Source organism: Hydrogenophaga sp. SNF1, assembly GCF_034421675.1.
GTDB classification, from domain to species: Bacteria; Pseudomonadota; Gammaproteobacteria; order Burkholderiales; family Burkholderiaceae_C; genus Hydrogenophaga; species Hydrogenophaga borbori.
This window is the reverse complement of the sequence record NZ_CP139793.1, coordinates 221,599-277,856: the sequence shown is the minus strand read 5'-3', so window position 1 is coordinate 277,856 and position 56,258 is coordinate 221,599. Positions and strand designations below refer to the sequence as shown.

The 56,258-nt window shown below is 68.5% G+C and carries 53 protein-coding genes (2 of these 53 only partly in view); 36 read left to right on the top strand and 17 right to left on the bottom strand.

Annotated elements, in window-relative coordinates:
- From SOM08_RS01335 to SOM08_RS01210, 26 genes are all read left to right on the top strand, one after another.
- Window positions 1-43, top strand: the 3' end of a protein-coding gene (locus SOM08_RS01335; RefSeq protein WP_322469911.1) for a phytanoyl-CoA dioxygenase family protein. Its footprint begins 773 nt before the window's first position; only the last 43 of its 816 coding nucleotides appear in the window; its start codon lies beyond the left edge, outside the window; it ends in the stop codon at window positions 41-43.
- Complete coding sequence (locus SOM08_RS01330; protein ID WP_322469910.1) at window positions 40-1,089, top strand: FkbM family methyltransferase; 1,050 nt, start codon at window positions 40-42, stop codon at window positions 1,087-1,089. The genes SOM08_RS01335 and SOM08_RS01330 overlap by 4 nt, the downstream gene beginning before the upstream one ends.
- 22 nt (window positions 1,090-1,111) lie before the next feature.
- Window positions 1,112-2,023 (top strand): hypothetical protein, encoded by a 912-nt coding sequence (locus SOM08_RS01325; protein ID WP_322469909.1) that lies wholly within the window; start codon window positions 1,112-1,114, stop codon window positions 2,021-2,023.
- The gene (locus SOM08_RS01320) at window positions 2,016-2,732 is read left to right on the top strand and encodes a hypothetical protein (protein WP_322469908.1); all 717 of its coding nucleotides are present in this window, start codon (window positions 2,016-2,018) and stop codon (window positions 2,730-2,732) included. The genes SOM08_RS01325 and SOM08_RS01320 overlap by 8 nt, the downstream gene beginning before the upstream one ends.
- A 13-nt stretch (window positions 2,733-2,745) precedes the next feature.
- Window positions 2,746-3,804 (top strand): hypothetical protein, encoded by a 1,059-nt coding sequence (locus SOM08_RS01315; RefSeq protein ID WP_322469907.1) that lies wholly within the window; start codon window positions 2,746-2,748, stop codon window positions 3,802-3,804.
- Entirely contained in the window at window positions 3,795-4,409 is a 615-nt protein-coding gene (locus SOM08_RS01310) for an acyltransferase (RefSeq protein ID WP_322469906.1), read from the top strand. The genes SOM08_RS01315 and SOM08_RS01310 overlap by 10 nt, the downstream gene beginning before the upstream one ends.
- A gap of 56 nt (window positions 4,410-4,465) precedes the next feature.
- The gene (locus SOM08_RS01305) at window positions 4,466-5,764 is read left to right on the top strand and encodes a hypothetical protein (protein ID WP_322469905.1); all 1,299 of its coding nucleotides are present in this window, start codon (window positions 4,466-4,468) and stop codon (window positions 5,762-5,764) included.
- A gap of 10 nt (window positions 5,765-5,774) precedes the next feature.
- Window positions 5,775-7,235: a lipopolysaccharide biosynthesis protein gene (locus SOM08_RS01300; RefSeq protein ID WP_322469904.1), complete on the top strand. Its 1,461-nt coding sequence runs from the start codon at window positions 5,775-5,777 to the stop codon at window positions 7,233-7,235.
- Window positions 7,236-7,340: 105 nt separating this feature from the next.
- On the top strand, window positions 7,341-8,210 hold the full coding sequence (locus SOM08_RS01295; RefSeq protein WP_322469903.1) for an NAD-dependent epimerase/dehydratase family protein: 870 nt from the start codon (window positions 7,341-7,343) through the stop codon (window positions 8,208-8,210).
- Complete coding sequence (locus tag SOM08_RS01290; RefSeq protein ID WP_322469902.1) at window positions 8,200-8,862, top strand: hypothetical protein; 663 nt, start codon at window positions 8,200-8,202, stop codon at window positions 8,860-8,862. Before SOM08_RS01295 ends, SOM08_RS01290 begins: the two co-directional genes overlap by 11 nt.
- The gene (locus tag SOM08_RS01285; RefSeq protein ID WP_322469901.1) at window positions 8,859-10,037 is read left to right on the top strand and encodes a glycosyltransferase family 4 protein; all 1,179 of its coding nucleotides are present in this window, start codon (window positions 8,859-8,861) and stop codon (window positions 10,035-10,037) included. The genes SOM08_RS01290 and SOM08_RS01285 overlap by 4 nt, the downstream gene beginning before the upstream one ends.
- Before the next feature lie 26 nt (window positions 10,038-10,063).
- Window positions 10,064-11,062, top strand: a complete 999-nt coding sequence (locus SOM08_RS01280) for a lysylphosphatidylglycerol synthase transmembrane domain-containing protein (RefSeq protein ID WP_322469900.1) — start codon at window positions 10,064-10,066, stop codon at window positions 11,060-11,062.
- A complete protein-coding gene (locus SOM08_RS01275) occupies window positions 11,059-13,014 on the top strand; it encodes a hypothetical protein (RefSeq protein WP_322469899.1) in 1,956 nt (651 codons plus the stop codon). Before SOM08_RS01280 ends, SOM08_RS01275 begins: the two co-directional genes overlap by 4 nt.
- Window positions 13,015-13,028: 14 nt before the next feature.
- Window positions 13,029-13,955, top strand: coding sequence for a glycosyltransferase (locus tag SOM08_RS01270; RefSeq protein ID WP_322469898.1), 927 nt, complete (start codon window positions 13,029-13,031; stop codon window positions 13,953-13,955).
- Window positions 13,952-14,674: a class I SAM-dependent methyltransferase gene (locus SOM08_RS01265; RefSeq protein WP_322469897.1), complete on the top strand. Its 723-nt coding sequence runs from the start codon at window positions 13,952-13,954 to the stop codon at window positions 14,672-14,674. The genes SOM08_RS01270 and SOM08_RS01265 overlap by 4 nt, the downstream gene beginning before the upstream one ends.
- The gene (locus tag SOM08_RS01260; RefSeq protein ID WP_322469896.1) at window positions 14,671-15,720 is read left to right on the top strand and encodes a glycosyltransferase; all 1,050 of its coding nucleotides are present in this window, start codon (window positions 14,671-14,673) and stop codon (window positions 15,718-15,720) included. Before SOM08_RS01265 ends, SOM08_RS01260 begins: the two co-directional genes overlap by 4 nt.
- 88 nt (window positions 15,721-15,808) lie before the next feature.
- Window positions 15,809-17,263, top strand: a complete 1,455-nt coding sequence (locus SOM08_RS01255; protein WP_322469895.1) for a hypothetical protein — start codon at window positions 15,809-15,811, stop codon at window positions 17,261-17,263.
- Between the two features lie 12 nt (window positions 17,264-17,275).
- A complete protein-coding gene (locus SOM08_RS01250; protein WP_322469894.1) occupies window positions 17,276-19,747 on the top strand; it encodes a hypothetical protein in 2,472 nt (823 codons plus the stop codon).
- Window positions 19,744-21,000, top strand: a complete 1,257-nt coding sequence (locus SOM08_RS01245) for a glycosyltransferase family 4 protein (RefSeq protein WP_322470682.1) — start codon at window positions 19,744-19,746, stop codon at window positions 20,998-21,000. The genes SOM08_RS01250 and SOM08_RS01245 overlap by 4 nt, the downstream gene beginning before the upstream one ends.
- Complete coding sequence (locus SOM08_RS01240; protein WP_322469893.1) at window positions 20,997-21,863, top strand: SDR family oxidoreductase; 867 nt, start codon at window positions 20,997-20,999, stop codon at window positions 21,861-21,863. Before SOM08_RS01245 ends, SOM08_RS01240 begins: the two co-directional genes overlap by 4 nt.
- A gap of 6 nt (window positions 21,864-21,869) precedes the next feature.
- Window positions 21,870-22,880, top strand: a complete 1,011-nt coding sequence (locus tag SOM08_RS01235; RefSeq protein ID WP_322469892.1) for a polysaccharide biosynthesis protein — start codon at window positions 21,870-21,872, stop codon at window positions 22,878-22,880.
- Window positions 22,873-24,000 carry a non-hydrolyzing UDP-N-acetylglucosamine 2-epimerase gene (gene wecB, locus SOM08_RS01230; protein ID WP_322469891.1) on the top strand — a complete coding sequence of 376 codons (1,128 nt, stop codon included), beginning with the start codon at window positions 22,873-22,875 and terminating at the stop codon, window positions 23,998-24,000. The genes SOM08_RS01235 and wecB overlap by 8 nt, the downstream gene beginning before the upstream one ends.
- Complete coding sequence (locus SOM08_RS01225; protein ID WP_322469890.1) at window positions 23,997-24,956, top strand: SDR family oxidoreductase; 960 nt, start codon at window positions 23,997-23,999, stop codon at window positions 24,954-24,956. Before wecB ends, SOM08_RS01225 begins: the two co-directional genes overlap by 4 nt.
- On the top strand, window positions 24,953-25,516 hold the full coding sequence (locus SOM08_RS01220; protein ID WP_070400211.1) for a sugar transferase: 564 nt from the start codon (window positions 24,953-24,955) through the stop codon (window positions 25,514-25,516). Before SOM08_RS01225 ends, SOM08_RS01220 begins: the two co-directional genes overlap by 4 nt.
- A gap of 30 nt (window positions 25,517-25,546) precedes the next feature.
- Window positions 25,547-26,128, top strand: a complete 582-nt coding sequence (locus SOM08_RS01215) for an acetyltransferase (protein ID WP_322469889.1) — start codon at window positions 25,547-25,549, stop codon at window positions 26,126-26,128.
- On the top strand, window positions 26,125-28,095 hold the full coding sequence (locus SOM08_RS01210) for a nucleoside-diphosphate sugar epimerase/dehydratase (RefSeq protein ID WP_322469888.1): 1,971 nt from the start codon (window positions 26,125-26,127) through the stop codon (window positions 28,093-28,095). Before SOM08_RS01215 ends, SOM08_RS01210 begins: the two co-directional genes overlap by 4 nt.
- Window positions 28,096-28,320: 225 nt before the next feature.
- Here SOM08_RS01210 and SOM08_RS01205 read toward each other — a convergent pair whose 3' ends face one another.
- Together SOM08_RS01205 and SOM08_RS01200 are read right to left on the bottom strand one after the other, a co-directional pair.
- Window positions 28,321-29,565, bottom strand: a complete 1,245-nt coding sequence (locus SOM08_RS01205) for a HAMP domain-containing sensor histidine kinase (protein WP_322469887.1) — start codon at window positions 29,563-29,565, stop codon at window positions 28,321-28,323.
- 5 nt (window positions 29,566-29,570) lie between these two features.
- Entirely contained in the window at window positions 29,571-30,290 is a 720-nt protein-coding gene (locus tag SOM08_RS01200; RefSeq protein WP_116958925.1) for a response regulator transcription factor, read from the bottom strand.
- Window positions 30,291-30,426: 136 nt separating this feature from the next.
- On the opposite strand from SOM08_RS01200, the gene SOM08_RS01195 reads away from it, so the two are divergent.
- Window positions 30,427-31,956, top strand: a complete 1,530-nt coding sequence (locus tag SOM08_RS01195) for an AMP-binding protein (RefSeq protein ID WP_322469886.1) — start codon at window positions 30,427-30,429, stop codon at window positions 31,954-31,956.
- Here the strand turns inward: SOM08_RS01195 and SOM08_RS01190 are convergent.
- Window positions 31,916-33,304 carry an AmpG family muropeptide MFS transporter gene (locus SOM08_RS01190; protein WP_322469885.1) on the bottom strand — a complete coding sequence of 463 codons (1,389 nt, stop codon included), beginning with the start codon at window positions 33,302-33,304 and terminating at the stop codon, window positions 31,916-31,918. The two genes, SOM08_RS01195 and SOM08_RS01190, sit on opposite strands and share 41 nt — an antisense overlap.
- 58 nt (window positions 33,305-33,362) lie before the next feature.
- Here SOM08_RS01190 and SOM08_RS01185 point away from each other — a divergent pair, with 58 nt between their 5' ends.
- The gene (locus SOM08_RS01185) at window positions 33,363-34,220 is read left to right on the top strand and encodes a M48 family metallopeptidase (protein WP_322469884.1); all 858 of its coding nucleotides are present in this window, start codon (window positions 33,363-33,365) and stop codon (window positions 34,218-34,220) included.
- Between the two features lie 3 nt (window positions 34,221-34,223).
- Here the strand turns inward: SOM08_RS01185 and SOM08_RS01180 are convergent, their stop codons facing one another.
- The 3 genes from SOM08_RS01180 to SOM08_RS01170 all read right to left on the bottom strand — a co-directional run bounded on the left by SOM08_RS01180 (window position 34,224) and on the right by SOM08_RS01170 (window position 36,740).
- On the bottom strand, window positions 34,224-34,865 hold the full coding sequence (locus SOM08_RS01180; RefSeq protein ID WP_116958927.1) for an MBL fold metallo-hydrolase: 642 nt from the start codon (window positions 34,863-34,865) through the stop codon (window positions 34,224-34,226).
- 3 nt (window positions 34,866-34,868) lie between these two features.
- The gene (locus SOM08_RS01175; RefSeq protein ID WP_116958928.1) at window positions 34,869-35,882 is read right to left on the bottom strand and encodes a fumarylacetoacetate hydrolase family protein; all 1,014 of its coding nucleotides are present in this window, start codon (window positions 35,880-35,882) and stop codon (window positions 34,869-34,871) included.
- A 66-nt stretch (window positions 35,883-35,948) separates the two neighbouring features.
- Window positions 35,949-36,740, bottom strand: coding sequence for an exodeoxyribonuclease III (locus tag SOM08_RS01170; protein ID WP_116958929.1), 792 nt, complete (start codon window positions 36,738-36,740; stop codon window positions 35,949-35,951).
- A gap of 14 nt (window positions 36,741-36,754) precedes the next feature.
- Between SOM08_RS01170 and pyrE the strand changes: the two genes are divergently transcribed.
- Window positions 36,755-37,453, top strand: a complete 699-nt coding sequence (pyrE, locus tag SOM08_RS01165; protein ID WP_322469883.1) for an orotate phosphoribosyltransferase — start codon at window positions 36,755-36,757, stop codon at window positions 37,451-37,453.
- Window positions 37,454-37,467: 14 nt separating this feature from the next.
- Window positions 37,468-38,139: a DUF4124 domain-containing protein gene (locus SOM08_RS01160; protein ID WP_245980943.1), complete on the top strand. Its 672-nt coding sequence runs from the start codon at window positions 37,468-37,470 to the stop codon at window positions 38,137-38,139.
- A gap of 39 nt (window positions 38,140-38,178) precedes the next feature.
- Here the strand turns inward: SOM08_RS01160 and gatB are convergent, their stop codons facing one another.
- From gatB to gatC, 3 genes are read right to left on the bottom strand one after another with little or no spacing between them, the layout of a single operon-like run.
- Complete coding sequence (gene gatB / locus SOM08_RS01155; protein ID WP_322469882.1) at window positions 38,179-39,636, bottom strand: Asp-tRNA(Asn)/Glu-tRNA(Gln) amidotransferase subunit GatB; 1,458 nt, start codon at window positions 39,634-39,636, stop codon at window positions 38,179-38,181.
- A gap of 2 nt (window positions 39,637-39,638) precedes the next feature.
- Window positions 39,639-41,177: an Asp-tRNA(Asn)/Glu-tRNA(Gln) amidotransferase subunit GatA gene (gene gatA / locus SOM08_RS01150; RefSeq protein WP_116958932.1), complete on the bottom strand. Its 1,539-nt coding sequence runs from the start codon at window positions 41,175-41,177 to the stop codon at window positions 39,639-39,641.
- Window positions 41,174-41,473: an Asp-tRNA(Asn)/Glu-tRNA(Gln) amidotransferase subunit GatC gene (gene gatC, locus SOM08_RS01145; RefSeq protein ID WP_116958933.1), complete on the bottom strand. Its 300-nt coding sequence runs from the start codon at window positions 41,471-41,473 to the stop codon at window positions 41,174-41,176. The genes gatA and gatC overlap by 4 nt, the downstream gene beginning before the upstream one ends.
- 270 nt (window positions 41,474-41,743) lie before the next feature.
- Here gatC and SOM08_RS01140 point away from each other — a divergent pair, with 270 nt between their 5' ends.
- From SOM08_RS01140 to mrdA, 4 genes are all read left to right on the top strand, one after another.
- Window positions 41,744-42,787, top strand: a complete 1,044-nt coding sequence (locus SOM08_RS01140; protein WP_009519392.1) for a rod shape-determining protein — start codon at window positions 41,744-41,746, stop codon at window positions 42,785-42,787.
- A gap of 27 nt (window positions 42,788-42,814) precedes the next feature.
- The gene (gene mreC / locus SOM08_RS01135) at window positions 42,815-43,780 is read left to right on the top strand and encodes a rod shape-determining protein MreC (protein WP_116958934.1); all 966 of its coding nucleotides are present in this window, start codon (window positions 42,815-42,817) and stop codon (window positions 43,778-43,780) included.
- Window positions 43,777-44,307 carry a rod shape-determining protein MreD gene (gene mreD, locus SOM08_RS01130; protein WP_116958935.1) on the top strand — a complete coding sequence of 177 codons (531 nt, stop codon included), beginning with the start codon at window positions 43,777-43,779 and terminating at the stop codon, window positions 44,305-44,307. The genes mreC and mreD overlap by 4 nt, the downstream gene beginning before the upstream one ends.
- 207 nt (window positions 44,308-44,514) lie before the next feature.
- The gene (gene mrdA, locus SOM08_RS01125) at window positions 44,515-46,485 is read left to right on the top strand and encodes a penicillin-binding protein 2 (protein WP_116958936.1); all 1,971 of its coding nucleotides are present in this window, start codon (window positions 44,515-44,517) and stop codon (window positions 46,483-46,485) included.
- 54 nt (window positions 46,486-46,539) lie between these two features.
- Here mrdA and SOM08_RS01120 read toward each other — a convergent pair whose 3' ends face one another.
- The 6 genes from SOM08_RS01120 to SOM08_RS01095 all read right to left on the bottom strand — a co-directional run bounded on the left by SOM08_RS01120 (window position 46,540) and on the right by SOM08_RS01095 (window position 51,472).
- Window positions 46,540-47,898 carry a hypothetical protein gene (locus tag SOM08_RS01120; protein ID WP_322469881.1) on the bottom strand — a complete coding sequence of 453 codons (1,359 nt, stop codon included), beginning with the start codon at window positions 47,896-47,898 and terminating at the stop codon, window positions 46,540-46,542.
- The gene (locus SOM08_RS01115) at window positions 47,895-48,617 is read right to left on the bottom strand and encodes a hypothetical protein (protein WP_147326216.1); all 723 of its coding nucleotides are present in this window, start codon (window positions 48,615-48,617) and stop codon (window positions 47,895-47,897) included. Before SOM08_RS01115 ends, SOM08_RS01120 begins: the two co-directional genes overlap by 4 nt.
- A 136-nt stretch (window positions 48,618-48,753) precedes the next feature.
- Window positions 48,754-49,512, bottom strand: coding sequence for a sulfite exporter TauE/SafE family protein (locus SOM08_RS01110; RefSeq protein WP_070400193.1), 759 nt, complete (start codon window positions 49,510-49,512; stop codon window positions 48,754-48,756).
- Between the two features lie 27 nt (window positions 49,513-49,539).
- Window positions 49,540-50,631 (bottom strand): ACR3 family arsenite efflux transporter, encoded by a 1,092-nt coding sequence (arsB, locus tag SOM08_RS01105; protein ID WP_116958939.1) that lies wholly within the window; start codon window positions 50,629-50,631, stop codon window positions 49,540-49,542.
- A 4-nt stretch (window positions 50,632-50,635) separates the two neighbouring features.
- A complete protein-coding gene (locus SOM08_RS01100; protein ID WP_116958940.1) occupies window positions 50,636-51,139 on the bottom strand; it encodes an arsenate reductase ArsC in 504 nt (167 codons plus the stop codon).
- Between the two features lie 12 nt (window positions 51,140-51,151).
- Window positions 51,152-51,472: an ArsR/SmtB family transcription factor gene (locus SOM08_RS01095; RefSeq protein ID WP_116958941.1), complete on the bottom strand. Its 321-nt coding sequence runs from the start codon at window positions 51,470-51,472 to the stop codon at window positions 51,152-51,154.
- 292 nt (window positions 51,473-51,764) lie between these two features.
- Between SOM08_RS01095 and SOM08_RS01090 the strand changes: the two genes are divergently transcribed.
- Together SOM08_RS01090 and SOM08_RS01085 are read left to right on the top strand one after the other, a co-directional pair.
- Window positions 51,765-53,030 (top strand): ammonium transporter, encoded by a 1,266-nt coding sequence (locus SOM08_RS01090; protein ID WP_116958942.1) that lies wholly within the window; start codon window positions 51,765-51,767, stop codon window positions 53,028-53,030.
- Complete coding sequence (locus SOM08_RS01085; RefSeq protein ID WP_116958943.1) at window positions 53,027-53,353, top strand: hypothetical protein; 327 nt, start codon at window positions 53,027-53,029, stop codon at window positions 53,351-53,353. Before SOM08_RS01090 ends, SOM08_RS01085 begins: the two co-directional genes overlap by 4 nt.
- Before the next feature lie 27 nt (window positions 53,354-53,380).
- On the opposite strand, the gene SOM08_RS01080 is transcribed toward SOM08_RS01085, so the two are convergent.
- Both SOM08_RS01080 and SOM08_RS01075 read right to left on the bottom strand, forming a co-directional pair.
- Entirely contained in the window at window positions 53,381-55,039 is a 1,659-nt protein-coding gene (locus SOM08_RS01080) for a GMC family oxidoreductase (RefSeq protein ID WP_116958944.1), read from the bottom strand.
- A gap of 124 nt (window positions 55,040-55,163) precedes the next feature.
- A protein-coding gene (locus tag SOM08_RS01075; protein ID WP_116958945.1) for a CoA-acylating methylmalonate-semialdehyde dehydrogenase crosses the window boundary here: on the bottom strand, window positions 55,164-56,258 show its 3' portion. 423 nt of this gene lie beyond the right edge of the window; the window shows 1,095 of its 1,518 coding nt (coding positions 424-1,518); the start codon falls outside the window, past its right edge; its stop codon occupies window positions 55,164-55,166.

Here is a 56,258-nt window from a genome sequence, read left to right as displayed (position 1 = left end):
GGACTTTCCGACGCCCGAGCAACTCAAGGCCGCCTTCGCATGATCACCGACCTGCGCGCCATTCCTTCCGGACCGATCGCGCTGTATGGCTTCGGTGCTGTCGGCAGGTTCGTGTTCGACACCCTGCGGCGCGAGCGGCCCGACCTTCCCATCGTGTGCATCATCGATGACGGAAAGGCCGGCAGCATGCACGAGGGCATCACCATCTGCTCGGCCGAGCAAGCGCTTGAGCAGCAGCACAGCTTCAGCCGCGTCCTCGTGACCGGTCTGGCCTGGCGAGCCATGTCCCAACGGCTTGACGCCCTGGGCCTGCGAGCTCACGACCCCGTCGACCTCCTGCGCGGCCCCGCCTTGACGCAGGACATGGAGGTTTCCCTGCCGCGCGGGTCGATGCGCCTGGCCACGCCGAACAGGCTGTCGGCCATCGTCGCCGAGCGCTTCTTCGACATTGAGCCCGACACCATTGCCTGGATGGATGCCTTTCCCGCAGGCGCCTGCTTCTACGACGTGGGCGCATCAAACGGCCTGTTTGCCCTGTATGCGGCCATCGCGCGCGCCAGCACGGTGGTGGCCTTCGAGCCGGACGCGCTCAACTTCGGCCTTCTGAGCAAAAACCGCGTGCTGAACCAGGACCGGATTCAACACCCCTTCACCGCTTTGCAGTTGGCTCTGTCCGACAGGCCCGCACTGATCGAACTCGTTTCGCCAGACCTGCCCTACGAGGGGGCACATGGCAAGTTCAGTGGTGCCGATCAACGCGCTGGCCTAGTGGAACGCGGAGTGATGTACGCACAGCCCTGCCTGGCCGATGCCCTCGACTCGCTGATCGAGCGCTATGGCCTGCCGCACCCTGACTACCTCAAGGTGGACGTGGACGGCGCCGAGTTTTCTGTGCTTGAAGGAGCCCAGGGACTGCTGCAGTCGGGCGGGCTACGCCAGGTGCTGATTGAAACCGAGGACGCACTCGAGCCACGCTTGAGCGCCCACATGCGGCGCTTCGGCTATCGCCAACTGGCCGTTCACCGCATTCACGAAATGGTGGGTGGGCAGGTTCAGGGGGTGTCGAATTACCTGTACGGCCGATCCTGACGGGAAGAAGGGCGCAAGCGCCATGCAATGGACCAAGCAAGGGCTGATCTACCGGCCCGATTCCACGCTGCCCTGGCAAGCCAGCCATGCGGCGCTGCCCACGCGTTTACCGCTCGGCGGCAGCCGGTACCGCATCTTTTTCAGTTCGCGCGATGAGGACAACCGCGCCCATGTGGGCCGCTTCGACGTCGACCTGACAACCGGAGTGGTCTCGAACCCCTCGCGCGAACCGGTACTGGCGCCTGGCGATTGGGGTCACTTCGACGACCATGGCGTACAGGCATGCAGCATCGCGCGCGCCGACAACGGCGACCTCTATCTTTACTACCTGGGCTGGAACACCGGCAAGAAAGATCCGTTGTTTTATGCCGCCATCGGCCTGGCCATCAGCCGGGATGGTGGAGAGACCTTCAGCAAACACTCCCCCGCGCCCATCCTGCAACGCAGCCGTTTCGACCCCTGGATGGTGTCTGGCGGCACCGTCATCCGCCAAGGCCCCGAGTGGTTGATGTACTACCTCTCCGGCTTCAAGTTCGAGTTCACCGCTGGGGGGGCCATCTCCTGGTATGACATCAAGATTGCCCGCTCACGAGACGGCATTGAGTGGACGCGCTCGGGTGAAGTGGCCTTGCCACTGCAGGACGACGAGACGAACATTTCTCGCATGACCATCGACGAGCACAACGGACGTTACCGTGCGTGGTTTCCCGTCAAACGACGCGATGTCGGCTACCGATGCGGCTACGCCGAAAGCCTTGACGGGGTAATCTGGACGCGCCACGCGGACCACGGCCTGCCCGTGAGCGAAAGCGGATGGGACAGCGAAGCGATCGACAAGATGGAGGTGATTCGCCACGGCGAACGGCTTTACATGCTCTACAACGGCAACCGATTCGGCCGCGACGGCATCGGCCTGGCGTACTCCGATGGCTGAGTTCATCCACTTCCGGGACATTGATCCCGAGCGTGCGAGCAGTTGGGCTGGCAAGCGCGTGCTGTCCATCGACATCGATTGGGCGCACGACGCCGTGCTCGAAGACACCATCGACCTAATCGAGCGGGCGGCTGTCAAGGCGTGTTTTTTCGTCACGCATGACACGCCCTTGCTGGCGCGTCTGCGGGCCAATCCTCTGTTCGAGTTGGGGCTGCATCCCAACTTCGACCCCTTGCTCAGAGGAGAGACACCCCGCTCGGCCCGCGACATCGTGATGGCCCTGGCACGCATGGCGCCCGAGGCCCAGGTGCTGCGCAGCCACGCCATGACAACCTCCGGGCGCTGGCTGGAGCTCTACCGAGAAGCTGGCGTCACTCACTTGAGCAACTACCTCATGTTCGGCGATGCGAACATCCATCCCTTTCGCCAGCTCAACGGCCTGGTGGAAGCGCCGGTGCATTTCGCGGACGATGGACTTCTGTTCCAGCGCGCCATGTCAGCGGTGAGTTTCCATCCGGAAACCGAGCTTCTCGCAAACGGCGGTGGACTGCGTGTTTACAACTTCCACCCTATTCATCTGTTCCTGAACGCCGAGAGCCTCGATCGCTACGGCGCGTCCCGGCCGCACGCCGACGACCCGCAGGCCTTGCGGCGACTGCGGTTTGACGGCGATGGCGCGCGCACCTGGCTGTCCTCCCTGCTCCGTTGATCCCTGACTGCCCATGCCCATTCCACCCGCGCGCGCGAAAAAGTATGCGCAGCAGCTCGTACAGAAATACGGCATCGACTGCCGTGGCCTCACCATCCTGACCGAAGCGGCCTCAGGCACGTACCTGTTCAACCCCATGATGGCGTTGCTCGGCGGCGCCGAACGCGTGATCGCCTATTGCCGCAACAGTCGGTACGCCAGCGCGCAGGAAGTCGAAGCCTCCATGCGGGCGGTCTACACCGCGGCAGGGTTCAATGAACGCTGGGAGTTCCGCACCAGCCTGTCGGACCAGGACATCGCCGCCGCCGACATCGTCACCAACAGCGGGCACCTGCGCCCCTTCGACGCGGCGTTCCTGAACCGCATGAAGCCCACCGCCGTACTGCCCTTGATGTGGGAACCGTGGGAGCTGCGTCCCGGCGAGATCGACCTCGATGTCGCGCGGCAGCGCGGCATCCTGATCATGGGCACCAACGAACACGAGGCACCCTGCGATCTCCGGCCCTACAGCTTTCTCACCGCCATGCACCTCGCCATGAGCCACAAAGCCTCGGTAGCGGATGACCGCATCCTCGTCATCGGCGATCAGTACACGCTGGCACAACCCATGGAAGACGGCTTCCAGCGCCTCGGGATCGCGTGCCGGCGCATCACGCCCACTTGCTCACCAGCCGAGGCCGCGCAAGCCGCGCAATGGGCCACCTACATCATCGTTGCTGAACACGCGGACCACCGGCTTCTGGTAGGGCCCTCAGGCCTGATCGATACGCAGCAACTCGTTGCCGCCAATACCACGGGCGTTGGCGTGGTTTCCGGCCGCGTGGACCGCGACCACCTGGAGGCCCACGGAATCTCCGTCTACCCGGAACGCATGGCCCCCCCCGGTTTCATGTCGTACATGCCATCCGAGTTGGGGCCCTATTCGGTGATGGACCTGTTCGCCGCCGGCGTGAAGGTGGGCCAGGTGATGGCACGGGCCCGGTTGGGAGGCATGAGCCTCGCCGAAGCGGCCCGACATGCGCTGAAGCACAGCCCGGCAATGGACCTGGAAGGAGACATGGCATGGACCTGAGCGACGAGGAAAAGCGCCTGCTCGACACGCTGCGATCGCTGCACGGCAAGCTGCGCGATCACACACACGCCACCTATCAGCGCATCAACCCCTTCTACGAAGACCTCTTTGAGTGGAAGGAGCGCGGCAAATACTGGAGCGGCGACGATGGTGTGACCATTTACAACTCCACGACGCTGGCGGGCAAGGTCGACATCGGAGCCCACACTTGGATCGGGCCTTTTTGCTCCATCGACGGCACGGCGGGCATCCGCATCGGCCGGCACTGCTCCATCTCGGTCGGCACCCAGATCCTCACGCACGACTCGGTGCGCTGGTGCCTGTCTGGCGGCGTGGAGCCCTATGACTACGCGCCCGTGTCGATCGGTGATCACTGCTTCATCGGATCGCACGCCGTGATCCTGAAAGGCGTGACGATCGGCGATGCCTGCGTGATCGGGGCCGGAGCGGTCGTGACTTCCGACGTACCCAGCAACACCATCGTGGCGGGGGTGCCAGCGCGCCGCATCGGGCGCACGATCACCCACGAAGGTGAGCGCGTGCAGTTGGTGATGGACGACGGCAACCCGCCGGACGATGCACGGTCAGAGAGCACGCCGCGATGAGCCCCTCTCCATCCACGAACCAGCGCCCTCCGCGCATCTTCCTGGGGTTGACCGAGGTGTCCGGCTACTACGCCCAATTGCGCAAAGGGTTTGTAGAACTGGGCATCGAGTGCGTGCACATCCCCATCCAGGCCCACCGGTTCGCCTATGACGAAGCGCATGACATGGGTTGGCCGGCCCGCTTGGCGCGCTTCTTCGTCAAGCGGCGTGTCGCGGTGCCCGAAGCGGCGCACTGGCGCCGCCGGGCCTGGCTGGTGCCCGTGACGCTCACACGGGTGATCCTGTTCGTGTGGGCAGTGCGGCGTTTTGATGTCTTCATCATGGGCGGCGGCTCCAGCTTCTTCCGGTTCTGGGACCTGCCTGTGCTGCGCTGGCTGGGACGCCGGGTCATCTATGTGCTGCATGGCACCGACGCGCGCCCCGCTTACCTCGATGGGTCCTTCTACCAAGAGCGACACGCCGCCACGCGGCAGAACGACCTGGACCCGCCGCCGCTCGATGACGAGTTCATCGATGCCTATGTGTCAGCGACCGCGGTTCGCCACCGCGACGTGCGATGGATCGAGCGCCATGCGCACACCGTGGTTTGTGGCCCCGGTTTCGCTCAATTGCTGGACAAGCCATTCGTCAACTTTGCGGCTGTGGGCATTCCGTTCTCGCCCCCGGACACCCGCTTGCCCGAGCCACGCCCGCCCGACGGGCGGGTGCGCATCCTACATGCCACCTCTGACATGGTGGGCCGCGGCACGCGCATCACGCGCCGGATCATCGAAGAGCTGATCGAACGGGGGCTGCCCATCGATTTCATCGTCATGACGGGGCAACCGCACCTGCGCGTGCTGGAGGAACTTCAGGCCTGTGACTTCGTGGTGGACGGGCAGTGGGCGGACACCCCCATGGCCGGCTTTGCCACGGAATCGGCCCGCTTCGGCAAGCCGGTGGTCATGGGGGGCTACTACGCGGCCAATGTCCGGCGCGACATGCCCCCCGAGACCATTCCTCCGACCTGTTTCACCACGCCCGACCAGATGCAGACCACGATCGAGCGGCTGGTGTTGGATGCGGAGTACCGACGTCAGGTGGGCGACGAGATGCGCCGCTTCGTGCTGGAGGCCTGGACACCGAGAAGCGTGGCGGCGAAGTACCTGCGGCTGTTGAAGGGCAGCGCCCCCGAGTCGTGGTGGAACGACCCCCATCGCAACCTCTATCACCTGGGTGGCGGCCTGTCCGGTGACCGCATCCGTGCCATCGTGCGAGCCATCGTCGCCCGACACGGTGAACAGGCCCTGTTGCTCGATCACAACCCGGCGCTGCGCGACATGCTGATGGCGTTCGTGCGCGAGACGCGGAACTGAACGAACCACGATGGGCCTGCAGCGACTCGGCCGAGACACCCTGCTCTACGGCCTCTCAACCCTGCTTGTCCGAGGGCTTCAGATCTTTCTGATCCCGGTGTATTCACGGGCGCTGGGCTCTGGCGACTACGGGGTCGTGGAAACCGTCGCCATCGCGGGCGCGCTGGTGAACCTGACGGTCGCGATGGAAATTTCGCAGGGCATGGCCCGCTATATCGCCGACGCCCCGGACGAGCCGGCCCGGCGCGCCTTCGCCAGTACCGCCGTTGGCTTCGCCGCACTCGCTTATGCAGCCTTTGCGCTGGCCGTCGCCGCCTTCTCCGATGGCTTGTCCCAATGGCTGCTCGCTGGGCAGGCCCCACCCCAGACGCTCGCGCTGGCCGCCTCGGCGATCGCCGTCAACGGGGTATTCGTCATCGTGCAAGATCTGCTGCGCTGGCAACTGCGGCCAGGCTCGTACGTGATGGCGAGCCTGGCGTACGCACTGGGCAGCGCGGGCGTGGGCATCTGGCTCGTCGCCGTGCAGGGCGCTGGCGTCGCCGGCGTGTTCTGGGGGCAGTTGGCCGGCGCGCTGCTGGGGGCGGCGGTGTCCCTTTCGCGCGCCGGCGGTCTGCTGGGGCGGGTGTTCGACGGGCAGCGCCTGCGCACCATGCTGCGCTATTCCCTGCCGCTGGTGCTGTCGGGCGCGGCGGTGTTCGGCAATCTGTTCATCGACCGCATCGTGGTGCGCGAGCTGCTGGGCCTGGAGGCCCTGGGCGTCTATGGGGTCACGGCACGCTTCGCCTCGGTCGTGTCGATCCTGGCCGTGGGGCTGCAGGCCGCACTGTCGCCATTGGTGTTTCGCCATTGGCGCGAACCTGGCACGGCGATCACGCTCGGACGCATCTGCCGCTGGTATCTGGTGGCCATGGTGGCACTCGTGGGCGGCATCGCCCTGCTGTCGGCACCGATCATGGGCACGCTGACCGGCCCAGCCTTTCATGGAGGCAGCGCGGTGCTGCCGCTGTTGACGCTGGGCGCCATGTTCTCGACGCTCTACGTCTTCGCACCCGGCCTGTTCCTGGGAGAGCGCACCGGCCGCGTGGCCTTGTTGAACGTGGCGGGCGCGCTGGTCAACCTGGTCGCCGCGCTGCTGCTCACGCACTGGTTCGGGCTGCTCGGCGCAGCCCTCGCTGCTACGATCGCGCCCGCTTTCGTTTTTGCAGGTTACCTGGCCTTGGGACGCCCCTGGTTCACGGTGCCCTACCGGGCGCCCAGAATCGCCTTCACGCTGGCACTGGTCATGGCGCTGGTGCTCACAGGCATGGTCTGGCCGGCCACCCCCACGCTGTGGGATCCGGTCGCGCTGGCCAGCAAGGCCGCCCTATGGTGCCTGTGCCTGGGCCTGGCCGTGGCGCTGGGCACGGACGCTGCCGATCGCCACCAAGTTTCACAAATCATGCGGGCCCTGGCCCGCCAACGCACGCTTTAGCAAGAGAAAGACCAGCATGGCCATCGAGGGAAAACACATCGTCATCACCGGCGGCGCCGGCTTCATCGGCTCACCCTGGCCGGCCGCCTGGCCGACCGCAACCGCGTGACGCTGTTCGACAACCTGGCGCGCAACACGATCCAGCACACCGGTGGCGCACAGCACCCCAACGTGTCGCTGGTGCAGGGCGACATCCTCGACCCTGCCGCGGTGAAGCGGGTGGTCACGGGTGCCGACATCGTGGTGCACGCGGCGGCCATCGCCGGCATCGACACCGTGATCAAGTCGCCCGTGAAGACCATGGAAGTGAACATGATCGGTACCGCCAATGTGCTGCGCGCGGCGCAGGAGGTGGGCGTGAAGGACCGTGTGATCGAGTTCTCGACCTCGGAGGTCTTCGGCAGCATGGCCTACCGCGTGACGGAAGAGAACCACGCCGTCGCCGGCTCGGCCGGCGAGGCGCGCTGGGTGTATGCGGTCAGCAAGCTCGCCGGCGAGCACCTGGCGCACGCCTACTTCCGCGAGCACGGCATGCCCGTGGTCACGCTGCGACCCTTCAACATCTATGGCCCGGGCCAGACCGGGGAGGGCGCGATCCAGATCTTCATTCGCAAGGCGCTGCGCAACGAGCCCATTTCCATCTACGGCGACGGCTCTCAGATCCGCGCCTGGTGTTTCGTCGACGACATGGTCGATGCCCTGATGCTCGCGCTGGAGCGGCCCGAGGCCATCGGTGAATCCTTCAACGTCGGCAATGCGCGCGCCGTGACCACCATCTTCGGCCTCGCGGAGGCCGTCTGCCGCGTGCTCGGCTCACGGTCCGAGATCGTGTTCAAGCCCCCACTGTCGGCCGACATCGAACTGCGCATCCCCGAGACCCGCAAGGCAGCGGAGCTGCTGGGCTTCAAGGCCAAGGTCGACCTGGAGGAAGGCATTCGCCGGACGGCCGATTGGTACCGCAGCAATGCCATCTGATGACCTGATCGACCTCGTGCTGGTCGGCGGCGGCGGCACCAGCGCCGACGTGCTCGCCATCGTCGACGACATCAACCGCGAAGCCCCCCGCTACCACGTACGCGGCCTGCTCGACGATGCCCTGAAGCTCGGCTCGTCACGCTTCGGCGTGCCGGTGCTCGGCGGCTTAGGCGATGCACCGCGGTTGCTTGGCAACAGTCGTCTGGTCGATTGCCTGGGCAGCCCGCGCAGCAACGCCCGTCGCGAGGCTCTGCTGCACGCCAAGGGACTGGCCGACCTGCCCTTTGCCAGCCTGGTGCACCCGCGCGCCGTCGTGGCGGGCAGCGCCGAGCTCGGTGAAGGCTGCATCGTCTACCCAAACGTGGTGCTTTTGGCTCACGTAAGACTTGGCCGTCACGTCACGGTGTTGGCCAACTGCGTGCTCAACCACGGCGTGTGCGTCGAAGACTTCGGCATCCTGGCCAGTGGCGCCAACCTCTCCGGCCGTGTGCATGTGGGGCGGGCCGCTTACCTGGGCTGCGGCTGCAATGTGCGCGAAGACATCCGCATCGGCGAAGCTGCAATCGTGGGATTGGGCAGCGCGGTGGTGCGCGACGTGCCAGCCGGGGCCGTGGTCGCCGGCGTGCCTGCGCGGGAAAGACCCGAGGCATGAGGATCCTCGTGGTGGGCGGCATGTATCCGCCAATGCGCACCGGCACCGCCTTTTACACGCAGAACCTGGCCGCCGAACTGCAGCGGCAGGGGCATGCGGTGGAGGTCGTGACGCTGGGCGCCACGTTGTTGCACGCCGTCGAGGACGGGCTGTCCGTGCATCGCTTGCCAGCCTGGCGCCTGCCGCTGGCCGGCTTCTTCAAGCACTACCAGCTGTGCGCCCCGAACCCGCTCAATTGGTGGCGGCTGGCGCGCATCGCCCGCCGCTTCCAAGCCGATGCGGTGCTGTTGGTGAACCACTACCTGGACATCGCATTTCCCGCCGTATTCGCCGCCTGGCGTGTGCGTGCACCATTGGTTTGCTCGGTCGGCACGCAGCTGCAGTCGCTCAACCCGCGCCGCGACCGCCTGCTCAACCGCCTCGACCGGCTCATCTGCGGGTGGGGCGTGTTTCCGTTCTGCGACGCGGTGGTGGCCTGGGACACGCAGATCCGCCAGTACCTGTCGGACGTGCAGGGCGAGCGCGTGCTGCGCAAGACGCACATCGTCAACTACGGCGTGGCAGGCGACAGCGCGGCGCTGGCGCAGCATTTCAATGACCACGCGTACCGGGGCCTCATTCTCGGCGTGGGCGCGGTCAGCGAGCAGCGCAGCTTCGTGCCTCTGGTCAAGGCCTTCGCAGAACTGGCGCCCGAGTTTCCCACGCTGAAGCTGCGCATCGTGGGCCACGTCTATTACGACGAGGCACCGCGTCTGGCGGCGAGCCTGGGATTGGGTGAGCGCGTCGAGTTCCTGGGCGAGCGACCACACGACGAGGTGCTCACGCACATGCAGGCCGCCGACCTGCTGTTCTCCTCGCTTACCGGGCGCTACGTGGGCATGGGCACGGCCACCATCGAAGCCATGCTGCTGGCCGTACCGACGGTGGTCAATACGCCGCTCGATCTGCTGGGCAGCGCCACCCTGGTCGACGGCGAGCACCTGGTGCAATGCACCGACCCGGCCCCACCCGCGATCGCGCAGCGTCTGCGCGCCTTGCTGGGCGACGAGTCCCTGCGCCGCCGCGTGGGCACCGGCGGACGCCGCTTCGTGCAGGAGCAGATGAACTGGCCCAAGGTCGCCCGCGATATGGCGTCCTTGCTCAAAGAAATGGTCCAGCGGCAGGGCAGGTCATGAGGGGCTGGAGACAACACGCCCTGACCATGGCCGGCCTGACGGTGAGCCTGGTCGCGATCATATGGTTGATGCGCAACTTCGACCTGGGGGCGGTGGTCCGCACGCTCGCGAGCGCGAACGCCTGGGTGCTCGCGCCCCTGCCGCTGCTGCTGATCGCGTCGTTCGTGCTGCGCGCCCAGCGTTGGCGCCTGGTGGTCGAGCATGAGCCGCCGGTGCGCTGGTGGCCAGGGTTTCGCGCCTTGATGATCGGTTACCTGCTCAACAACGTGCTGCCGGCGCGCGCTGGCGATCTGGCCCGCGCGCTGGAGCTCGGCCGCACCGAGCGGATGTCGCGAACCAAGGTATTTGCCACCCTGGTTGTTGAACGCACCGTCGACCTGGCGTTCATGCTGGTCCTGCTGTCACTGGTCCTGCTGTCCTACCCCGCGATCCCGGCCTGGCTCAAGCAGGCCGGCGTGGTGGTGGCCGCGATCACCGCCACCGCCATCGCTGTGCTCACGGCCGCCCACACCATGGGTGACCGCTTCTTGCCCTGGTTGCACGCGCGACTGCTGCGACGCCTGCCGGATCGCGCCGCGGTGCGCGCCCGCGAGATCCTGCAATCCGCGCTGGCGGGTATCGCGGGCGGCTTTCGCCCAGGGCGCGTCGCCGGCTTCCTGCTGCTCACGCTGGTCATCTGGACGCTGGAGGTCGCCCTGGTGTGGCTCACCGGGCGCGCCTTGGGTCTCGACCTGGCACCCGGCAACGCCTTGTTCGTGCTGCTGCTGATCGCCATCGGCACCATGGTGCCGGCCTCACCCGGCTTCGTGGGCACCTACGAATTCTTTGGCGTGGCGGCCTTGGGGATGCTGCAGGTGCATGGCCCGCAGGCTTTGGCTTTCGTCGTGCTGCTGCACCTGGTGACCTTGCTGGGGTCTTCGCTGATCGGCGCGCTGTGCTTCCTGGCGCGACCGGTCGTGGCGTCGCCGCGCGACATCGAAGCGCCGGGCCGTGCGTCCGAGCGCCTCCCCGAGGACAAACCATGAGCGCCCACCCCGCCGTCACACTGACCACGCTGCTGCTGGCGGTGCCGGTCACCACCGCGCACGCCCTGGCCTGCGTAGGGGCGGGTCGGGCCGTGCAATGGGCCTTGGGCCGGCTGGGTCCCGCAGGGCCAGCGACCCAAACTTCGGACGCGTGGGTGGACCTGGCCACGCAGTTCCTGGCAGGTTTGATGGCCTTCAATGCGGTGTTCACCGTGCTGGGCCTGATGGGCCAGTTGCGACCCGTGCCGGTCGGTGTCGCGCTGGCTCTGGGCTGGCTGGCTTTGCTCCTGAGCCGCCCGCGCCTCGCGCAAGCGCAGGCGATGTCCCGCGACGCCTGGGACAGCTTCTGGCACCTGAACTGGCCCATGCGCAGCGTGGCCGCGGTGGTGGTGCTGTTCTTCCTGTGCCTGGCACCGGCAGCACTCACCATGCCGCCCACGGGCGACGCCGAGGCCTTCTACCTCGCCTACGCGCAGATCATGGCCAGCAGCGGCGTGCTCGAGCCCATGCGCGGTACCTACGAAGCGTTCTCCAGCATCGGCCTGCCGGCGGAACTGCACTATGCCGTGCTATTGCAATGGCAGGGCACGGCCGCCGCCAAGTTCTTCGTCTGGCCGGTGGCGCTGGCCTGCGGGGTGTTCCTCTCGGGTATCGTGGGCCGCTGCGGCGGTGGCCGGGTGGCGCACTGGATGGCTTGGACCATCCTGATTTCCTCGTCAAGCTTCACGCTGTATGCGTTCGACGGCAAGGTGGACCTGTTCGGCGCTGCCTTCGCGCTGGCCGCCCTGTACTGGCTGCTGCGCGACACGCCGGCGGATGGGCGCACACGCTCCCTGGCCTGGGCCGGCTTGATGGCCGGCAGCGCCACCGTCGCCAAGTTCTCGTACGTGCTGACCCTGGGCGTGGCCATGCTGGTGCTGCTGATGTGGCAACACAGGGGGCAGGGCCGGACCTATGACACCCGCGGCCTCTTGCGCACCGGCCTCGTGCTGGGCGCCTGGGCGGCGCTGGCCTGGCTGCCCCAATGCCTCAAGAACGGGGTGTTGTACGGCGCACCCCTGGCGCCCTTCCTGGGCATGGGCGAAGCAGGCTCTTGGTTGAATCAGGTGTGGCATAGCCCAGAGGTCACTCGGGAAATCCTGCTGACCTATCCCTACGCGCTGGTGTTCGGCGACTACCCCATGCAGGGCGGTGGCGTCTCCCTGCTGTTGTTGGGTCTGCCCGCACTGACCTGGTTCGTACGGCGTCGCCGCGCCAGCGATGAGCCATTGCTCGACAGCCCCGTGATCGCCGTGACCCTGGCGGCCCTGCTGTCCACCCTGGCCTGGGCGCTCCTACGGCCCTCGGTGCTCGCGCCGCGCTACATACTCGCCACGCTCCTGTTGTTCGCACCCCTGGCGTCGCTGACTGCGGAGGCGGCGCTGGCCGATCGGCGTTGGTGGCTGCGCCTGGGCGCCTTGGGCCTGCTGGCGTTGGCACTCTATTTCACCGTCAACAAGGTCCGCTCAGGCCCGCACAATCTTTACCTGCTGCTGACCCACCGAGCCGAGCGCTGCCTCAAAGCCAGCGAGTCCTGCAAACCCTTATCCGCCCTGGCCACCGAGGGCCCGCCCGGCGAGCGTGTGTTCTTGGCCGCCTACTACGGCTACTGGCTGCGTCCAGACCAGCTTCAATGCCAGGCCAGCCGGGCCGAAAAGGAGGGCGTGCGCAAGGCCGACGACGTGCTGGCGGCCCTGCAGGCGGGCGGCTTTCGATACATCGTGGTAGAGCGCGACTCCCACGGCGAGTTGCTGGGCCGCCTGCTGCAAGCGCAGGCCCCCATACACCACGTCGTCGAATACGGCAATGTCGTGGTGTATCGCGTGCCGCCGGCCGTGACGGCGCAGCCGCCACAATGCGTCGAAACCCGTCCTGGCGAATGGAAGGTCTTGCCACACGGAGCCCCGAAGTGAGTCAGTCCGCCCCATTGGTATCCATCGTCATCCCTGCCTACAACCACGGCAACTACCTGGCCGAGGCGATCCGCAGCGTGCTGGCGCAGGATCACGCGCCGCTGGAGTTGATCGTGCTGGATGACGGATCGACCGACCATACGCCGGAGGTGCTGGCGCGCATGGACGGCGACTTCGTGCGCGAACGGCACGCCAACATGGGGCAGGCGCGCACGCTGGAAAAGGGCTGGGCCATGGCCAAAGGCTCCATCCTCGGCTACCTCAGCGCCGACGACACGCTGGCCCCGGGCGCGGTGAGCGCCGCGGTGGCCGCCTTGCAGGCCGACCCGCAGGCCGTGGCGACCTACTGCGACTACCACCTGCTCGACCCGCAGTCGCGCCCCGTGCGGCAGGTGAAGGCACCTCCCTACGACTACCGTGCCATGTTCGTCGACGTGGTATGCCCGCCCGGACCGGGCGCCTTCTTCCGCCGGGATGCCTATGAGGCGACCGGCCCGTGGAATCCCGCCCTGCGGCAGATGCCCGACTACGATTTCTGGCTGCGCCTGGGGCTGCGGGGGCACTTCGTTCACGTCGAACGGCCGCTTGCTGGCTTCCGGGTGCATGACCATTCCCAGTCGTTCGCGCCCACCACACCACAACGCGCCGCCGAGCCCGTCACCATCATAGAGAGCCTGCTGCGCACGCCGGGCGTGGCGCCAGACATCGCGGCCCAGGGAGCGCAAGCGCTGGCCCATGCGCACCTTATCAGCGCGCAACTGCATCTGCGAGCTGGCCGCTGGGGCGCGGCGGCCAGCTCCGTGCGTGCGGCATGGTCCCAGTCCTGGTCGCGCGTGCTGTCCGTGCGGGCGCTGCGCCTGCTAAGCAATGCCTTGTTCAATCGCGCAGGTCACCGGTTGTTGTGGGTCCTGCGCTCCGGCCTCTTCGCCCGAAACCCATGAGCCACGACCCCGTCACCCGCCGTTACACCGAAGGCGATTACGCGCAGCAGAACCCCGACTGGGACAGCGCCGATTCGCCCTGGAAGGCCCAGCAGGTCCTCGCCTTGCTGGCGCGCCACGGCCTGGCGCCGGCCAGCGTGGTCGAGGTGGGCTGCGGCGCGGGCGGCGTGCTGTCTGCGCTGCGTGCCCAACTGCCGAAGGCCGATCTGCAGGGCTTCGACATCGCCCCCGGTTTGCCCGCGCTGTGGGAGCGGCGCCGAGCCGATGGCATCCGCTTCACCCTGGGTGACTACCTGTCCAGCGACGGCCCCACGCCCGAACTGACGTTGATGCTCGACGTGCTCGAGCACCTGGGAGATCCCTTCGCCTTTCTCGCGGGCCTGCGCGAGCGAACTGCGTGGACCGTGTTCCACATCCCGCTTGACCTCTCGGCCATCAGCGTGCTGCGCGAGCGCCCCCTGTTGCACGTGCGCCGCAAAGTCGGTCACCTGCATTACTTCACGCGCGGGCTGGCCCTGGCCATGCTCGAGGAATGCGGCTACGAAGTCGTGGAGGCCCGCTACACGGGCGCTTCGCTCAATGCCCCCCGCCGATCGTTCAAAACCCGGCTCGCGGGCCTGTTGCGTCGGGCGGTCTACGCCGTCAATCACGATCTGGGCGCGCGCCTGATGGGGGGGGAAACCCTGCTGGTCCTTGCCAGGCCCAAGGAGACCGCGTGACGCTGATCGTTCACGCGCCCAACGTTCATCATGGCGGCGGACGCACCTTGCTGCTGTCCGTGTTGAACGCCGCCGCCGCGCAGGACAGCATTGCGTTGCTTGATGCGCGGCTAGACACCTCGAGCCTGCCGCCGGATCTGGTCCTCGAGCGCTTTCGGCCCACTTTGCTGGGGCGATGGAACGCCGAAAGGCGCGTCCGGCGGCTCAGTCAGCCCGGGGACACGGTGCTGTGTTTTGGCAACCTGCCCCCCTTGTTTCGCAATAAGGGGCGGGTGGTCGTGTTTCTGCAGAACCGCTACCTCTTTGGACAACGGGACTTGCGCGCATTTGCTTGGCGGGATCGCTGGCGCATCAGGCTGGAGAGATATTGGTTTTCTCAGCGCCTGGACACAGCGGCGATGCAGGTCTACGTGCAGACCGCGTCCATGGCGGATGAACTCCTGCGAGAAACCGGCGTTGTGGCTCGCGTGTTCCCGTTCATCCCGACCGACACCCCATCGACGTCCGACCCCGGCCGGGTCGAGCCGCCTGAATTTGACTTCATCTATGTGGCCTCTGGCGAGCCTCACAAGAACCACCGTCAATTAATTGATGCGTGGACCTTGCTTGGAACACAGGGCGCGTTCCCCTCTCTGTGCCTGACGCTGGACCCGCAAAAACACACGGCGCTGCTCCACCATCTGCAACAAGCGCAAGAGCGCCATGGCCTGAGGATCACCAACCTCGGCACAGTGGCCCCCGCCGACATGGCGCGTTGTTACCAGCGCTCGCGCGCATTGATCTACCCATCGACGCTGGAATCGTTCGGGCTTCCGCTCATCGAAGCGGCGCAACGGGGTCTGCCCATCCTCGCGTCCGAGAAAGACTACGTGCGCGACGTAGTCACACCCGCCGAGTCGTTCGACCCCAACTCTCCTTTGTCCATCGCGCGCGCCGTGAGCCGCTTTTTGCGGCAGAACCAGGCGCCGCGGCCGGTGTTGTCCGGCGCGGCCTTCTTGAGCGACGTCATTGGCGCAACGACGCCGCCGCAGTCCGCCAGCAAGTGACCCCCCACGTAAAATCCGTCCTCATCACGGCCGAAGACAGCGCCAGGAAGCGCATTTGCGCTGCACCGTGTCGGGAGCCTGAATACCCATGATCCGAATTTTTGCCTCGTTGTTCGCCCTGGCCTGCCTGGGGCTGGCTCTTGTGGCAGGTACACACTACGAGGGCCACTGGATCGTCTATGCGGTGTTCACGCTGACAGCAAACGCGCTGCTATTCATCGGGTTTCGTCGCCAGGCCATCTATTTCGACACCTTCATCGGCATCTTCCTGTGGCTGGGCTTTTGGCTGAAGCTGTCGCTGCGCGTGGCTTTCACCGCGGGTCAGTTTCATGAATCGGTCGGCGCCTTTGATGGTTCGGGCGCCGCATTTGATCATGCCCTGACGGTGGCCTCGTGGGGTTTTGGTGGTCTGCTGTTGGCCAGCTTCGTCAGGCAGCGGTTCTTTCATTACCCCGTGACACCACTTTCATGCACTGGCCAGGGGCTGTTCGAACTCTACCGGGCCTACCGAAAGACTTGCATTGCGCTGTTCGTCGTACTGGTGCTCGGCGTTGGTGTCAGCAACATCGTGCTGGGCATCTACCAGAGGGGTATGGTGACGCAAACGGTACTGCCGTTTGGTTTAAACGGTATCTACAAGTGGTTGCTGCAATTCGGCTTGTCCTCGATGGCGGCGCTGATCATCCGGTTTGAGATTGAACTTCAGCGAAACGTGTCCATGGTGGCGATCTTCCCGCCTTTGATGGAGTGCTTTACGTCCAATGTCTCTCTGCTCAGCCGCGGCATGGTCCTCAATTCCGCCGCCCTAGGGCTCGGTGGCCTGCGCACCGTGCTGGGCATGAACCTGCGTCTGCCGCTGCGCACCGTAGCCGTGGCTTCGATCACATTCGCGGCCTTGTTTGCGGCGTCAGTGCTCAGCGTCAACTACCTGCGCGCCAGCAGCGTGCTGGGGGGAATTTACGAGCTTCCCTCGGCGAAGTCCTCAACGCCCACGCTCGCCTATGACACCAAGGACTTTGCCGAAAGTGCAAAGAAGATGACAGGGCCTCTGTTCATTGATCGGTGGGTTGGCATTGAGGGCGTGATGGCCGTGTCCTCTTCCCAGCGACTGGGCTGGTCCCTATGGAAGGAAGCATGGCAAGAAACGTTTCAAGAGGGCCAGCTCAGTCTCTTCGACCGCTACTTCATCGATTCACCCTATAACGAGCCGGCGATCGACAAGACCAAGCACCATTTCGTATCCCTTCCCGGCGTCATCGCGTTCTTTTACTACCCCGGCTCGATGGCCTTCTTGTTCGCTGGGCTTTTTCTGCTCGGACTGGTGGCTGCGCTGTTCGAGTTCCTGTCGTATCGGCTGGCTGGGCAGAATTGGGTGCTGTGCTCCTTGCTGGCCCAGGTCGTGGCTTTTCGGTACGCGAGTTTTGGCTATGTTCCAAGTCAATCCCACCTGCTCTTTGGCACGGTATTGCTGAACGTGCTGCTTATTGCCGTGGTGGACTGGATGGCGCGGCGTTGGATGCAACCGCCTCACGTCTCTCGCTAACCAATCAACACGATGGAGTCTGCTGGAAAATCCACCGCTGGCAACGCACCGCGACGTGCGCTGCTCATCTTTCCGATGGCCGCCTTGCTGAATTCGTTTTCGATGACGGCACTGCTCCTGGTGTTCGGCGTCGCCGGCCACTCGGAGATCGCTGCCAACATCGGCCTTGTCCAAGGCGCCACGCTTGCGCTCTTCTATGCGTTTTCCGCCAACGCGCGTAACCTGATTCTTGCCGATGGTTCCGGGTCGGCAGCGGCGCGCCTGCTAAGAACGCGTCTGTGGCTGCTTGTGCCTCTGTCCGCCACAGCCTATGTGCTCAGCGTTGGGGTCGGCGATGCAAGCGCTGCACTGGCCGTCGTGCTCATCCTTCGGCGGGCATCGGAGTGGTTCGGCGAGATCGGCCTGGCACGCCACGAGCAGAAGCATCGGTTCGCCATCCCCGGCCAAACCATCATGGCGGAGTCCGGCGCGTTCATGCTGTGCCTGCTGCCACTCGCTCTTGACTGGAGCCTCGCGCTCTGTGCATTGCCATGGGCCCTTGCTCCACTCCTCGCGACACGGCAGGCGCAGCTCTCCCTCAGCAAAGACGGGGAGCGCTTCTCGCTGAAGACTCTGCTGCCCCACTTTGGCTCCACGGCCATCATCGGCACCAGCGTCTATGTCTTTCGCATCTCGATCGTGTTGCTCGCCGGCAAGGCGGCGGCGGGCGACCTCTTCACCGCCTTCGCCATCGGTGGCTTGATTCCGACTATCTACGGGCAGGCCTTGGCACCCACCCTGGCCCATCGCTATGGCAGCAACAAGCTGCCCAAGTGGCTGCTGCTGGTTCCGACCACCATGCTGCTGGCGGGCCTGGGTTTGAGCACAGTCGCGTGGATGCAACCTGCGTGGTTGAACGCCATGGGCCGTGCGCCCCTGTTCTGGATCACCGTGGGCCTATCGATCGCGGGTGGGGCACTCATGAGCGTGGCGGCGGCCATTCGGACCCGCCTCATCCAGCAAGCTGGCGGCGATGACGTCTTCGGCCCCGACCTGCTGGCCAATGTGCTGATCGCCACTTGCGTCCCGTTCCTCTTCTACGTCCTGGGACCCGGTGCGCTCGCGGGCTTGTATGGATTGAGCGGATGCCTCAGCCTGGCGTTCCTTGCTGGCGTGGGCTTGCGGCAGCGAAGCGCCTCCTTGACGCAATCGCGCATCGTCCCATGGTGTATTGCGTTCCTGCTGCTCGTCCCCGTCTTCGTTCAGATCAAAGGCGGCTTGTTCCGGGACCCGGCGTTCGTGTTCGATGCCGGCGGAAGCATCCTCAAACTGCCGCTGCCCTTGTCGATCCTGGCCCTGTTTTCGGGTATCGCGCTGCTGGGCAAGTACACCGCCGCACGCACCAGCATGGCCGTGCTGTTCTTTACGGCACTGCTTTTCGTGACCACCTCCCTCACGGTCGCACAAGGCAATCCCGCGCAACAGGGGGCCAAGCTGATTCTGCTAGCCCAGTTTCTCCTGCCGATGTTCGGCCTGGTCCTCGGTCAGATGTTTGGCGCCTGTACACCGGCCACCGTGTTTGAACGCACCGCGCTGTGGGTGTTGCTGCTGATCCTGCCCGCCCAACTGCTTGCCACCTGGCTTCAGGGCTACACGCTGCTGCACCCGAAGGTGTTTTTCTTCAGCATCTACCAGCACCTCCAGTACGTCCCCATGGTCATCGTCGCGCTGTTGATGATGACAAGCCAGTCTTTGTGGGGCGCAAGCCTCAAGTACCGCGTCGGGTTGGCGATCTTGCTGCCCATAGCGATGGTCTATGTCGTGGCTTCACTTTCCTGGGGCGCGGTGCTAGGCACCGCGGTTTGCCTGTTGTGTTTTGCGCTAACGCACCTACGGCGGGTTCGCATCGGCCGCCGCGCTGGCGTAGCCATGGGCCTTGCCGCAGTAGTCGCAGTGGCTTACATCGCTTTGTCCGAAACGGGCGTGCTGTCGCGGTCGTTGAGCGACGAAAACGGGCCTCGGGATACCCTGCAATGGCACAACAAGTTGGCGCCGTACCTTGAAAGAGCGGAGACGACATCGCCCGCGGCTGGCGCGACCCGCATGACGCACTGGCGCTTCTATGCGGCGGGCATCGTTGAAACACCAAGGACGTTTCTCCTGGGACATGCAACGCCGCCCGACCGGGTGCTACACCCGAGCGCACACAACTACTGGCTCGACGCGCTGTACAACTTCGGATTCGTCGCCATGTTGCCCTTGATTGTGCTGCTGCTCGGGACACTCCGCTGGTTGTGGCGACAACGGAGCGCGGCGTGGGATTCCCCCGTGCTGCTGGGCACCGCGATGGCGGCTCTGTACCTTTTGCTTTTCGAGAACATGCTAAAGGTTGGCATGCGACAGCCGTATCCCGGCATCATCACGTTCTTTATTTGGGGCTTGCTGATCTCGCGCCTGAAACACCCTGTTGTGGACCCAAAGAAGCCAATGGCGACACAGGCATGAGGTTGCTTATCTTCAGCCAGTACGCTTGGCCCGAGGTGTTTGGCATCAATGCGCTGGCGCAGTCGCTGGCCCAACGGGGTGTGAAGGTGACCGTCTTGACGGGCCAGCCCAACTACCCCGAGGGCCGCGTCTTCGCGGGCTATCGGGCCACCCGACTGACACGCGAAAAGTGGGGTGATGTCGAGATACTGCGCGTGCCGCTGGCGCCACGCGGAAAAGGCGCCGCGCGCCTGGCGCTGAACTACCTGTCATTCATCCTGTCGGCCGGCCTGTTGGGCCCTTGGGCCTTGCGTGGCCGGTCGTTCGACGCGGTGCTGGTGTATGCGCCCTCGCCGCTGCTGCAGGCCCTGCCGGCCATTCCCATCGCCTGGCTGAAGCGGGCGCCACTGGTGGTATGGGTGCAAGACTTGTGGCCCGAAAGCCTGTCCGCCACGGGCTTCATTCGCAATCAGCGCGTGCTGTCGGCCATACGCCAGGTCGTGCGCTTCATTTACCGGCACACCGACAGCATCCTCATCCCCTCGGAAGCATTCCGCGAGCCGATCGCGGCCATCGCGCCAGAGCCCGCCCGCATCCACTACTACCCGAACGCCTGGACCGGGGAAGGCCTCGAGGCCCAGGCCAGCGAAGCGGCGCGCCAGCTGGCCAGCGAAATGGCCCAGGGCTTCTCCATCGCCTTTGCCGGCAACCTGGGTACCGCGCAGGCGCTTGATACCGTCGTGGACGCGGCACGCCGGCTGCAGGCCGGCGGCTCCCCGGTGCGCCTCTACCTGATCGGCAGCGGCAGCCAGTCGGAATGGCTGGCGCAGCAGGTGCATGAGCATGGCCTGCGCAACCTCGTGCTGCCCGGACGCTTCGCCCCATCCGACATCCCCACCTTGTTGGCGGCCGCCTCGGCGGTGCTGCTGACGCTGCGCGACGAACCCATCTTCGCCTATACCGTGCCGAGCAAGCTGCAGGCCTACCTGGCAGCGGGTCGTCCCATCATCGCGGCCATCAACGGCGAAGGCGCGCGTCTGGTGCGCGAGGCCGATGCTGGTCTTGACTGCCCGGCCGGTGACGCTGCGGCACTGGCCGAGACCGTGCAGACCATGCACGCGCTGGATGACAGGCGCCGTGCGGCAATGGGAGACAATGCCAGCCGTTACGCGGCCGCGCATTTCAGCCTGCCGACGCTCACGGACAAGCTGATCGAGCACCTGAAACAACTCACCATGCAACACACCGCCCCCCCGCAGGAGATCTCCCGGTGAATGTACTGATCCTGGGCGGCACGGGCATGCTCGGCCATGCCATGTTCCGTCTGCTGTCACAGAATCCCGGTCTGCAAACCTGGGCCACCGTGCGCTCGGGCGGGGCCCGGCGACACTTCCCGCACGCGCTGGCCGATCGCCTGGTCAGTGGAGTGGACGTGGAGAACGCCGACACGCTGAGCCAGATTTTCGCGCGCGTGCGTCCGGACGTGGTCATCAATTGCATTGGCCTCATCAAGCAGTTGGCGGCGGCCAATGATCCACTGGCCGCGCTGCCCATCAACGCTCTGCTGCCGCATCGGCTCGCCCGCCTGTGCGACGTCGCCAAGGCTCGGCTGATCCACGTCAGCACCGACTGCGTCTTCTCCGGCCAGCGCGGCCACTATGTGGAGACCGACACGGCCGACGCCACCGATCTGTACGGGCGCTCGAAGCACCTGGGCGAGGTGTATTACCCCCATACCATCACTTTGCGCACCTCCATCATTGGCGAGGAGCTGGAGGGCAGCGCCAACGGCCTGATCGGCTGGTTCCTGTCCCAGTCGGGCAGCGTCAGGGGCTTCACCCGTGCCATCTTCTCGGGCCTGCCCACCGTGGAGCTTGCTCGCGTCGTGCGCGACCACGTGCTGCCGCGCCCCGACCTGCACGGGCTCTACCACGTGGCCACGCGGGCCATCGCCAAGGCCGACCTTCTGGCGCTCGTGGCGTCCGCTTATGGCCGCCAGATCGAGATCGTGCCCGACGCCTCGCTGGTGATCGACCGCTCGCTCGACGCGTCGAAGTTCCAGATGGCCACCGGCTACGTTGCGCCCGACTGGCCGGCGTTGATCGCCGACATGCGCCAATTCCACTCTCATACCTGATTCGACATGTTCTCCAATGGCGTCCTGATGATCACCGGTGGCACCGGTTCCTTTGGCAACGCAGTGCTGCAACGCTTCCTCGACACCGATGTGCGCGAGATCCGCATCTTCAGCCGCGATGAGAAGAAGCAGGAAGACATGCGCATCGCGCTGTCGCACCCCAAGCTGAAGTTCTATATCGGCGACGTGCGCGACTACGACAGCGTGCACCAGGCCATGCATGGCGTGGACTTCGTCTTCCACGCAGCCGCGCTCAAGCAAGTGCCGTCATGCGAGTTCTATCCCATGGAAGCGGTGCGCACCAACGTGCTGGGTGCCGAGAACGTCATGAATGCCGCCATCGCAGCCGGGGTGCGCCGCGTTGTCGTGCTGAGTACCGATAAGGCCGTTTACCCCATCAACGCCATGGGCATCTCCAAGGCCATGATGGAAAAACTGATGGTGGCCAAGTCGCGCATGCGCGGCCCCGACGAAACCGTGCTCTGCGCCACGCGCTACGGCAACGTCATGGCCTCGCGTGGGTCGGTGATTCCCCTGTTTATCGACCAAATTAAGGCCGGCCAGGACCTCACCGTCACCGATCCCGCCATGACGCGCTTCTTGATGTCGCTGGAGGATTCTGTTGACCTGGTGCTGCACGCGTTCCAGCACGGCAGCCAAGGCGACATCTTTGTTCAGAAAGCCCCAGCGTCCACGGTGGGCGACCTGGCTCAGGCGCTGCTCGAACTGTTCAATAGCCCGGCGGCTGTTCGAATCATCGGCACCCGCCATGGTGAAAAACTCTATGAGTCGCTGCTGTCGCGCGAGGAAATGGGCAAGGCGGAAGACATGGGCCGCTATTACCGCGTGCCCTCGGACGACCGCGATCTCAACTACAACAAGTATTTCGTCGAGGGCGAAACCCGAGTGTCTGCACTGGAAGACTACACCTCGCACAACGCAGAGCGGCTCGATATTCCCGGCGTCAAGCAACTGCTGATGAAGCTGAACTACATCCAGGAGCGGCTGCGTGCTTAAGGTCATGACCATCGTGGGCACGCGCCCCGAGCTGATCAAGATGTCGCGCGTCATCGCCGCCTTTGACGCGCACACCCGGCATGTGCTGGTACACACCGGGCAGAACTTCGACTACGAACTCAACCAGGTCTTCTTCGACGATCTCGGCATTCGCAAGCCGGACCACTTCCTCGATGCCGCCGGCGAGAACGCCGCCCAGACCATCGCCCGAGTGATTGAGCGCTCAGACACCGTCATGGCGCAGGAACAGCCCGATGCCGTGCTGCTGTACGGTGACACCAATTCCTGCCTCTCGGTGATCTCGGCCAAGCGGCGGAAAATTCCCGTGTTCCACATGGAAGCAGGCAACCGCTGCTTTGATCAGCGCGTGCCCGAAGAGCTGAACCGCAAGGTCCTGGATCACCTGAGCGACATCAACCTGGTCCTGACCGAGCACGCGCGCCGCTACCTGATCGCCGAGGGCATTCGGCCAGAGACCATCATCAAGACGGGCTCCCACATGCGCGAGGTGCTGGACCACTACCGTGAGGGCATCGAACGGTCCACCGTGCTCGAGCGCTTGAACCTGAAAGCCGGCCAGTACTTCATCGTCAGCACCCACCGCGAAGAAAACGTCGACAGCGAGGCCAACCTCGATGACCTGCTTGACACACTGAACGGCATTGCCGACAGCTTCGGCCTGCCGGTGGTGGTGTCGGTGCACCCCCGAACGCGCAAGCGGCTGGATGCAATGGGCACGCGCCAACACCATCCGAAGATTCAGTTCCTCAAACCCTTCGGTTTCAACGACTACATCCACCTGCAGACGCGAGCGCGCTGCACCATCTCTGACAGCGGCACCATCACCGAAGAGAGCGCTCTGCTGGGCTTTCCGGCCATCACCATCCGCAACGCGCACGAGCGACCCGAGGGCATGGACGCTGGCGTGCTGATCATGTCCGGGCTCAAGCGCGAGCGCGTCCTGGACGCCATCCGGGTCGTGACCAGCGACCCCGCCGGGCCAGCGCGCCCGGTCGGCGACTACGAAGCGCCGGCCGTGTCCACCCAAGTGCTGCGTGTCGTTCTCAGCTACGTGGACTACGTGAACCGCACCGTTTGGTCCAAGCCCGCACGCCCATGAACACCGCCCCGGGTGACATTCTGCTGACTGGAGCGAGCGGATTTGTTGGCCAGGCGCTGGATGCACGGCTCCGGCGCGATGGCCATCGGGTGCTGGGTACAGCGCGTCGATCTGGCCAGCTCGCGTCGGGCACGCCCATCGCGGCCATGGCTTTGACGCCCGACCAGGACTGGTCCGGCTGCTTGGTCCACACGCGCGCCGTCGTTCATTTGGCTGCTCGCGTGCATGTGATGGACGAACGGGCCGCCGATCCCCTGGCCGCCTTTCGCCTGGCCAACACCGCCGGCACCCTGAATCTGGCCCGCCAAGCGGCGGCCGTCGGCGTGCGGCGCTTCGTCTTTGTCAGCAGCATCAAAGTCAATGGTGAACAGACGCCCCCGGGAGGCGCCTTCCGGTTCGACGATGTGCCGGCCCCGCTCGATCCCTACGGCGTATCCAAGCGCGAAGCGGAAGACGGCTTGCGCCAACTGGGCGCATCCAGCGGCATGGAGATCGTGATCGTCCGACCACCCCTGGTTTATGGCCCCGGCGTAAAGGCCAATTTCGCGGCCCTCATGCGCGCCGTGCGCAGCGGCTGGCCGCTGCCGCTGGGCGGCGTGACGTCGAACCGCCGAAGCTTGGTCGCGCTGGACAATCTGGTGGACCTGCTGGTGCATTGCATCCACCATCCCGCAGCGGCCGGCCAAACCTTCCTGGCGAGCGATGGCGAGGATCTGTCCACGGCCGAGCTGCTCAAGCGCATGGGGCAGGCCCTGGGTCGCCCCGCACGCCTGCTGCCGGTGCCGGTCTCGCTGCTGGAGATCGGCGCGGCGCTCGTGGGCCGACGTGCCGTGGCCCAACGGCTGCTGGGCAGCCTGCAGGTCGACATCGCGCACACCCGCAAGGCCCTGGGGTGGACACCTCCCGTGTCGGTAGACGAAGGCCTTCGCCGCGCCGCGACGGGGCTAGCAACATGAGCAAGCGATTGTTCGATCTTGCGCTGGGCGTACCGGCAGCGCTGCTGCTGCTGCTGCCCGTCGCGTTCATCGCGCTGGCCGTGCGCCTCACCTCCCCCGGCCCCGCGCTCTACTGGAGCGACCGCGTGGGCCGGCGCAACCGCCTCTTCCGCATGCCCAAGTTCCGCAGCATGCGCACCGACACCCCCGCGGTGGCCACCCATCTGCTCGACGACCCGGCGCGCTGGCTCACGCCCATCGGTCCTTTCCTGCGCAAGACCAGCCTGGACGAGCTGCCGCAACTCTGGAGCATCCTCAAGGGCGACATGAGCTTCGTCGGTCCGCGGCCGGCGCTGTTCAACCAGGACGACCTGATTGCCCTGCGCACTGAGGCCGGCGTGCACGAACTCGTTCCCGGGCTCACCGGGTGGGCGCAAATCAATGGCCGCGACGAGCTGCCCATTCCACAGAAGGTCGCCCTGGATATCGAGTATCTTCGGCGCCGGAGCTTGGCTTTCGATCTGCGCATCCTATGGCTCACGGCCGTGAAGGTGCTGCGGCGCGAGGGCGTGCAGCACTGACCTATTGGACATCCAGGGAGACAAGGTCGAATGAGCCAGCCGACGCCGCTCGTCATCGTTGGAGCCGGCGGCCACGGCCGCAGCGTGCTCGAGCTCGTGCGCCTGGACGGCCGCTACGAGGTCCAGGCCTTCCTCGATGACCAGCAGCCCGCCGGCACGGACGTGATGGGCGTGCCGGTCTGGGGACCGACGACCCTGCTCGATCAATTGCCCGTCCGCGGCGTTCCCTGGGTGCATGTGGCCATCGGCCACAACCGCACCCGCCAGACCCTTTGCGCGCGCGCACGCGCGGCCGGGATTGAACTGGCCACGCTGGTGCACCCCCGCGCCGTCGCCTCGCCCAGTGCCGTGCTGGGCGCCGGAACGGCACTCATGGCCTGCGCCGTGCTCGGCACCCAGGCCCGGCTGGGCGAAGGCGCCATCGTGAACGTCGGCGCCGTGGTCGACCACCACGCGCAGGTCGCGAATTTCGGCCACCTCGGCGCCAATGCCACCATGGCCGGCGGCAGCACCATCGGCGAGCGCGCCTGGCTGCAAGCCGGCGCCGCCCTCGGCTACGGCGTGCACCTGCCCGACGACGCCATCGTCGCCCCAGGCGAGGGGCGCTCATGAGCGAGCTTCAGAGCCGATCGCGCGAGCAGGCCGACGAGGGCCTGGCCGGCGCCTTGCTGCACATGCCGCGGCCGCTGAAGCGGGCGTTCGCCGTGGCCGTCGACGTGGCCCTGTGCGTGCTCGCCGTCTGGGTCGCCCTGTACCTGCGGCTGGAGGTCTGGCTGCGCCTGGAGATGCCATACCTCTGGGCCGTGATCGGCTCGGTGCCACTGGCCATCCCCCTCTTCGCCAGGTTCGGCCTGTACCGCGCCATCTTCCGCTACGCCGGCTGGAACGCCATGCTCAGCCTGGGCCAGGCCATGGCGCTCTATGGCCTGTTCTATGCCACGGTCTTCACCGCCATCGGCGTGCCGGGCGTGCCGCGCTCGGTGGGCGTGATCCAACCCCTGCTGCTGTTCATCTTCATCGGCCTCAGCCGCCTGTTCGTGCGCGTCTGGCTGGGCGGCCTGTACCGCAAGGTGCTGATGCGCAAGGGGCTGCCCGGCGTGCTGATCTACGGCGCCGGCACCGCCGGCCGCCAGCTGGCCGCCGCGCTGGCGCGCAGTCCCGAACACCGCCTGCTCGGCTTCATCGACGACGACCCGGCCCTGCAGGGCAACAGCCTGGACGGGCGCAATGTCTATCCGCCGGACAAGCTGCGCGAACTGGTGACCGCCATCGGCGCCACCGACGTGCTGCTGGCCCTGCCCTCGGCCTCGCAGAAGCGCCGGCGCGAGATCCTCGAATCGCTGCGCCCCCTGCCCCTGCACGTGCGCACCCTGCCCGGCATGTCCGACCTCGCCTCGGGCCGCGTCAACCTCAGCGACCTGCGCGAGCTCGACATCGAGGACCTGCTGGGTCGCGAACCCGTGACGCCCGACCCCGCCCTGCTGGACAAGCTGATCCGCGATCAGGTGGTTGCCGTCACGGGCGCAGGCGGCAGCATCGGCAGCGAGCTGTGCCGCCAGATCGCCTCGCTGCGGCCTCGCACCCTGCTGCTCATCGAGCAGAGCGAATACGCCCTGTACGCCATCCACCAGGAGCTCATGCAGCGGGTGGACACCGACGCCATGGAGGTCGTTCCGCTGCTGGCTTCCGTCCAGGACGAGGACCGCATGGGCCAGATCCTCAAGGCCTGGCAGCCGCACACGCTCTACCACGCCGCCGCCTACAAGCACGTGCCCCTGGTGGAGCACAACGCGGTGCAGGGCCTTCGCAACAACGTCTGGGGCACCTGGGTCACGGCCCAGGCCGCGCTGGAGGCCGGCGTGCGCCACATGGTGCTCATCAGCACCGACAAGGCGGTGCGCCCCACCAACATCATGGGCGCCAGCAAGCGCCTGGCCGAGCTGGTGCTGCAGGCCTTGGCCGAGCGGCACGCCGCCCGCACCGTGTTCAGCATGGTGCGCTTCGGCAATGTGCTGGGCTCCAGCGGCTCGGTGGTGCCGCTGTTTCGCGGGCAGATCGCCGCCGGCGGGCCCGTCACGGTCACGCACCCCGACATCACGCGCTTCTTCATGACCATCCCCGAGGCGGCGCAGCTCGTCATCCAGGCCGGCGCCATGGCCGAGGGCGGCGACGTCTTCGTGCTCGACATGGGCGAGCCGGTGCGCATCGTCGACCTCGCCCACCGCATGGTCGAACTCTCCGGCCTGCAAGTGAAGAACGAGCAGCAGCCCTGGGGCCAGATCGAAATCCAGATCACCGGCCTGCGGCCCGGCGAAAAGCTCTACGAGGAGCTGCTGATCGGCGACAACCCGCTGCCCACGCAACACCCGCGCATCCTGCGCGCCCAGGAAGCGCTGCTCCCCCCCGACACGCTGCTGGGTCTGCTGGAGGCCCTGGACACCGCCATGCGGTCCAACGACGTCAACGCCATTCGCGCGTTGCTGCAGCAGGCGGTGCAGGGCTACCAGCCGGCGGGCGAGGTGGTGGATTGGCTGCACACCGACCCGCAGGCCCCGCTCACACCAACCCAGTCGGCCTGAGCAAAAAAAAGCCACCTTTCGGTGGCTTTGCCAAGTCCTCGAGAGGACGTCGTTGGGAGACCTGATCGATGCGGTGTCTCGGGCCTGGTCGATATGCGCCACGCACATACCTGGGCTCTGAACGGGTGTCGTGACAGCAACTGCTGCATTCTCACGGGTCTCCCACGCCGATGACATCCCCAATTTGGGGGACGCGGGCGGCACCCCCCGGCACCGAACCGCCGTTCAGGCCGGCAGCGTGACCACGAACCGTGCCCCGCCGCCCGGCCGGTCCTCGCAGCGCACCGCGCCGCCGTGGCGTTCGACGATCGTTCGCACCAGCGCAAGGCCCAGGCCGACACCGCCTTCGCGCTCGCTGGCGCCCGGCAGGCGGTAAAAGGGCTCGAAGATGCGCTCGCGCAGCTCGGGCGGCACGCCCGGGCCATGGTCGTCCACCGTCAGCACCGCCACGCGCGATCGGCCGCTTTCGCGCACGCTCAGGCCCAGCCGCACCTCGGCATCGGCCTTGCCGGCACCGCGGCCGTAGCGGCGCGCGTTCTCCAGCAGGTTGCGCAGCACGCGGCGCAGCAGCTTGGCGTGGCCGTGCACCACCACCCCGCCCGCGGCGGGCGCGGCCTCGAGTTCGGCCCCGGCGCGCGCGCACTCCTCGGCGGCCAGGCCCAGCAGGTCCACCTCTTCCTCCGGGCCCAGCGCGGCCGGGTCGGAGGGATCGCTCAGGTCGAGCCGGCTCGCCAGCAGGATCTCATCGATGAGTTGGTCCAGCTCGTCGATGCTGCGCGCGATCTCGGCGCGCTGGGCCTGCTGGCTGGGATCGCTGCCGATCAGCGCCAGCCCCATGCGGATGCGCGCCAGCGGCGAGCGCAGCTCGTGCGAGGCATTGGCCAGCAGGCGCTTGTGCGACTGCAGCAGCGTTTGCACGCGCTCGGCCGCCACGTTGAAGCGCTTGGCCAGAAAGGCCACCTCGTCCTGCCCATTCACCGACAGGCGCGTGGACAGGTCGCCCGCCCCCCAGCGCTCCACGCCCTTCTGCAGGGTCTCCAGGCGCTTGGTGAGGCGGCGCACGATGGGATAGGCCCCCAGCGCCACAGCCAAGGCCACCAGGCCCAGCAGCCAGGCAAAACCGGCGGGCGTGAGCAGCCAGGCCGGCGCCCGGCTGCCCGGGTTGGAGGGCGCGCCGCGGTTGGAGAACGGCAGCATCACGTACAGCTTCTCTCCGTCCCGCATGATCACCTCGAAGCGCCAGCCCTCGCCGGGGATGCGCTCGGCCCGCGCGGGCGCATCGCCCAGCACGTCGCCCGCGGTGTTCTCCACGATGATGGTGCGCATCACGCGCGCTTCGCGCTCCTCGCGGTCACGCTCCAGGGCCTGCTGCCACAGCCAGCCCACCACCAGCGTGAGCACGGTCACGGCGGCCACCACCGCCAGCCAGATGCGCAGGTACAGGCGTTGACCGAACAGCGACAGGCTCACCGGGCTCAGTCTTGCTGCTTGGCGAACACGTAGCCCACGCCGCGCACCGTGAGGATGCGCTTGGGGTTCTTGCTGTCCGCTTCGATCGCGCCGCGGATGCGCCCGATGTGCACGTCGATCGAGCGGTCGAAGGCCTCCAGCTCGCGGCCGCGCACGGCTTCCATGATTTGGTCGCGCGTGAGCACGCGTCCCGCACGCTCGGCCATGGCCACGAGCAGATCGAACTGGTAGGACGTGAGCTCTGCCGGCTGGTCGGCCACGGTGACGGTGCGCGCGTCGCGGTCGATCTCCAGCGAACCGAAGCGCATGACCGGCGTGGCACGGCTGCCGCCGTTGCCCCCGCTCTCGGCGCGGCGGCGCAGCACGGCGCGCACGCGCGCCAGCAGCTCGCGCGGCTCGAAGGGCTTGGGCAGGTAGTCGTCGGCCCCCAGCTCCAGGCCAATGACACGGTCCATCGGGTCGCCCTTGGCGGTGAGCATGAGCACCGGCACGCGCGCCTGCGCGGTGCTCAGCGAGCGGATGCGCCGGCACACCTCCAGGCCGTCGATGCCGGGCAGCATCAGATCGAGGATGACCAACTCGGGTTGCACCAGCGGCAATTGCTCCAGGCCACTTTCGCCGTCGGCGGCGTGGGCCACCGCGAAGCCCGATTGCCCCAGGTACTCCTGCACCATCTGGGCCAGCCGGGCGTCGTCCTCGATCATCAGCAGGTGGGCGGTCGTCATGCGATTCAGTGTAGCGGCGGCTGCCGGAGCGGCCGATGCTGCACCCGCGGGATGAACCGGCCTTGCGCTGCACGTAAAGTTGGGTAAATCATGGTGCTCTCCATGTCCGCCACCCGGTGACCATCCCGCCCCCGCCATGCCCCTGTCCATGCCGACGACCGCCGCCGACACCCTGGACGCGCTGCTCGCGCAACGCGCCCAGATCCATCCCCGCCACCCCGCTCTGCGCTGGGACGGCGGCGATCCGCAGTGGCAGTCTCTCGACTACGCCACGCTGGCGCAGCGCGCCCGGGCGCTGGCGCAGGCCCTGCCCGTGGAGCGCGGCCTGCGCGTGGCCTGGCTGGGCTTCAACCACCCCGCACAGATCGCCCTGCTGTTCGCGCTGGCCCGGCGCGGCGCCCTGCTGGTGCCGCTGAACCACCGACTGGCGCCCGCCGAATGGGCCGCCGTGCTGAACGACAGCGCCCCGGTGTTGCTGGTGCACGACGAGGCCTTTGCCGAACCGGCCCGCGCGCTGGCCGCCGCGCACGGCCTCGCGGCGATGCCCGTGGAAGCCCTGGATGGCGGCGACGAGCCGCCCACCGAGCCCCCGGACGGCCACGCGGCCCACGAGGGCGGCCCGGACGACCCGGTGCTGCTGGTCTACACCTCGGGCACCACCGGCCAGCCCAAGGGGGCGGTCCACACCCAGGCCAACCTGCTCGCCAACATGGCCATCGCCGCGCAAGTGCAGGAGATCACCGAGCGGGACACGGTCCTCACCGCGCTGCCGCTGTTCCACGTGGGCGGCCTGTGCATCCAGACGCTGCCCGCGCTCTCACGCGGCGCCACCGTGTTGCTGCACCGCCGCTTCGACCCCGGCGCCGTGTTCGACGCCCTGGCCGCCTCGCGCCCCACGCTGACGCTGCAGGTGCCCGCCACGCTGCAGGCCCTGGTGCAGCACCCGCGCTGGGCCCGGGCCGATCTGTCCTGCCTGCGCGCCCTGTGGGCGGGCTCCAGCCTGCTGCCGGCCGACCTGCTGCGGGCCTGCCACGCGCGCGGCCTGCCGGTGTGCAACGTCTATGGCAGCACCGAGACCGGCCCGTTCTCCATCGCCCTCGGCCCGGCCGAGGCCATGGACCACGTGGGCTCCTGCGGCTGGCCCGCGCCGGGCGTGGAGATCCGGCTCGTCGGTACCGATGGCGAGCCCGTGGCGAGCGGCCGTGTGGGCGAAATCTGCGTGCGCGGCCCCAACGTGGTGGGGCTGTACTGGCCCGACATCGCGGCGCTGGACGCCGAGGGCTTCTTTCACAGCGGCGATCTGGCGCGCCAGGACCCCGACGGCAGCTACGTGGTGGTGGGCCGCGCCAAGGACATGATCATCTCGGGCGGCGAGAACATCTACCCGGCCGAGATCGAGCAGCTGCTCGCCGAGCACCCCTGGGTGGCCGAGTGCGCCGTGGTCGGCCGCCCCGACGAGCGCTGGGGCGAGGCCTGCGTGGCCGTGGTGGTGCTGCGCGAGACCGCTCCCGAGGACTGGCAGAGCGGCGTGTCCGCCGCGCTGGAGGGCCGCCTGGCGCGCTACAAGTGGCCGCGGCACTGGCACCGCGTCGACGCCCTGCCGCGCACCGCGCTGGGCAAGGTCGTCAAGCCGGCGATCCGGGCCTGGCTGGTGAGTCAGCGCTAGGGACCGCGGCCGTGGATGGCACCGGCAGCCAGCGCGTGGCCAGCCAGATCAGCAGCAGCACCGGCAGGCCGAGCAGCGCCGTACCGATGAAGAACGGCGTGTAGCCGAAGTGGTCGACGAAGGCGCCCGAGTACCCCGCCACCCACTTCGGCGCCAGCAGCATCATGGAGCTGAACAGCGCGTACTGCGTGGCCGAGTAGCTCACGTTCGTGAGGCCGGAGAGAAAGGCGATGAAGGCCGCCGAGGCCACGCCGGCGCTCAGGTTGTCGGCCGAGATGACCAGGATCAGCGCCGTCAGGCTCGCCGCCTGGCCGGAGAGCCAGGCGAACAGCAGGTTGCTGGCGGCCGACAGCACCGCGCCCAGCATGAGCACGCGCATCACGCCCAGGCGCATGGACAGCGCGCCGCCGATGAAGGCGCCCAGCAGGGTCATGATGACGCCATAGACCTTGCTCACCGCGGCCACCTGGTCCTTGGTGTAGCCCATGTCGACGTAGAAGGGGTTGGCCATGATGCCCATCACCACGTCGCTGATGCGGTAGACGCCGATCAGCGCCAGCACCAGCACCGCGTGCTTGCCGTAGCGGCGCAGGAAGTCGGCGAAGGGCTCGATCAGGGCGGTGCGCAGCCACTCGCGGAAGTCGCGTGCGGGCGGCAGTTCCACGCGCACCGGCTCGCGCGAGAACAGCACGGTGAGCACGCCCACGGCCATGCTGGCGGCCATCGCCAGGTAGGCCGTAGACCAGGCACCCTGCTGGTAGCCACCGCCCGTGGTCTCGGCGCGCGCGGCCAGCCACAGCACCCCGGCGCCGGCCCAGATCATGGCCAGGCGGTAGCCGGTCTGGTAGGTGGCGGCCAGCGCGCCCTGTCGCTGGGTGTCGGCCGATTCGATGCGAAAGGCGTCCAGCGCGATGTCCTGCGTGGCCGAGGCGAAGGCCACCGCCAGGGCGCACCAGACCACGGCATCCAGCCCGGCGCGCGGGTCGGCCAGCGCCATGCCCACCAGCCCCGCCACGATGGCCAGTTGCGAGAGCAGCAGCCAGCTGCGGCGCCGCCCCAACGCGCGCGTCAGCAGCGGGATCGGCAGCCGGTCCACCAGCGGCGCCCAGCACCACTTGAAGCCATAGGCCAGGCCCACCCAGCTCAGGTAACCAATGGTGGTGCGGTCGATGCCGGCCTCGCGCAGGCGAAAGCTCAGCGTGCCCAGCACCAGCAGCAGCGGCAGGCCGGCCGAGAAGCCGAGCGCGAACATGCGCAGGCTGGCGGGTTCGAGGTAGACGCGCAGCGTCTGGGCCCACGACAGGCGTTGATCGGCGGCGGGCGTGGGCGGGTTGGCGTCGGTCGGCATGCGATGGATGGTGAAGGGCCGTCACGCAGGCGCGCGCGGCTTTGCCTATTATTCGCCCATGTGCTTCCTCTGCGACCTCAAGACCCGTGACGGCGCCCCGCCCCGCACCGAACCGGTGTGGTCGGCGCGCCGCGCCTTCGTGCTCGCCGCCGGCGCGGCCGCCGCCGCGCCGGCGCTCGCGCAGGTCGACGTGGGCCAGGGCTCGGCCCTGCGCAACCTGGTGCCGGCCGAGGAATTGGAAAACGCCGCCACCCAGCAGTACGGCCAGATGATGGCCGAGGCCAAGGCCAAGGGCGCGCTGGTGGCTGGTGGCGACCCGCAGGTCCTGCGCCTGCGCAACATGGCGCAGCGCCTCATTCCGCATTCCCCGCAGTGGAACAAGCGCGCCACGCGCTGGCAGTGGGAGGTCAACCTCATCCGCAGCGAGCAGATCAACGCCTTCTGCATGCCCGGCGGCAAGATCGCCTTCTACACCGGCATCCTCGACAAGCTCAAGCTCAGCGACGACGAGGCCGCGATGATCATGGGCCACGAGATGGCGCACGCCCTGCGCGAACACGCGCGCTCGCGCGTGGCCAAGACCAACGCCACCGGCATCGGTCTGTCCATCGCCGCGCAGCTGTTGGGCCTGGGCCAGCTCGGCGACGTGGCGGCCAACCTGGGCACGCAGCTGCTGAGCCTGAAGTACAGCCGCGACGACGAAACCGAGGCCGACCTGGTGGGCCTGGAGCTCGCGGCGCGCTCGGCCTACCAGCCGCGCGCGGCCGTCACGCTGTGGCAGAAGATGGCCGCGGCCGGCGGCGGCGCGGCGCCGGGCTTCCTGTCCACCCACCCGACGGGGCCGGAGCGCATCCGCCAGCTCGAGGCCAACGTGCCCAAGGTGCAGGGGCTGTACGAACGGGCCCGCAAGGGCTGAGGCTCAGCCCCGATCGCCCACGAAGGGGTTGGAGCGCCGCTCCTGCCCGAAGCGGCCCTCGGGCCCGTGCCCGGGGATGAACACCGTCTCGTCCCCCATGGGCCAAAGCCGCTCGCGGATGCTGGCCAGCAGTTGCGCGTGGTTGCCGCCGGGGAAGTCCGTGCGGCCGATGCTGCCCACGAACAGCACGTCGCCCACGAAGGCGCGCTGCGCGTCCTTCGAATGGAACACCACATGCCCCGGCGTATGGCCCGGACAGTGGCGCACCGCGAGTTCGCAGCGGCCGATGCGCACCGTGTCGCCATCGACCAGCCAGCGCGTGGGCGTGAAGGTCTCGGCCGGCGGGAAGCCGAACATGGCGCCCTGTTGCGGCAGGGCGTCGATCCAGAAGCGGTCGCCTTCGTGCGGGCCGATGATGGGCAGCGACAGGCGCCGCGCCAGCTCGGCCGTGGCGCCCGCGTGGTCGATGTGCGCGTGCGTGAGCCAGATGGCCTTGAGCGCGACGCCCAGGCGCCGCGCCTCCTCCAGCAGGGTGTCCAGGTCGCCGCCCGGGTCGATGACCGCGGCCTCCATCGCCTCGTCGCACCAGACGATGGAGCAGTTCTGGGCGAAAGCGGTGACGGGAATGGTGCGGTAGCGCAGCATCGCTCAGCGCCTCCCTCGGACCTCGACGCGCTGGTCGATGGCGCCGAACAGGGCGTCGGACGGGTCCGCGCCGACCGCCTCGATGCCGACGCGGTCCCCGTGGCGCAGGTAGCGCGGCAGATCGGCCTCGGGCGCGCCACCCAGCTGCGCCCGCACACGGGCCTCGGTGATGCAGGCGCTGCCCGAGCGCGGGTCGGCGTTGCTGATCGTGCCGGCGCCGACGATGCTGCCCGCGCCCAGGCCACGCGTGCGCGCCAGGTGCTCGATGATCTGCGGGAAGTTGAAGACCGTGTCCTCGTTGGCCGAGGGTTCGCCGAACCAGCCGCCGTTGATGCGGATGCGCACCCGCAGGTCAGGCATGCCGTCCTTCCAGGCGGCGCCCAGGGCCGCGGGGGTCAGCGCGATGGGGGCGAAGCTCGTGGCCGGCTTGCTCTGGTAGAAGCCGAAGCCCTTGGCCAGTTCGCTGGGGATGAGGCCACGCAGCGACACGTCGTTGAGCAGCACGACCAGGGCGATGCAATCGCCCGCCTGGGCCGCCGAGGTGCCCATGGGCACGTCCGTCGTCACCACGGCGATCTCCGCCTCCAGGTCGATCTGGTGCGCCTCGTCGACCGCGACGATGGGGTCCTCGGGGCCGATCATCACGTCCGAGCCGCCTTGGTACACCAGGGGCTCTTCCTCGTAGCGCGGCGGAATGGGCTCCTGGCGCCACTGGTAGATCAGGCGGGCGTGGTTGCGGTAGACCGAGGCGTCGGCCCACTGAAACGCGCGGGGCAGCGGGGCCATGCAGGCGGACGCCTCGAACGGCGCCGCCGAGGCCCAGCCGCTGGCGTCCAGCCCGCGCCGCTGCTCGTCCAGCGCAGGGGTCAGGGCCGCCCAGTCGTCGAGCAGGGCCTGCAGGGTGCGGGCGGGGCCCGCGGCCGGCGCCCAGCGCCGGGCGTCGGGGCTGACCAGCATGAGTTCGCCGTCGCGGGCGCCGTTCTTTCGCGTGGCCAGGCGCAGGGGGAAGTCGGTCATGGGTGGGGCGTGTTTCGTCGGGGCATGCGCGCACCGCGGGCCGGCGGCCCAGGCGCCGTGGCCCTCTCAGAGCGTGAAGTCGTAGCCGATGGTGATCGGCGCGTGGTCCGAGAAGCGCTGCGCCTTGTAGATGGCCTCGGTGCGCGCGTGCGCGGCCATCGCCGGTGTGGCCAGGTGGTAGTCCAGCCGCCACCCCACGTTGTTGGCCCAGGCCTGGCCGCGGTTGCTCCACCACGTGTAGCAGGCGTCGGTGGTGTCGGGCTGCAGTTGGCGGTAGACGTCGATCAGGCCCACTTCGGCGAACAGCTGGGTCATCCAGGCCCGCTCCTCGGGCAGGAAGCCGCTGTTCTTCTGGTTGCTGCGCCAGTTCTTCAGGTCGTTCTGCGTGTGCGCGATGTTCACGTCGCCACAGAGAATGAATTCGCGCTGCGACTTGAGCGTCACCAGGTGCGGGAAGAAGGCCGCCAGGAAGCGGTACTTGGATTCCTGCCGCTCGGGACCGGACGAGCCGCTGGGGAAGTACACGCTGATGATCGACAGCTTGCGCCGGGGCGTGTCGAAACGCAGCTCGGTGTAGCGGCCCTCGTCGTCGAACTCGTGCGTGCCGAAGCCGGTGAGCACCGCGCTCGGCTCGTGGCGCGTGAAGACGGCTGTGCCCGCGTAGCCCTTTTTCTGCGCGAAATGGAAGTGCCCGCGCATCCCGGCCAGTTCCTCGAAGCGACCGGCCACATCGGCCGCCTGGGCCTTCACTTCCTGCATGCAAATACAATCCGGCGCACTTTTCGCCAGCCAGTCTTCGAGGCCTTTGGTGGTGGCCGAGCGGATGCCGTTGAGGTTGAGGCTGGTCAGATTGAACACAAGGAAATCCTCATATGGTGATGGCAGGCGCGGCCGATGAGCCGCTGGCCCAGGCGTTCGTGAAGTTCTGCGTCGAGGCCGGCGCACTGAAGTTCGGCGAATTCAAGACCAAGGCCGGGCGCCTCTCGCCCTATTTTTTCAACGCCGGCCTGTTCGACGACGGGGCCAAGCTGGGCCGGCTCGCGGCATTCTATGCACGCGCGCTGCTCGACAGCGGGGTTGCCTTCGACATGATCTTCGGCCCGGCCTACAAGGGCATCCCGCTGGGCGCGGCCGTGGCCATCGAGCTCGCCCGCCTGGGCCGCAACGTGCCCTTCGCCTACAACCGCAAGGAAGCCAAGGACCACGGCGAAGGCGGCACCCTGGTGGGCGCGCCGCTGCAAGGCCGCGTGCTGATCGTCGACGACGTCATGAGCGCCGGCACGGCCGCGCGCGAGTCCATCGCCCTAATCCGCGCCGCCGGCGCCACGCCGAGCGCCGTCGCCATCGCGCTGGACCGCCAGGAGAAGGCCACCGAGCCCGGCCCCGACGGCGTGGTCCGCGACGTGGATCACAGTGCCGTGCAGTACGTGCAACGCCAGCTCGGCCTGCAGGTCTGTTCGATTGCGAAGCTCGATGATTTGCTTCAGTATCTGTCCGCCCAGGCGGGCGGCGAGGTCGCGGCGCACCGCGACCGCGTGCTGGCCTACCGGGCCCGCTACGGCGTGAACTGACCCACCCCACCACCATGAACCGCCTGCCGCTGCCGATGTCCCTGCCCCACCGCTCCCGACTCGCTGGCGCGGCGGCCCTGCTGCTGCTGTCGCTGGGCGCGCAAGCGCAGAACAACACGCAGTCCATCTACACCTGCACCGACGGCAAGGGCCGGCGCATCACCTCCGACCGTCCCATCGTCGACTGCCTGGACCGCGAGCAGCAGCGCCTGGGCCGCACCGGCACCGTGCGCGAGGTGATCCCGCCCAGCTACACGCGCGAGGAGCGCGAGAAGGTCGAGGCCAAGCGCCGCGCCGAGCAGGAAGAGCAGGCCCGCCTCCAAGAGGAGCGCCGGCGCGAGCGCGCGCTGCTGATCCGCTACCCCAACCAGGGCGTGCACGACAAGGAGCGCCAGGAGGCGCTGGCGCAGATCGACGACGTCATCGCCGCCGTGCACAAGCGCGAAGCGGCCCTGATCGAACAGCGCAAGGGCATCGCGCAGGAGCTGGAGTTCTACCAGGGCGACCTGGCCAAGGCCCCGCTGTGGCTGCGGCGCAAGGTCGAGGACAACGACAAGCAGATGGACGTGCAGAAGCGCTTCCTGGTCGACCAGACGCAGGAGAAGCAGCGCGTGAACGCGCGCTTCGACGAAGAGCTGGCCAAGCTCAAGCAGCTCTGGGCCGGCACCGCCGCGCAGAGCCGCTGAACCGGCCCCCGTCCGCGAACAAGGACCCCAACAGGGGCCTCAACCCAGTTTCTGGCGCAGCAGGTCGTTCACCTGCTGCGGGTTGGCCTTGCCCTTGCTGGCCTTCATGGCCTGGCCCACCAGGGCGTTGAAGGCCTTGTCCTTGCCGGCGCGGAACTGGGCCACCATCTCGGCGTTGGCGGCCATCACCTCGTCGATGATCTTCTCGATCGCACCGCTGTCGCTGACCTGTTGGAGGCCTTGACCCTTGATCACGGCGTCCACGGAAGCGCCGCCGCTGTCCCACAGCTGGTCCATCACTTGCTTGGCTGTTTTGTTTGACAGCGTGCCGTCAGCGATACGTTCGAGAAGCAACGCCAATTGCGAAACGCTCACCGGCACTTTGGCAAAGTCCCTGTTTTCGTTGTTGAGCCGGCGCGAGACCTCGCCCATCACCCAGTTGCTGGCCATCTTGGCCTGGCCGCTGGCCTGGGCCGCGGCCTCGAAGTAGGCCGCCATCGCGGGGCTTTGCGTCAGCGTGGTGGCGTCGTACTCGGGCAGGGCGTACTGCTGCACGAAGCGCTCGGCCATGGCGCGCGGCAGCTCGGGCATGGCGGCCTTGACCTCGGCCACCCAGTCGCGCGACACCACCAGTGGCGGCAGGTCGGGGTCGGGGAAGTAGCGGTAGTCGGCCGCGTCTTCCTTGGTGCGCATGGCGCGCGTCTCGCCCGTGTCGGGGTCGAACAGCACCGTGGCCTGCTCGATGGCGTGGCCGTCCTCGATCTGTTCGATCTGCCAGCGCACCTCGTAGTCGATGGCCTGCTGCATGAACTTGAACGAGTTCAGGTTCTTGATCTCGCGGCGCGTGCCCAGCGGCGCCCCGGGCTTGCGCACCGAGACGTTGGCGTCGCAGCGGAACGAGCCCTCCTGCATGTTGCCGTCGCAGATGCCGATCCAGGTGACGATCTTGTGCAGCTCCTTCGCGTAGGCCACGGCCTCGGCGCTGGAGCGGATGTCGGGCTCGGTCACGATCTCCAGCAGCGGCGTGCCCGCGCGGTTGAGGTCGATGCCGCTCTGGCCGATGAAGTCCTCGTGCAGGCTCTTGCCGGCGTCTTCCTCCAGGTGCGCGCGCACCAGGCGCACGGTCTTCTTGTCGTCGCCCAGGTAGAAACTGACCGCGCCGCCCTGCACCACCGGAATCTCGTACTGGCTGATCTGGTAGCCCTTGGGCAGGTCGGGGTAGAAGTAGTTTTTGCGCGCGAAAACGCTGCGCTCGGCGATGTGCGCGCCCACGGCCAGGCCCAGGCGGATGGCGCAGGCCACGGCCTCGCGGTTCATCACGGGCAGGGTGCCAGGCAAGGCGAGGTCCACCGCGCTGGCCTGGGTGTTGGGCTCGGCGCCGAAGGCGGTGGCCGCGCGGCTGAAGATCTTGGACCGCGTGGCCAGTTGGGTGTGCGTCTCGAAGCCGATCACGACCTCGTAGCCGTGCACCAGCAGGGAAGGGCTTGCTTTGCTCATGGTCAGTACCCCGCGGGGGCGTGCGTGTGCCAGTCCGTGGCCTGCTGGAGGGCGTGCGCCACCTGCAGCAGCTCGGCCTCCTTCAGGTAGTCGCCGACGAGCTGCAGGCCGACGGGCAGGCCGCTGGTGGCGCCGAGCCCGGCCGGCACGCTCATGCACGGCAGGCCCGCGAGCGAGGCGGGCAGGGTATAGATGTCCGCCAGGTAGGCGGCGACCGGGTCGTCGGCCAGTTCGCCGATCTTCCAGGCCACCGTGGGCGCGACCGGCCCGGCGATCAGGTCGCATTCGGCGAAGGCGGCGCGGAAGTCCTGCGCGATGAGGCGGCGGATCTGCTGGGCCTTGAGGTAGTAGGCGTCGTAGTAGCCGTGGCTCAGCACGTAGGTGCCGATCATGATGCGCCGCTGTACCTCGGCGCCGAAGGCCTCGCTGCGCGACTTTTTGTACATGTCCAGCAGGTCGTCGTACTTCGCGGCGCGGTGGCCGAACTTCACGCCGTCGTAGCGGCTGAGGTTCGAGCTCGCCTCGGCGGGCGCGATGATGTAGTACGCCGGGATGGACATCTCCGTCCGCGGCAGGCGGATGCGGCGCAGGCTGGCACCGAGCGCCTCGAGCTGCTTCAGCGCGCCCGACACCCGCAGGGTGACGTCGCCGGACACGCGCTGGTCCGTGGTCGGGGCGTCGTCCGCCCAGTTCATCCACTCCTCGGGGATGCCGATGCGCAGGCCCTTGAGCGGCTGCGCGGCGCTGGCGCCGTCGCGCCCCTCGCCCCAGGTCTTGCCCAGCAGGCGGCCGTAGTCCTCGGCCGGGTGGTCCAGGCTGGTGGAATCGCGGTCGATGTCGGGCCCGGCCATGGCCGTGAGCAGCGTGGCGCAATCGGCCGCGCTGCGCGCCATGGGGCCGGCCTGGTCCAGGCTGGAGGCAAAGGCCACCATGCCGTAGCGCGAGCAGCGGCCATAGGTGGGCTTGATGCCGGTCACGCCGCAGAAGCCGGCGGGCTGTCGGATGGAGCCGCCGGTGTCGGTGCCGGTGACGGCGGGCGCCAGGCGCGCGGCCACGACCGCGGCGGAGCCCCCCGACGAGCCACCCGGCACGCGGGCCGGGTCCCAGGGGTTGCGCGCGGGGCCGAAGGCGGAGTTGTCGTTGCCCGAGCCCATGGCGAACTCGTCGCAGTTGAGCTTGCCCAGGGTCACCGCGCCCTGCTGCCCGAGCCGGGCCACCACGGTGGCGTCGAAGGGGCTGCGGTAGCCCTCCAGCATCTTGGAGCCGGCGGTGGTGGGAAAGTCGCGCGTGACGAAGATGTCCTTGTGCGCGATCGGCACGCCCAGCAGCGGCGTGCGCTCGCCGGCGGCGATGCGCGCGTCGGCGGCCCGGGCCTGGGCCAGCGAGACCTCTTCGTCGAGCGCCAGGTAGGCGCCCAGGGCCTCGTGCTGTTTCGCCCGCGCCAGCAGGTGTTGCGTCGCCTCGGTGCTGCTGGTCTTTTTGTCGGCCAGGGCCTGGGCCAGCTCGGCCACGCCCATCTGGTGCAGATCCGGCGCGCTCATTCGATCACCTTCGGCACCAGGAACAGGCCGTTTTCCACGGCCGGGGCGCTCTTCTGGTTGGCCTCGCGCGCGTTCGGCTCGCTCACCACGTCGGGGCGCAGACGCAAGGCCACGTCCTCCATCACGGCGGTGGGATGGGCCAGGGGCTCGACGCCGGTGGTGTCGACGGCCTTCATGCGCTCGACGATGTCGAAGAAGCCATTGAGCTGGCCAAGCAGGCGCTCGCTGTGCTCGGCGTCGAGTTCCAGGCGCGCCAGGTGGGCGATGCGCCCGATGTCGTTGGGGGTCAGGGACATGGTGCTGGGAGGTGAAGGGACCCGCGCCGCCAGGGCGGCACGGGCCTGCAACCGGATGCAAAACGGCCCGTTTGAGGGGCAAACAGGCCTGTTTTGATGCGGTTGTACACAGGCGTTCGGGTATTATCCTGCGTTCAGCGGAGCCGGCCTTTTGGCCCGGTTTTCGCCACCGAATCAATCACTTAGCCCCGATGCCCCGGTCCGACCCCGGCCCCACCCCCGGCTGCACGCGTGCGCGTGAGCTGACGCATCCCACAGGATTCACCCACCATGTTTGAAGCGTTCCGTCGGAGTTTTTCGACCGACCTGGCCATCGACCTCGGCACCGCCAACACCCTCATCTACGTGCGCAACAAGGGCATCGTGCTCGACGAGCCCTCGGTCGTGTCCATCCGCCACGAAGGCGGTCCTCAGGGCAAGAAGACCATCCAGGCGGTGGGCCGCGAAGCCAAGGCCATGCTCGGCAAGGTGCCCGGCAACATCGAGGCCATCCGCCCGATGAAGGACGGCGTGATCGCCGACTTCACGGTCACCGAGCAGATGCTCAAGCAGTTCATCAAGATGGTGCACCCGCGCTCGATGTTCAAGCCGAGCCCGCGCATCATCATCTGCGTGCCCTGCGGCTCGACCCAGGTCGAGCGCCGCGCCATCCGCGAGTCGGCCCTGGGCGCGGGCGCCAGCGAGGTCTACCTGATCGAAGAACCCATGGCCGCGGCCATCGGCGCCGGCCTGCCGGTGTCCGACGCCTCGGGCTCCATGGTGGTCGACATCGGCGGCGGCACCACCGAGGTGGGCGTCATCAGCCTCGGCGGCATGGTCTACAAGGGCAGCGTGCGCGTGGGCGGCGACAAGTTCGACGACGCCATCATTGCCTACATCCGCCGCAACTACGGCATGCTCATCGGCGAGCCCACCGCCGAGGCGATCAAGAAGGAAATCGGCTCGGCCTTTCCCGGTTCGGAAGTGCGCGAGATGGAGGTCAAGGGCCGCAACCTCTCCGAGGGCGTGCCGCGCAGCTTCACCATCAGCTCCAACGAGGTGCTGGAAGCCCTCACCGAGCCGCTCAACCAGATCGTCAGCGCGGTGAAGAACGCGCTCGAGCAGACCCCGCCCGAGCTCGGCGCCGACATCGCCGAGCGCGGCATGATGCTCACCGGCGGCGGCGCGCTGCTGCGCGACCTCGACCGCCTGCTCGCCGAAGAGACCGGCCTGCCCGTGCTGGTGGCCGAAGAGCCCCTGACCTGCGTGGTGCGCGGCTGCGGCATGGCCCTGGAGCGCATGGAGCGCCTGGGCACGATCTTCACCAGCGAATAAAGGCCGCGTTCCGCGCGGCGAGCCGCCATGCCACTGGGCACGCTGGACCGCACCCCACCGCCGTTCTTCAAGCAGGGCCCCTCGGCCCTGTCCAAGCTGATCGTGTTCAGCGCCGTGGCGCTGTTCCTGATGGTGGCCGACCTGCGCTTTCGCGTGGCGCAGCCCGTGCGCGCGGCACTGGCCACGGCGCTGTACCCCGTGCAGTGGGCGGTGCTTCAGCCCGTGCAGCTGGTGGGCGCGGCCGGCGGCTACGTCACCAGCCTGCACACCGCCCAGCAGAACGAAGCCGATGCCGTGCGCCGACTGGCCGACCAGGCCGCGCGCAGCCTGCAGGTGGACCAGCTGATGAATGAAAACCAGCGCCTGCGCGAACTGCTGTCCATGCGCGAGCGCGTGAAGGCCGGCGCCATCGGCGCCCAGGTGGTGTACGACGCCGCCGACCCCTACTCCCGCCGCGTGGTCATCGACCGCGGCCAGACGCATGGCGTGGTGGCCGGCGCGCCGGTGATCGACGAGTCGGGCGTGCTGGGCCAGGTGACGCGCGTGTACCCGCTGATCGCCGAGGTCAGCCTGCTGGTGGACCGCGACCAGGCCATCCCCGTGCTCGACGTCCGCTCCGGCGTGCGCAGCGTGGCCTACGGCCAGCCGGCCAGCGACGGCGACGGCCTGGAACTGCGCTACACCCTGGCCGAGACCGACATCCGCGAAGGCGACCTGCTCACCACCAGCGGTGTGGACGCGGTGTACCCGCCCGGCCTGCCGGTGGCGCGCGTCACCGCCGTGGAGCGCCAGAGCGGCTCGTCCTTCATGCGCATCCGCGCCGAGGCCCTGGCCCGCATGGACGGCGCGCTGCACGTGCTGGTGCTGGAGCCCGCGGGCGCGCAGCTGCCGCCGCCCCCCGCGGCCGCACCCGCCGCGGACGCCACCCAGCCCGGGCCCGTGCCGGGCGCCAAGGCCGCCAGCCGGCCCGGTCGCCAGGGGGCTCGGCCATGATCATGCGCCCCGGCCAGCAACTGCTGCTGCCCGCCAACCCCGTCTTCATCTGGTTCAGCCTGATCTGCGCGCTGGCGCTGAACATGCTGCTCAACATGGGCCTGTTCGGCCGCGCCGCCTGGGTGCCCGACCTGCTCGCGCTCAGCCTGGTGTTCTGGTGCGTGCACCAGCCACTGCGCATCGGTGTGGGCACGGCCTTCTTCTTCGGCCTGGTCATGGACGTGCACCAGGGCGCCCTGCTCGGCCAGCACGCCTTGTCCTACACCGTCATGGCCTTCGGCGCCGTGGCCATGCACCGGCGGCTGCTGTGGTTCCCGGTGCCGGCGCAGTCGCTGCAGGTGCTGCCGCTGTTCGTGGCGGCACACCTCATCGGCATGGTGGTGCGCCTGCTGGCCGGCGGCAGCTTCCCGGGCTGGCCCTACTTCCTTTCGCCGCTGTTCGAGGCCATGCTGTGGCCCGTGGTGACGGTGATGCTGCTGGCCCCCCAGCGCCGCGCACCCGACCCGGACGACAACCGACCGATCTAGATGGACACCCCCGCCGCGCTTCGCGCGCCCCCCTCGAGGGGGCTGAGGGCCGCGGCTCCGAGCCTGCCTGCGCAGGCTTGGGCGGCCCGAAGAGCCTGCGCCTCTGGCACGGGCGCGGCCTGCAAGGCGCGCCCCCGGCCCGGCAAAGCCGGTCCGGGGTGCCCTGGGTCGGGCCACCTCGCGCACAGAGCCCTCGGGTGAACGCACATGACTGAACTGCGCAACGTCGACGCGGACATCTGGCAGTTTCGCCAGCGCGTGATCGTGATCGCGCTGACGGTGCTGTTCGCCTTCGGCCTGATCGTGGCGCGCATGACCTGGCTGCAGGTGACCCGGCACGAGGAGTTCATGGCCCAGGCCGAGAGCAACCGCACGGCGGTGCTGCCGGTGGTGCCCAACCGGGGCCAGATCGTCGACCGCGAAGGCCGCGTGCTGGCCAGCAACTACTCGGCCTACACCCTGGAGATCACGCGCTCGCAGATCGAGGACCTCGACGACACCATCGCCGGCCTGCGCGAGCTGGTGGAGATCTCCCCGCGCGACGAGCGGCGCTTCCGCAAGCTGCTGGAGGAGTCGCACCGCTTCGACTCCCTGCCCATCCGCACCCGGCTGAGCGACGAGGAGGTGGCGCGCTTCACGGCCCAGCGCTACCGCTTCCCCGGCGTGGAGGTGCGCGCGCGGCTGCTGCGCCACTACCCCAACGGCGAAACCGCCAGCCACGTGATCGGCTACATCGGCCGCATCAACCAGCGCGAAAAGGAGCTCATCGCCGACTGGCCCGAGGAAGACCAGGCCAACTACCGCGGCACCGAGTACATCGGCAAGCTCGGCGCCGAGCAGCAGCACGAGCAGACCCTGCACGGCACCACCGGCTTCGAGCGGGTGGAGACCTCGGCCGGCGGGCGCGCGGTGCGCTCGCTCGCGGCCACGCCGCCCACGCCGGGCGACACCGTGGTGCTCACCATCGACGCCAAGCTGCAGAACCTGGTCGAGACGCTGTACGGCGATCGCCGGGGCGCCCTGGTGGCGATCGACCCGCGCAATGGCGAGGTACTGGCCCTGGTCTCCAAGCCCACCTTCGATCCCAACCTCTTCGTCGAGGGCATCGACGTCGACAACTGGCGCGCGCTCAACGAGTCGATCGACAAGCCGCTGCTCAACCGCGCCCTGCGCGGCACCTACCCGCCGGGCTCCACCTACAAGCCCTTCATGGCCATGGCCGCGCTGGAGACCGGCGCGCGCAAGGCCGAGACCGCCATCAACGACCCCGGCTACTGGATGCTGGGCAACCACCGTTTCCGCAGCCACGGCGACGGCGGCCTGGGCGCGGTGGACATGCGCCGCGCCATCATCAAGTCGAGCAACGTCTACTTCTATTCGCTGGCCAACGAGATGGGCGTGGACGCCATCCACGACTTCATGAAGCCCCTGGGCATCGGCCAGCTCACGGGCATCGACCTCAAGGGCGAGGTGCGCGGCGTGCTGCCCAGCCAGCAATGGAAGCGCGACACCTACAAGCGCCCCGAGGCACAGCGCTGGTACGCGGGCGAGACCGTTTCGCTGGGCATCGGCCAGGGCTACAACAACTTCACCATGCTGCAGATGGCCAACGCCATGGCCACCCTGGCCAACGGCGGCGTCAAGCGCACGCCGCACCTGTCGCTGGCGCGGCGCAACCCACTCACCGGCCAGGTCGAGCCGCTGCCCACGCCGCCGACCGAGAACCTGAACTTCAAGCCCGAGCACGTGCGCGTCGTGCTCAGCGCCATGCAGGCCGTCACCACCGAGGGCACTTCGGCGCGCGTGTTCTCGGGCGCCGGCTACACCAGCGGCGGCAAGACCGGCACGGCGCAGGCCGTCACCATCGGCCAGCGCGAGCGCTACGACGCCCGCAAGCTGGAAGAGCACCAGCGCGACCACTCGCTCTACCTGGCCTTCGCGCCGGCCGACGAGCCGCGCGTGGCGCTGGCCGTGATCGTGGAAAACGCCGGCTTCGGCGCCGCCGCGGCCGCGCCCATCGCGCGCCGCGTGTTCGACTACCTGCTGCTCGGCCAGTACCCGAGCGAGCAGGACATCGCCGCCCTGCAGGCCGGCGGGGGCGGTCCGCCCATCGGCACGCCGCGGCGCGTGAGCGACGTGGTCTGGCCACCCGAGGTGCCCGCGGCCACGGCGCCCTGAGGCGGCGCCGGCGGCGCGGGTGCCCGCCCGGCCCGCCAGGGCGGGCTCCCCGCCTCAGTCCAGGAAGCGCGGGCGCTCGTCGGCGCGGCGACGCTCCTGCGTCTGCTGGTCGAACACCGCCTGCGCCGCGGCGGACGTGGGCGCGCCGGCCATGCGCCGGTCCAGGCAGGTTTGGGGCGTGAGCCCGCCCGGGTTGCAGCGGCTTTCCGATGCCTGCACGCAGCGCGCCTGGGCCGCGCGGGCCTCCCGGTTGGCCTGGCACTGGCGCGACAGCTCACCCCATTGCGACACCCAGGCCGCTTCCCTGGCCTCGAATTCGCGCGCTTCGCGCTCGCGCGCCTGGCGCGCTTCCTCGCGGTTGCGCTCGCGCTCGCGTTCGCAGCGCGCGTCGCAGGGCGAGTTGTCCACGCGCGTCAGCAAGGGGCCGATGTCGCGCCACGGCCGGCCCGGCATCGCCTTGCAGCGGGCCTCGTCGGGGCCCTGCGGGTCGGGGCATTGCTGGCGCCGGCAGGCCTGCACGGGCGCCAGTTCCTGGCGGCAGGCCGCCTCGGACGCCTGGCGGAAGGCCTCGACCAGGCGCGCGTGCACGCGGCGCACGTCGGGGGCGTCGGCCGCTTTGTCCAGGGCGTCGGCATGGGCCAGATCGGGTTTGTCCGGCTTCGGCTTTTTCTCGCAGTACGCGAGCTGCGGCGTCTTCTCGCAGAACGCCTGCAAAGCGCTCGCCAGCGCGCTGGCGCTGGCCGAGCTGCGCGGGCAGATGATCAGTTCCGTCAGTTTGACGCCCCCGCGCATGGCGTCCTTGGCGTCGGCCGGCGACAGGTGGCTTCGCCCCTCCCGGGCGCACCAGCCCTGCTGCCCCATGGTGAAGTCGCCGCTCGGGAGCCGGCTGGAGCCGCCGCTGATGATGAAGCGCGACCAGTCGGGGCTGCCCGGCACGTTGAACGACACCTGGCCATCGGGCCGCACGGGCGCGCCCGTGTCCAGATCGACGGCCAGGATCGCCCCGCCCTTGCCGATGAAGAGGCCCAGGCCGTAGACCATGAGCTCGCTGCGCCGGGCGGCCCGCTCCAGCGGCGCGGGCAGCTGCTCCACGGGAAAGCCCCGGACCTCCTTGCCCACGCGGATCTTCACCGAGCTGATGGTCCACACGAGCCCGGCGTTGGCCACCGGCTCGCCCATCAGCGTCGTGAGCTTCCAGCGAATCTCGTGGATCCCGCAGACCTCGGGGACGTCCGGGGTCGCGCTCTTGAAGCACTCCACCCGGGCCAGACCGCCGCCGGGGCGCAGCGTGCCCTGGCCGCCGATCTCGGCCGCCCGGGCGGACGCCCCGCCCAGCGCGGACAGCGCCAGGGCCGCCAGCGCCACCCCCAGCGCCACCAGGCGCCCGCCGTGCCGCGCAAGCCCGCCGCTCATTCCTGGCGCGACCTCATGCCTTCGAGCGTGGAGCCGCTGCCCGAATGGGTGCGGTACTTGCGCTCGCCGTGGAAGGTTTCGCGCTTCTCCTGCAGCAGGTTGCCTTGCCAGGTCACCGTGCACCTGATCTCCTGGTGGTCGCGCCAGGCCGGGTGTTCGATGAAGCCGGTCTTGCACGAGCAATCGAGGTTGCGCGCGCTCGGCGCGTAGCGTTCGATGCGGCTCTCGGCGCGTTCGCAGCCGTCCTCCAGCTCGTCCACGCTCCACCAGGTGGTCTTCACGTTCACCCAGGCCGCGGCCACCGCGGCCCGCTGGCGCGCGGCTTCGTCGGCCGCGGCCTTGCCCGCCTGGGCGCTGGTGTAGATCTGCAGCGCCTGGCTGTAGTACTTGCCCTTGGTGCCGTGCACGCGCAGGTAGCGCTCCAGGCGCTCCAGGGCGGCGGCGTGCTGGCCCGTGGCCTGCAGGGCGCGGCCGTAGTGGTAGTCGAAGTTGGCCGGCATGGGCACGCCAGTGGCCTCGGCGGCCTTGAGCGCGGCGGCCGCCTTGGGCCAGTCGGCCTTGCCGCCCTTGTCCTCCTTCTCCATTTCGCCGGAGGCCAGTTGCAACTGGCGGTCGGCCTCCACGGTCGGCGGCAGGCCCTGAGCGGTGGCGGCGCCCGACCCCAGCAGCGTGGCGGTCAGGCAGGCAAGCAGAAAGCGCGGGAGGCGGGTATGGGGCATGGCGGACAGGATCTCCATCGTCGAAGGCGGACCAAGCCACCCTGGCCTTGGCATCGGCGCACGGGCGGCCAGCTTGATACTAGGCAGGGTTTCCCAGCACGCGAATAGTGCAGATGCACCAAGGCCACGGCCGGAACTAGCGCAGCCAGGCGTCCCAGGTGGTCTTGAGGATCAGCGCCCCCACCACCCCGATGAACACCCAGCGCACGAAACCGCTGCCGTGCTTGAGCGCCAGCCGGGTACCGGCCAGGCTGCCCACCACATTGGCCAGGGCCATCACCAGGGCGTAGTGCCACCACACATGGCCCTTGAGCGCGAACAGCAGCAGCGCCGCCAGGTTGGACGCCGTGTTCAGCAGCTTGGCGCTGGCGCTGGCGTGCAGGAAGTCGAAGCCCAGCCAGCGCACGAACAGGAAGACGAAGAAGCTGCCGGTGCCCGGGCCGAAGAAGCCGTCGTAGAAACCGATGACCGCGCCCATCAGGCAGGCCGCCGCCGTCAGCCGGCGCCCGGCGAAGGCCGGATCGTGCGCGTGGCCCAGGTCCTTGCGCGCCAGGGTGTAGAGCAGCACCGCGCCCAGCACGAAAGGCAGCGCGCGGCGCAGGAAGTCGGGCGAGACCACGGTGACCGTCCAGGCGCCCGCCATGGCGCCGGCGAAGGCCATGGCCGCCGCCGGCAGCAGCGCGCGCCAGGGCATGTCCACGCGCCGCGCGTACTGCACCGTGGCCGCCGCCGTGCCCAGCACGGCCGCGCCCTTGTTGATGCCGAACAGCGTGGCCGGGTGGGTGTGGGGAAAGACCGCGAACATCGCGGGCACGAGGATCAGCCCGCCCCCGCCCACGATCGAGTCCACGAAGCCGGCCAGCAGCGAGGCGGCCGAGACGAGCAGCAGTTCCATAACGGCGGCGATTGTCTCCGCCCGCGCTCAGGCGCCGCGCCGCCCCGCCGCGCCCCGCTCGTACCAGGCCTGGCTGCGGTTCACGGCGGCCACCACGGCCAGCATCACCGGCACCTCGATCAGCACGCCCACCACCGTGGCCAGCGCCGCGCCGGACTGAAAGCCGAACAGGCCGATGGCGGTGGCCACCGCCAGTTCGAAGAAGTTGCTCGCGCCGATCAGCGCCGACGGCCCCGCCACGCAGTGCGCCACGCCGAACCGGCGGTTGAGCCAGTAGGCCAGCCCCGAATTGAGCAGCACCTGGACCAGGATCGGCACCGCGAGCAGGGCGATGACCAGGGGCTGCCCCAGCAGGGCCTCGCCCTGGAAACCGAACAGCAGCACCAGCGTGAGCAGCAGCGCGCCGATGGACAGCGGCCCCAGCCGCGACACCACCGCCTCGAAGCGGGCCTGGCCACGCCGCCGCAGTGCCCGGCGCCAGGCCTGGGCCAGGGCCACGGGCACCACGATGTACAGGCCCACGGAGATGAGCAGCGTGTCCCAGGGCACGGTGATGGACGACAGCCCCAGCAGCAGCGCCACGATGGGCGCGAAGGCCACGACCATGATGGCGTCGTTGAGCGCCACCTGCGACAGCGTGAAGTACGGGTCGCCGCGGCAGAGCTGGCTCCACACGAACACCATGGCCGTGCAGGGCGCGGCCGCCAAGAGGATCAGGCCGGCCACGTAGCTGTCGATCTGGTCCGGCGGCAGCCAGGGCGCGAAGGCGTGGCGGATGAACAACCAGCCCAGCAGCGCCATGGAGAAGGGCTTGACGGCCCAGTTGACGAACAGGGTGACGCCGATGCCCCGCGCGTGCGCGCGCACCTGACCCAGTGCGGCGAAGTCGATCTTCAGCAGCATCGGGACGACCATCACCCAGATGAGCGCGCCCACCACCAGGTTCACCCGGGCCAGCTCCAGCGCGGCGATGGCGTGGAACAGACCGGGCAGCAGCCGCCCGAGCGCCACGCCGGCGACGATGCACAGCGCGACCCAGAGGCTCAGGTAGCGCTCGAAGAAACCGATGGCGGGCGCGGCGCCCGGTGGCGCCGACAGGGCGCTGTCCTGCAGGGCCATGGGATCAGTCCTTGGCCAGCGCGCGCGCCGAGTCCTGCAGCGCCAGGCGGTCCACGGCGCTTGCGGGCAGATTGACCAGCAGCTCAAGCCGTCGGCGGATGGCCAGCAGGGTCTGCCGGAAAGCGTCGAGCTGCTGCTCGGGCGTCCCCGTCACCGAGGACGGGTCGGCATAGCCCCAATGGGCCGTGGCCGGCTGGCCGGGCCAGTAGGGGCAGGTTTCGCCCGCGGCGTTGTCGCAGACGGTGATGACCAGGTCCATGGGCGGCGCGTCGGGGCGGCCGAATTCGTCCCAGCCCTTGCTGCGCAGCCCCTCGGTGGCGATGCCCGCGCGCCGCAGCACCTCCAGGGCCAAAGGGTGGGGCTGCTGGTTGTCGCGCGGCTGGCTGCCGGCCGAGTAGGCCTTGAAACGGCCCTGGCCCAAGTGGTTGAGCGTGGCCTCGGCCAGGATGCTGCGGGCGGCGTTGTGCGTGCACAGGAAGAGCACGTTCAGGGGAGCGGGTGAGGTCATGGCGGTGAAAGATCAGCAAGCGCAGGACGGGCCGTCCACGGCGCACGGCGCGCCCTGGCAGCAGTTCTCGGTGAGGTAGGCCAGCAGGCCGTTCATGTGCGCGTAGACCGCGCGGTAGATGAGGTTGCGCCCCTCGCGCTGCTGCGTCACCAGGCCGGCGTTCGCCAGCTCCTTGAGGTGAAAGGACAGCTTGGTGGCGGCGATGTCGAGCCGCTCGGTCATGGCACCGGGCGTGAGGCCCTCGTCGCCGGCCACGACCAAGGCGCGAAATACGCGCAGGCGGTGCTCGTGGGCCAGCGCGGCGAGGCATTGAATGGCGGTGGGTTCGTCCATCCTTCAATAATACAAGAATTATTGAATTAATAAGCGGCCCACCAAAAGAAAAAGCCGACCTTTTGGGTCGGCTCTTCCAGTCGTGTAGTGCGCCGGTTCGGCACGCCCGGCATTGCCGGTATGGGTTGTCTCCTCGGTCTCCAACGACCCGGATACCCCTAGGGAGCACCAGGCAACTCGGAGACTGTAGCCGCTTGCACCGCCCGGGTGCATCGGGGCTTTCCCTTGCATGGGACCGACCGCTGGCACAGGAAATGCAGAACGCCGCCCACCACCACCTGGGACTTCAGCCATGCCAGACAACATCAGCGGCCCCGCCCTGGCGGCCTTGGACAGCCTCTCGGGCGCCGACACCGCCTGGGTCATGGTGAGCACCGCCCTGGTGCTGCTCATGACCTTGCCGGGCATCGGCCTGTTCTACGGCGGCATGGTGCGCCGCTTCAATGCCCTCAACACCATGGCCAGCGTGATGGCGATCGCCGCGCTGGTGAGCGTTCTGTGGTTTGCGATCGCTTACTCACTGGCTTTCACGCCCGGGGGCGAGTCGGGTGGCTTCATCGGTGGCCTGTCGCGCGCCGGCTTCGCCGGGCTGCAATACCTCGGCCCGGACGGGCGGGTGGCCGTGAGCCACATCGCGCCGCGGCTGCCGGAGTCGGTGTTCGCCCTGTTCCAGCTCAGCTTCGCCGTCATCACCTGCGCCCTGGTGGTGGGCGCCCTGGTGGAGCGCATGAAGTTCGGCGCCCTGCTCGGCTTCGCTGGCCTGTGGCTGCTGCTGGTTTATGCGCCGATCGCGCATTGGGTCTGGGAACCGGGGGGCTGGCTGGCCCAGCTCGGTGCGCTGGACTTCGCCGGCGGTGCCGTGGTGCACATCAACGCCGGCGCGGCCGCCCTGGTCTGCGCCTACGCCCTGGGCCCGCGCCAGGGCTATGGGCGCGAGCCCTTCCTGCCCTTCAACCTGGGCCTCACCATGGCCGGCACCGGCCTGCTGTGGGTGGGCTGGTTCGGTTTCAACGGCGGCTCGGCCCTGGCGGCCGACGGCCGCGCGGGCCTGGCGATGGTGGTCACGCACATCGCCGCGGCGGCCGGCGCCCTGGCCTGGATGCTGGCCGAATGGTGGACCCGCCAACGCGCCACCCTGCTGGGTCTGTGCTCGGGCGTGGTGGCGGGGCTGGTGGCCATCACGCCGGCCGCCGGTTTCGTCGGCCCGCGCGCGGCCCTGCTCATCGGCGTGGCGGCGGGCTTCGCCTGCTACTGGGGTGCCACGGGGCTCAAGCGCCTGCTGCGCGCCGACGACTCGCTCGACGTCTTCGGCGTGCACGGCGTGGGCGGGCTGGTGGGCGCGCTGCTCACCGGCGCGCTGGCCGACCCGGCGATCTCGGGCCAACAGGGCAGCCTGCTCACCCAACTCATCGCCTGCGCGGCGGTGCTGGCCTACAGCCTGGTGATGACCACCGTGGTGCTGTTCATCGTCTCGCGCTTCGCCGGTCTGCGCGTGGGCGCCGACGCCGAGCGCCAGGGCCTGGACGCCGCCCTGCACAACGAGAGGCTGGGCGGGTGAGCGGCGGCAGCGAGCTGTTCGCCATCGCGGCGCACCTGCACGTGCTGCTGCGGCGCAAGACCGGCCGGGTCATCGACACCGAATGGCTGGCCACCAACGCCGAGTACGCGCGCGCCATCGTGCGCTTCACGCGCGAGCGGGCCGCCGCCGAGGGCCACGCGGACCTGCTGCCCTGGGCCGACAAATTGGAGGCGGCCATCGTGGCCATGGGCGCGGCGCCGCGCAAGACGCTGCTGGACGTGGCGGCCGAGGCGCTGCGCGCCGCGCCCGGGCCGGCGCCCCTGGACGAGCCGCCCCACAAATACGTGGGCGGTTTGCGCTGAGGCCGATCCGATCCGCCGCCGGCGGACTCAGGCGCCTTCGCGGATCCAGCGCGCGGCCTTCTCCGCGATCATCAGCGTGGGGCTGTTGGTGTTGCCGCTGGTGATGGTGGGCATCACGCCCGCGTCCACCACGCGCAGGCCGGCCACGCCGCGCACACGCAGGTGGCTGTCGACCACGGCGCTGTCGTCGTCCGCGCGACCCATCTTGGTGGTGCCCACGGGGTGGAAGATGGTGCTGGCGATGTCGCCGGCCAGGCGCGCGAGCTCTTCGTCGCTCTGGTACTGCGGGCCGGGCTTGAACTCCTCGGGCCGGTACCTCGCCAGCGCGGGCTGGGCCACGATGCGCCGCGTCACGCGCAGGCTGTCGGCGGCCACGCGGCGGTCCTCCTCGGTGGCCAGGTACAGCGGCGCGATGGCCGGTGCGGCCTCGGGGTCGGCACCGGTGATGCGCACGTGCCCCCGGCTGCTGGGGTTGAGGTTGCACACGCTCGCGGTGAAGGCCGGGAAGGCGTGCAGCGGCTCGCCGAAGGCGTCCAGGCTCAGCGGCTGCACGTGGTACTCCAGGTTGGCGTGCGGCTGTGAAGGATCGCTGCGCGTGAAGGCGCCGAGTTGGCTGGGCGACATGCTCATGGGCCCGCTGCGCGACAGCGCGTACTGCAGGCCGATGCGCGCCTTGCCCCACAGCGAATTGGCCAGCACGTTGAGCGTGGGCGCGCCCTGCACCTTGTAGACCGCGCGGATCTGCAGGTGGTCCTGCAGGTTCTCGCCCACGCCGGGCAGTTCGTGCAGCACCTCGACGCCGTGCCCGCGCAGCAGCCCGGCCGGGCCCAGGCCCGAGCGCTGCAGCAGCGCGGGCGAGCCCACGCTGCCGGCGCTCAGCACCAGTTCGCGCGCGGCGCTCACGCGGACCCGCTCGCCGCCCCGGCGCAGCTCGGCCCCGGTGCAGCGCAGCGCGCCATCGGCGCCGCGCTGGAACAGCAGGCGCTCGGTCAGGGTTTCGGTCCACACCGTGAGGTTGGGCCGGTGCTGCACCGGTCGCAAAAAGGCCTTGGACGCGTTCCAGCGCCAGCCGGCCTTCTGGTTCACCTCGAAATAGCCCACGCCCTCGTTGTCGCCGCCGTTGAAGTCGGCCGTGGCGGGCACACCGGCCTGCTGCGCGGCCAGGGCGAAGGCGTCAAGGATGTCCCAGCGCAGGCGCTGCTTCTCCACGCGCCACTCGCCGGTGCTGCCGCGCCGGCCGTTGCCGTGCAGCGCCGCGAAGGCCGCGTCCTGGGCGGCGTCCAGGCGGTGGTGGTCTTCGTGCGCCATGAAGTCGGGCAGGCAGGCGTCCCAGCGCCAGGCGTCGTCGCCCGTGGCCTCGGCCCAGCGCTCGTAGTCGCGCCGCTGGCCACGCATGTAGATCATGCCGTTGATGCTGGAGCAGCCGCCCAGGGTCTTGCCGCGCGGGTAGCGCAGGCGCCGGCCGTTGAGGCCGGGGTCGGGCTCGGTCTGGTAGCACCAGTCGGTGCGCGGGTTGCCGATGCAGTACAGGTAGCCCACCGGGATGTGGATCCAGTGGTAGTCGTCCCTGCGGCCGGCCTCCACCAGCAGCACGCGCTTCGACGGATCGGCCGACAGGCGATTGGCGAGCAGACACCCCGCCGTGCCGGCGCCGATGACGATGAAATCGAAACGGGTGTTGCTCACGCGTGCCTCCTGTTCGTGCAATGTCGCCGGAAAAGGTACCGCGGCAGCCGAGGATCCGGCTTCGCCGGTCTTCAGGCGGCGTCCCCCCGCGGGGGGGAAGCGCCGAAGGCGCGCAGGGGGGCGCTCATTTCGCGGTGGGCATCACGAATTCGGCGCCTTTGCCGATCGACTCCGGCCAGCGCTGCATGATCGACTTCTGCTTGGTATAGAAGCGCACGCCCTCCTCGCCGTAGGCGTGCATGTCGCCGAACAGGCTCTTCTTCCAGCCGCCGAAGCCGTGCCAGGCCATGGGCACGGGGATCGGCACGTTGATGCCCACCATGCCCACCTGGATGCGGCGCGCGAACTCGCGCGCCACGTTGCCGTCGCGCGTGAAGCAGGAGACGCCGTTGCCGAACTCGTGCTCGTTGATGATCTGCACCGCCTGCGCGAAGTCGGGCACGCGCACGCAGCTGAGCACGGGGCCGAAGATCTCTTCCTTGTAGATGCGCATGTCGGTGCCCACGTGGTCGAACAGCGTGCCACCCATCCAGAAGCCCTGGTCGCAACCCTTGCCCGCCGAAGCACCCTTGAAGCCCCGGCCATCGACCAGCAGCTTCGCGCCTTCCTTTGCGCCGGTCTCGATGTAGCCGCTGATGCGCTGGTGCGCGGCGGCCGTGACGATGGGGCCCATCTCGGCCGCGAGGTTCATGCCGTCCAGCACCTTGAGCGCCTTCGTGCGCTCGACCAGCTTCGGCATGATCCTGTCGGCCACGTCGCCCACCAGCACGGCCACGCTGATGGCCATGCAGCGCTCGCCCGCACTGCCGTAGGCCGCGCCGATGAGCGCGTCCACCGCCTGGTCGAGGTCGGCGTCGGGCATCACCACCATGTGGTTCTTGGCGCCGCCCAGGGCCTGCACGCGCTTGCCGTGGCGGGCGCCGGTCTCGTAGATGTGGTTGGCGATGGGCGTGGAGCCGACGAAGCTGATGGCCTTCACGTCGGGGTGCACCAGCAGCGCGTCCACCGCCTCCTTGTCGCCCTGTACCACGTTGTAGACGCCGTCGGGCAGGCCGGCCTGCTTCAGCAGTTCGCCAATGAACAGCGAGGGCGAGGGGTCGATGGGACTGGGCTTGAGCACGAAGCTGTTGCCCGCGGCAATGGCCACCGGGAACATCCACATGGGCACCATCACCGGGAAGTTGAAGGGCGTGATGCCCGCCACCACGCCCAGCGGCTG

Excerpts from the sequence above, each read along its gene's own strand:
- SOM08_RS01330 (WP_322469910.1), top strand. The coding sequence starts at position 40 with ATGATCACCGACCTGCGCGCCATTCCTTCCGGACCGATCGCGCTGTAT.
- SOM08_RS01325 (WP_322469909.1), top strand. The coding sequence starts at position 1,112 with ATGCAATGGACCAAGCAAGGGCTGATCTACCGGCCCGATTCCACGCTG.
- SOM08_RS01320 (WP_322469908.1), top strand. The coding sequence starts at position 2,016 with ATGGCTGAGTTCATCCACTTCCGGGACATTGATCCCGAGCGTGCGAGC.
- SOM08_RS01315 (WP_322469907.1), top strand. The coding sequence starts at position 2,746 with ATGCCCATTCCACCCGCGCGCGCGAAAAAGTATGCGCAGCAGCTCGTA.
- SOM08_RS01310 (WP_322469906.1), top strand. The coding sequence starts at position 3,795 with ATGGACCTGAGCGACGAGGAAAAGCGCCTGCTCGACACGCTGCGATCG.
- SOM08_RS01300 (WP_322469904.1), top strand. The coding sequence starts at position 5,775 with ATGGGCCTGCAGCGACTCGGCCGAGACACCCTGCTCTACGGCCTCTCA.
- SOM08_RS01290 (WP_322469902.1), top strand. The coding sequence starts at position 8,200 with ATGCCATCTGATGACCTGATCGACCTCGTGCTGGTCGGCGGCGGCGGC.
- SOM08_RS01285 (WP_322469901.1), top strand. The coding sequence starts at position 8,859 with ATGAGGATCCTCGTGGTGGGCGGCATGTATCCGCCAATGCGCACCGGC.
- SOM08_RS01280 (WP_322469900.1), top strand. The coding sequence starts at position 10,064 with ATGGCCGGCCTGACGGTGAGCCTGGTCGCGATCATATGGTTGATGCGC.
- SOM08_RS01275 (WP_322469899.1), top strand. The coding sequence starts at position 11,059 with ATGAGCGCCCACCCCGCCGTCACACTGACCACGCTGCTGCTGGCGGTG.
- SOM08_RS01265 (WP_322469897.1), top strand. The coding sequence starts at position 13,952 with ATGAGCCACGACCCCGTCACCCGCCGTTACACCGAAGGCGATTACGCG.
- SOM08_RS01255 (WP_322469895.1), top strand. The coding sequence starts at position 15,809 with ATGATCCGAATTTTTGCCTCGTTGTTCGCCCTGGCCTGCCTGGGGCTG.
- SOM08_RS01250 (WP_322469894.1), top strand. The coding sequence starts at position 17,276 with ATGGAGTCTGCTGGAAAATCCACCGCTGGCAACGCACCGCGACGTGCG.
- SOM08_RS01245 (WP_322470682.1), top strand. The coding sequence starts at position 19,744 with ATGAGGTTGCTTATCTTCAGCCAGTACGCTTGGCCCGAGGTGTTTGGC.
- SOM08_RS01235 (WP_322469892.1), top strand. The coding sequence starts at position 21,870 with ATGTTCTCCAATGGCGTCCTGATGATCACCGGTGGCACCGGTTCCTTT.
- SOM08_RS01225 (WP_322469890.1), top strand. The coding sequence starts at position 23,997 with ATGAACACCGCCCCGGGTGACATTCTGCTGACTGGAGCGAGCGGATTT.
- SOM08_RS01220 (WP_070400211.1), top strand. The coding sequence starts at position 24,953 with ATGAGCAAGCGATTGTTCGATCTTGCGCTGGGCGTACCGGCAGCGCTG.
- SOM08_RS01215 (WP_322469889.1), top strand. The coding sequence starts at position 25,547 with ATGAGCCAGCCGACGCCGCTCGTCATCGTTGGAGCCGGCGGCCACGGC.
- SOM08_RS01210 (WP_322469888.1), top strand. The coding sequence starts at position 26,125 with ATGAGCGAGCTTCAGAGCCGATCGCGCGAGCAGGCCGACGAGGGCCTG.
- SOM08_RS01200 (WP_116958925.1), bottom strand. The coding sequence starts at position 30,290 with ATGACGACCGCCCACCTGCTGATGATCGAGGACGACGCCCGGCTGGCC.
- SOM08_RS01195 (WP_322469886.1), top strand. The coding sequence starts at position 30,427 with ATGCCCCTGTCCATGCCGACGACCGCCGCCGACACCCTGGACGCGCTG.
- SOM08_RS01190 (WP_322469885.1), bottom strand. The coding sequence starts at position 33,304 with ATGCCGACCGACGCCAACCCGCCCACGCCCGCCGCCGATCAACGCCTG.
- SOM08_RS01185 (WP_322469884.1), top strand. The coding sequence starts at position 33,363 with ATGTGCTTCCTCTGCGACCTCAAGACCCGTGACGGCGCCCCGCCCCGC.
- SOM08_RS01180 (WP_116958927.1), bottom strand. The coding sequence starts at position 34,865 with ATGCTGCGCTACCGCACCATTCCCGTCACCGCTTTCGCCCAGAACTGC.
- SOM08_RS01175 (WP_116958928.1), bottom strand. The coding sequence starts at position 35,882 with ATGACCGACTTCCCCCTGCGCCTGGCCACGCGAAAGAACGGCGCCCGC.
- pyrE (WP_322469883.1), top strand. The coding sequence starts at position 36,755 with ATGGTGATGGCAGGCGCGGCCGATGAGCCGCTGGCCCAGGCGTTCGTG.
- SOM08_RS01160 (WP_245980943.1), top strand. The coding sequence starts at position 37,468 with ATGAACCGCCTGCCGCTGCCGATGTCCCTGCCCCACCGCTCCCGACTC.
- gatB (WP_322469882.1), bottom strand. The coding sequence starts at position 39,636 with ATGAGCAAAGCAAGCCCTTCCCTGCTGGTGCACGGCTACGAGGTCGTG.
- gatA (WP_116958932.1), bottom strand. The coding sequence starts at position 41,177 with ATGAGCGCGCCGGATCTGCACCAGATGGGCGTGGCCGAGCTGGCCCAG.
- gatC (WP_116958933.1), bottom strand. The coding sequence starts at position 41,473 with ATGTCCCTGACCCCCAACGACATCGGGCGCATCGCCCACCTGGCGCGC.
- SOM08_RS01140 (WP_009519392.1), top strand. The coding sequence starts at position 41,744 with ATGTTTGAAGCGTTCCGTCGGAGTTTTTCGACCGACCTGGCCATCGAC.
- mreC (WP_116958934.1), top strand. The coding sequence starts at position 42,815 with ATGCCACTGGGCACGCTGGACCGCACCCCACCGCCGTTCTTCAAGCAG.
- mreD (WP_116958935.1), top strand. The coding sequence starts at position 43,777 with ATGATCATGCGCCCCGGCCAGCAACTGCTGCTGCCCGCCAACCCCGTC.
- mrdA (WP_116958936.1), top strand. The coding sequence starts at position 44,515 with ATGACTGAACTGCGCAACGTCGACGCGGACATCTGGCAGTTTCGCCAG.
- SOM08_RS01120 (WP_322469881.1), bottom strand. The coding sequence starts at position 47,898 with ATGAGCGGCGGGCTTGCGCGGCACGGCGGGCGCCTGGTGGCGCTGGGG.
- SOM08_RS01115 (WP_147326216.1), bottom strand. The coding sequence starts at position 48,617 with ATGCCCCATACCCGCCTCCCGCGCTTTCTGCTTGCCTGCCTGACCGCC.
- SOM08_RS01110 (WP_070400193.1), bottom strand. The coding sequence starts at position 49,512 with ATGGAACTGCTGCTCGTCTCGGCCGCCTCGCTGCTGGCCGGCTTCGTG.
- arsB (WP_116958939.1), bottom strand. The coding sequence starts at position 50,631 with ATGGCCCTGCAGGACAGCGCCCTGTCGGCGCCACCGGGCGCCGCGCCC.
- SOM08_RS01100 (WP_116958940.1), bottom strand. The coding sequence starts at position 51,139 with ATGACCTCACCCGCTCCCCTGAACGTGCTCTTCCTGTGCACGCACAAC.
- SOM08_RS01095 (WP_116958941.1), bottom strand. The coding sequence starts at position 51,472 with ATGGACGAACCCACCGCCATTCAATGCCTCGCCGCGCTGGCCCACGAG.
- SOM08_RS01090 (WP_116958942.1), top strand. The coding sequence starts at position 51,765 with ATGCCAGACAACATCAGCGGCCCCGCCCTGGCGGCCTTGGACAGCCTC.